Annotated in this window: 45 protein-coding genes (1 of these 45 running past the window's edge); 27 read left to right on the forward strand and 18 right to left on the reverse strand. The window is 70.6% G+C overall.

The genetic code is table 11. The annotated features are described in order from the left end of the window. Positions 1-266 precede the first annotated feature (266 nt). From Pma05_RS34355 to Pma05_RS34375, 5 genes are all read left to right on the forward strand, one after another. Entirely contained in the window at positions 267-536 is a 270-nt protein-coding gene (locus tag Pma05_RS34355) for a GlsB/YeaQ/YmgE family stress response membrane protein (RefSeq protein ID WP_203861689.1), read from the forward strand. Between the two features lie 674 nt (positions 537-1,210). After that, positions 1,211-1,546, forward strand: coding sequence for an SH3 domain-containing protein (locus Pma05_RS34360; RefSeq protein WP_203861690.1), 336 nt, complete (start codon positions 1,211-1,213; stop codon positions 1,544-1,546). 332 nt (positions 1,547-1,878) lie between these two features. Continuing rightward, positions 1,879-2,235: a VOC family protein gene (locus Pma05_RS34365; protein ID WP_203861691.1), complete on the forward strand. Its 357-nt coding sequence runs from the start codon at positions 1,879-1,881 to the stop codon at positions 2,233-2,235. Then, the gene (locus tag Pma05_RS34370) at positions 2,210-3,115 is read left to right on the forward strand and encodes a hypothetical protein (RefSeq protein WP_239313690.1); all 906 of its coding nucleotides are present in this window, start codon (positions 2,210-2,212) and stop codon (positions 3,113-3,115) included. The genes Pma05_RS34365 and Pma05_RS34370 overlap by 26 nt, the downstream gene beginning before the upstream one ends. A 402-nt stretch (positions 3,116-3,517) precedes the next feature. Next, positions 3,518-6,976, forward strand: coding sequence for a galactose-binding domain-containing protein (locus Pma05_RS34375; protein WP_203861692.1), 3,459 nt, complete (start codon positions 3,518-3,520; stop codon positions 6,974-6,976). A gap of 137 nt (positions 6,977-7,113) precedes the next feature. On the opposite strand, the gene Pma05_RS34380 is transcribed toward Pma05_RS34375, so the two are convergent. Beyond that, on the reverse strand, positions 7,114-8,940 hold the full coding sequence (locus Pma05_RS34380; protein WP_203861693.1) for an alpha-galactosidase: 1,827 nt from the start codon (positions 8,938-8,940) through the stop codon (positions 7,114-7,116). Between the two features lie 279 nt (positions 8,941-9,219). On the opposite strand from Pma05_RS34380, the gene Pma05_RS34385 reads away from it, so the two are divergent. The 4 genes from Pma05_RS34385 (at position 9,220) to Pma05_RS34400 (ending at position 12,467) form a co-directional block, all read left to right on the forward strand. Further along, positions 9,220-10,056, forward strand: a complete 837-nt coding sequence (locus tag Pma05_RS34385) for a CPBP family intramembrane glutamic endopeptidase (RefSeq protein ID WP_203861694.1) — start codon at positions 9,220-9,222, stop codon at positions 10,054-10,056. A gap of 88 nt (positions 10,057-10,144) precedes the next feature. Next, the gene (locus tag Pma05_RS34390; protein WP_203861695.1) at positions 10,145-11,299 is read left to right on the forward strand and encodes a sensor histidine kinase; all 1,155 of its coding nucleotides are present in this window, start codon (positions 10,145-10,147) and stop codon (positions 11,297-11,299) included. Continuing rightward, the gene (locus Pma05_RS34395; protein WP_203861696.1) at positions 11,296-11,955 is read left to right on the forward strand and encodes a response regulator; all 660 of its coding nucleotides are present in this window, start codon (positions 11,296-11,298) and stop codon (positions 11,953-11,955) included. The genes Pma05_RS34390 and Pma05_RS34395 overlap by 4 nt, the downstream gene beginning before the upstream one ends. A gap of 128 nt (positions 11,956-12,083) precedes the next feature. After that, a complete protein-coding gene (locus tag Pma05_RS34400) occupies positions 12,084-12,467 on the forward strand; it encodes a DoxX family protein (protein WP_203861697.1) in 384 nt (127 codons plus the stop codon). A 69-nt stretch (positions 12,468-12,536) separates the two neighbouring features. On the opposite strand, the gene Pma05_RS34405 is transcribed toward Pma05_RS34400, so the two are convergent. The 4 genes from Pma05_RS34405 to Pma05_RS34420 form a co-directional block, all read right to left on the reverse strand. Next, on the reverse strand, positions 12,537-13,367 hold the full coding sequence (locus tag Pma05_RS34405; RefSeq protein WP_203861698.1) for an NmrA family NAD(P)-binding protein: 831 nt from the start codon (positions 13,365-13,367) through the stop codon (positions 12,537-12,539). Between the two features lie 163 nt (positions 13,368-13,530). After that, positions 13,531-14,856, reverse strand: a complete 1,326-nt coding sequence (locus Pma05_RS34410) for an MFS transporter (RefSeq protein WP_307836983.1) — start codon at positions 14,854-14,856, stop codon at positions 13,531-13,533. A gap of 253 nt (positions 14,857-15,109) precedes the next feature. Further along, positions 15,110-16,606: a CehA/McbA family metallohydrolase domain-containing protein gene (locus Pma05_RS34415; RefSeq protein WP_239313694.1), complete on the reverse strand. Its 1,497-nt coding sequence runs from the start codon at positions 16,604-16,606 to the stop codon at positions 15,110-15,112. A gap of 368 nt (positions 16,607-16,974) precedes the next feature. Next, positions 16,975-18,474, reverse strand: coding sequence for an FAD-dependent oxidoreductase (locus Pma05_RS34420; protein ID WP_203861699.1), 1,500 nt, complete (start codon positions 18,472-18,474; stop codon positions 16,975-16,977). Between the two features lie 62 nt (positions 18,475-18,536). On the opposite strand from Pma05_RS34420, the gene Pma05_RS34425 reads away from it, so the two are divergent. From Pma05_RS34425 to Pma05_RS34450, 6 genes are all read left to right on the forward strand, one after another. After that, entirely contained in the window at positions 18,537-19,166 is a 630-nt protein-coding gene (locus Pma05_RS34425; protein WP_203861700.1) for a TetR/AcrR family transcriptional regulator, read from the forward strand. A 195-nt stretch (positions 19,167-19,361) separates the two neighbouring features. After that, positions 19,362-19,715, forward strand: coding sequence for an ArsR/SmtB family transcription factor (locus Pma05_RS34430; protein ID WP_203861701.1), 354 nt, complete (start codon positions 19,362-19,364; stop codon positions 19,713-19,715). Then, entirely contained in the window at positions 19,712-19,981 is a 270-nt protein-coding gene (locus tag Pma05_RS34435) for a hypothetical protein (protein ID WP_203861702.1), read from the forward strand. Before Pma05_RS34430 ends, Pma05_RS34435 begins: the two co-directional genes overlap by 4 nt. 282 nt (positions 19,982-20,263) lie before the next feature. Continuing rightward, positions 20,264-21,721 carry an alpha/beta fold hydrolase gene (locus Pma05_RS34440; protein ID WP_372441610.1) on the forward strand — a complete coding sequence of 486 codons (1,458 nt, stop codon included), beginning with the start codon at positions 20,264-20,266 and terminating at the stop codon, positions 21,719-21,721. Positions 21,722-22,120: 399 nt separating this feature from the next. Then, positions 22,121-22,696, forward strand: a complete 576-nt coding sequence (locus Pma05_RS34445; RefSeq protein ID WP_239313697.1) for a LemA family protein — start codon at positions 22,121-22,123, stop codon at positions 22,694-22,696. A 27-nt stretch (positions 22,697-22,723) separates the two neighbouring features. Further along, positions 22,724-24,610, forward strand: coding sequence for a DUF2207 family protein (locus Pma05_RS34450; RefSeq protein ID WP_203861705.1), 1,887 nt, complete (start codon positions 22,724-22,726; stop codon positions 24,608-24,610). Positions 24,611-24,710: 100 nt separating this feature from the next. Here Pma05_RS34450 and Pma05_RS34455 read toward each other — a convergent pair whose 3' ends face one another. Then, positions 24,711-26,051, reverse strand: a complete 1,341-nt coding sequence (locus Pma05_RS34455) for a TolB-like translocation protein (RefSeq protein ID WP_203861706.1) — start codon at positions 26,049-26,051, stop codon at positions 24,711-24,713. A gap of 270 nt (positions 26,052-26,321) precedes the next feature. Here Pma05_RS34455 and Pma05_RS34460 point away from each other — a divergent pair, with 270 nt between their 5' ends. Further along, on the forward strand, positions 26,322-26,528 hold the full coding sequence (locus Pma05_RS34460) for a helix-turn-helix domain-containing protein (protein ID WP_239313738.1): 207 nt from the start codon (positions 26,322-26,324) through the stop codon (positions 26,526-26,528). A gap of 43 nt (positions 26,529-26,571) precedes the next feature. Here the strand turns inward: Pma05_RS34460 and Pma05_RS34465 are convergent, their stop codons facing one another. Beyond that, entirely contained in the window at positions 26,572-28,026 is a 1,455-nt protein-coding gene (locus Pma05_RS34465) for an MFS transporter (protein WP_203861708.1), read from the reverse strand. A gap of 187 nt (positions 28,027-28,213) precedes the next feature. On the opposite strand from Pma05_RS34465, the gene Pma05_RS34470 reads away from it, so the two are divergent. After that, entirely contained in the window at positions 28,214-28,930 is a 717-nt protein-coding gene (locus Pma05_RS34470; RefSeq protein WP_239313700.1) for an AraC family transcriptional regulator, read from the forward strand. A gap of 194 nt (positions 28,931-29,124) precedes the next feature. Here the strand turns inward: Pma05_RS34470 and Pma05_RS34475 are convergent, their stop codons facing one another. Next, positions 29,125-30,171 (reverse strand): LacI family DNA-binding transcriptional regulator, encoded by a 1,047-nt coding sequence (locus tag Pma05_RS34475; RefSeq protein ID WP_203861710.1) that lies wholly within the window; start codon positions 30,169-30,171, stop codon positions 29,125-29,127. A gap of 225 nt (positions 30,172-30,396) precedes the next feature. On the opposite strand from Pma05_RS34475, the gene Pma05_RS34480 reads away from it, so the two are divergent. From Pma05_RS34480 to Pma05_RS34505, 6 genes are all read left to right on the forward strand, one after another. Beyond that, positions 30,397-31,311, forward strand: coding sequence for a carbohydrate ABC transporter permease (locus tag Pma05_RS34480; protein ID WP_203861711.1), 915 nt, complete (start codon positions 30,397-30,399; stop codon positions 31,309-31,311). Continuing rightward, a complete protein-coding gene (locus tag Pma05_RS34485) occupies positions 31,308-32,129 on the forward strand; it encodes a carbohydrate ABC transporter permease (protein WP_203861712.1) in 822 nt (273 codons plus the stop codon). Before Pma05_RS34480 ends, Pma05_RS34485 begins: the two co-directional genes overlap by 4 nt. Further along, positions 32,126-34,822 carry an alpha-L-rhamnosidase gene (locus Pma05_RS34490; RefSeq protein WP_203861713.1) on the forward strand — a complete coding sequence of 899 codons (2,697 nt, stop codon included), beginning with the start codon at positions 32,126-32,128 and terminating at the stop codon, positions 34,820-34,822. Before Pma05_RS34485 ends, Pma05_RS34490 begins: the two co-directional genes overlap by 4 nt. Positions 34,823-34,849: 27 nt before the next feature. Then, positions 34,850-36,112, forward strand: a complete 1,263-nt coding sequence (locus tag Pma05_RS34495) for an ABC transporter substrate-binding protein (RefSeq protein ID WP_203861714.1) — start codon at positions 34,850-34,852, stop codon at positions 36,110-36,112. A 277-nt stretch (positions 36,113-36,389) separates the two neighbouring features. Continuing rightward, positions 36,390-39,548, forward strand: a complete 3,159-nt coding sequence (locus tag Pma05_RS34500; RefSeq protein WP_239313703.1) for an alpha-L-rhamnosidase — start codon at positions 36,390-36,392, stop codon at positions 39,546-39,548. 64 nt (positions 39,549-39,612) lie between these two features. Continuing rightward, positions 39,613-40,821 (forward strand): glycoside hydrolase family 1 protein, encoded by a 1,209-nt coding sequence (locus Pma05_RS34505; protein ID WP_239313706.1) that lies wholly within the window; start codon positions 39,613-39,615, stop codon positions 40,819-40,821. Positions 40,822-40,837: 16 nt separating this feature from the next. Here Pma05_RS34505 and Pma05_RS34510 read toward each other — a convergent pair whose 3' ends face one another. Beyond that, positions 40,838-41,602, reverse strand: coding sequence for a sulfite exporter TauE/SafE family protein (locus Pma05_RS34510; protein WP_203861716.1), 765 nt, complete (start codon positions 41,600-41,602; stop codon positions 40,838-40,840). An 83-nt stretch (positions 41,603-41,685) separates the two neighbouring features. On the opposite strand from Pma05_RS34510, the gene Pma05_RS34515 reads away from it, so the two are divergent. Next, on the forward strand, positions 41,686-42,597 hold the full coding sequence (locus tag Pma05_RS34515; RefSeq protein ID WP_203861717.1) for a LysR family transcriptional regulator: 912 nt from the start codon (positions 41,686-41,688) through the stop codon (positions 42,595-42,597). A 158-nt stretch (positions 42,598-42,755) separates the two neighbouring features. Continuing rightward, positions 42,756-43,019, forward strand: a complete 264-nt coding sequence (locus tag Pma05_RS34520; RefSeq protein WP_203861806.1) for a hypothetical protein — start codon at positions 42,756-42,758, stop codon at positions 43,017-43,019. Between the two features lie 198 nt (positions 43,020-43,217). Here Pma05_RS34520 and Pma05_RS34525 read toward each other — a convergent pair whose 3' ends face one another. Both Pma05_RS34525 and Pma05_RS34530 read right to left on the reverse strand, forming a co-directional pair. Continuing rightward, positions 43,218-45,323 (reverse strand): cellulase family glycosylhydrolase, encoded by a 2,106-nt coding sequence (locus tag Pma05_RS34525; RefSeq protein WP_239313709.1) that lies wholly within the window; start codon positions 45,321-45,323, stop codon positions 43,218-43,220. A gap of 83 nt (positions 45,324-45,406) precedes the next feature. Then, the gene (locus Pma05_RS34530; protein ID WP_203861718.1) at positions 45,407-46,477 is read right to left on the reverse strand and encodes a lytic polysaccharide monooxygenase auxiliary activity family 9 protein; all 1,071 of its coding nucleotides are present in this window, start codon (positions 46,475-46,477) and stop codon (positions 45,407-45,409) included. 610 nt (positions 46,478-47,087) lie between these two features. Here Pma05_RS34530 and Pma05_RS34535 point away from each other — a divergent pair. Then, positions 47,088-48,695, forward strand: a complete 1,608-nt coding sequence (locus Pma05_RS34535; protein ID WP_203861719.1) for a glycoside hydrolase family 43 protein — start codon at positions 47,088-47,090, stop codon at positions 48,693-48,695. 45 nt (positions 48,696-48,740) lie between these two features. Next, positions 48,741-49,796 (forward strand): LacI family DNA-binding transcriptional regulator, encoded by a 1,056-nt coding sequence (locus tag Pma05_RS34540; protein ID WP_239313712.1) that lies wholly within the window; start codon positions 48,741-48,743, stop codon positions 49,794-49,796. A gap of 99 nt (positions 49,797-49,895) precedes the next feature. Here the strand turns inward: Pma05_RS34540 and Pma05_RS34545 are convergent, their stop codons facing one another. The 7 genes from Pma05_RS34545 to Pma05_RS34575 form a co-directional block, all read right to left on the reverse strand. After that, positions 49,896-50,819: a carbohydrate ABC transporter permease gene (locus tag Pma05_RS34545; RefSeq protein WP_203861720.1), complete on the reverse strand. Its 924-nt coding sequence runs from the start codon at positions 50,817-50,819 to the stop codon at positions 49,896-49,898. A gap of 13 nt (positions 50,820-50,832) precedes the next feature. Beyond that, positions 50,833-51,861, reverse strand: coding sequence for an ABC transporter permease (locus tag Pma05_RS34550; protein WP_203861721.1), 1,029 nt, complete (start codon positions 51,859-51,861; stop codon positions 50,833-50,835). Beyond that, positions 51,858-53,516, reverse strand: a complete 1,659-nt coding sequence (locus Pma05_RS34555; protein ID WP_203861722.1) for an extracellular solute-binding protein — start codon at positions 53,514-53,516, stop codon at positions 51,858-51,860. Before Pma05_RS34555 ends, Pma05_RS34550 begins: the two co-directional genes overlap by 4 nt. Before the next feature lie 618 nt (positions 53,517-54,134). Beyond that, entirely contained in the window at positions 54,135-55,337 is a 1,203-nt protein-coding gene (locus tag Pma05_RS34560; RefSeq protein WP_203861723.1) for an MFS transporter, read from the reverse strand. Positions 55,338-55,531: 194 nt separating this feature from the next. Continuing rightward, entirely contained in the window at positions 55,532-56,770 is a 1,239-nt protein-coding gene (locus Pma05_RS34565) for a serine hydrolase domain-containing protein (RefSeq protein ID WP_203861724.1), read from the reverse strand. Positions 56,771-56,907: 137 nt separating this feature from the next. Beyond that, on the reverse strand, positions 56,908-57,390 hold the full coding sequence (locus tag Pma05_RS34570; protein WP_203861725.1) for a hypothetical protein: 483 nt from the start codon (positions 57,388-57,390) through the stop codon (positions 56,908-56,910). 169 nt (positions 57,391-57,559) lie between these two features. After that, positions 57,560-57,671 carry the end of an ATP-binding protein gene (locus Pma05_RS34575; RefSeq protein ID WP_203861726.1) on the reverse strand. 2,171 nt of this gene lie beyond the right edge of the window, so only the last 112 of its 2,283 coding nucleotides appear in the window; its start codon lies off the right edge, out of view; its stop codon occupies positions 57,560-57,562.

A 57,671-nucleotide genomic window follows, 5' to 3' on the forward strand; every position in this document is an offset into this window, starting at 1 on the left:
CGACGGCACCGGCCCGCCGCGCTGCGGGCCGGTGCCGCCGTTCGGCGGGACGCCGGCAAGACCAGGTAAGGCCGTCACACCGGGCCGGGGCGTCGCCACAGTCTCCGGCGCCCCCGGCCCGGCGACGTGTGCGAAGACCGGCGCGGCCGACGCAGATCAAGAGTGGTTTGCGGCCGCTACTCTGACAGCCGCCGACCGACGAAGGTTTCCCGGGCCCGCACAACGGGCACTGCCCTCGGCCGACGACACGACGCAAGGAGACCATCATGGAGATCAGTGGCATCTTCACCGCCCTCGTCATCGGCCTGATCATCGGCGCACTCGGCCGACTCGTCGTACCCGGCAAGCAGGACATCCCGATCTGGCTCACCCTGCTGATCGGCATCGTCGCGGCCGTGCTCGGCACCCTCGTCGCCGGCGTTCTCGGGGTGGCTGACACCCGGGGCGTCGACTGGATCGAACTGGCCATCCAGGTCGTCTTCGCCGCGGTCGGGGTGAGCCTCGCCGCCGGCATCTACGGCCGCCGCCGTAGCTGACCCGCCGACCCGCCCGCCCACCCGGCAGCAGGGCCCGGCCGAACACACGGTTGCGGCCGACGCGCACCGGACCGGGTGGGCTGACGTGGGCAACACGGATTTCGAGTACTCGCCTGCGCGGCTCATGCGCAGCAACGATCGGCGCATCGACTTGAGCGCGACCTGATCCCTCCTTGTTCGTGCTGCCTGCGCAGGGCGGCTACTTAGAGCGAGCGTTGCCATGACCGGGCCGGGTGACCGACCCGGCACCGCCGCGCCACCGCCGCGTTCCACCGCACCGTCAAGATCAAATGCTAGACCGGCTGAACCTGCCCCGATGTGTACCCGTCGCCATGCGGCGTCAGCCGAGGGTTGTCGACCGGTGAAATCACATTGAAATCGACCTGAAAGGCGTCGTCGCTGAGATGGGGACAGCCTTTGTGGAGAACGAAGGCCCGATGCGCTAAGGAGGATCCTGCTACGGCGGCACAGTCGGTACCTGGGACCTGGGCCAGCTCTACGTACAGAGTCTTGTGGGGGGCGGCTACTGGGGCAGGCTCAGGTGCGAGGATTGGCGCTCGACTCTGACGGAGTCGAAGTATCCGTGTACTTGCAGTCCGCCGAAGGCACTCACACGACGACGGCTTTCGTTTGAGCGAAAGGATATTGGAATCATGACCCACAGACGGAGGGCAGTGATCGGCCTGACCGCAACGATCACGGCAACGCTGAGCATCTTCGCTGGGCCAGCAGCTGCGGAGTCCCAGCCGGGACACCAGGTCGTCGGAGCGCCTCAAGCAAAGTGTGAGTTCCTGGACTTCACGCAGCCGGATGTCCCCTTGCACCAGAAGCCGAAGTTGGATGCTCCGGTGGTCGGGCGCGGCAGCCCAGGCGATTGCTTCCTGCCGTTCTGGGCCGCGGCTGGCGATCCCGTATGGTGTCCCGAGTACGACGATTTCCTCGAACACTGGTACGAGGGCTGGAACGTCCGCACCGGACAATACGGCTTCGTGAACTTCTGCTTTATCTGAGTCTGTCTCGAATAGACGGTGAGATGCGGATGGTTTAGTCGAACCCCCACCGTCGGGTATCCAAGTGGATGTTTGAGAAGGGACGGGAGTGTCGTTGACCCGTCCTAAGATTCGCGACGAGGGTACGTAGCCAGGGCTTGTCCTAACGCGGGATCGCGGCACGGGCGACGGCGTGGCGGCCGGCCCGGCTACGCCCTTGGGTGACCAGCACGGCGACCTCGGCGAGGACTGTGCCGGGTGCGGTTCGGTGAACGTCAGGTCCGGCGGCGCGCGGCGGCTGGTGGCGCCGGTTGCGTTTGATGCCGGCTTGATTACGATCTACGGTGCGGCGTATGAAACTGCGTCACGTAACGATCGATTGCGCGGACCCGTACGAGCTGGCCACGTTCTGGAGCAGGTGGACCGGCTGGCCGATTTCCGGGATCGATCAGCCCGGCGACGACGAGGTGCTCGTCGAAGCGCCGGACCCGGTGCCGGGTCTGCTCTTCGTCCGGGTCCCCGAGCCGCGCTCGGCCAAAAACCGGGTCCACTTCGACTGGAAGCCCGACGGGCGGTCCCGCGACGAGGAGGTCGAGCGGGCCGTCAGCCTCGGCGCCGCGATCCACGAGGACCACCGCGGTCCCGAGGATCGCGGCTGGGTAACCCTGCGTGACCCCGAGGGCAATGAGTTCTGCATCGAACGGCAATGAATTCAGCAGCAGCACACCCAGACCGGATGCGCGTCCGTGGTTGTTAAAGTCGACGCCTCGACCGGCGGGAGGGCGACGGCAGGACATGCGGGTGACGATGACGAGCGTCGCGGCAGGGACCGGCCGCCCGAACGAGGACTTCACCGGCGCCGTACCGACGGCGGCGGTGCTGATCGACGGCGCCGGCATCCCCGGCGCCGAATCGATCTGCCGGCACGGCGTGGCCTGGTATGCGAGCCGCCTCGGCGGCAGCCTCCTCGGCCTCTTGTCACTCGTGCGGGACGCCGGCCTTCCGGCGCTGCTCGCCGAGGCGATCGAGCGGGTGACGGACGAACATCGCGGCACCTGCGACGTCGGCAACCCGATCAGTCCGTCGGCGACGGTGGCCATGCTGCGGCTGTCCGACGGTCTCGTCGAGTACCTGGTGCTCGGTGACTCGGTCCTGGTGCTCGACAGGGCATCCGGTGCGCCGCTCGTGGTCTCCGATCCCCGGGAGGTGATCATCAGCCAGTCGTACCGTACGGCGTTGGAGGCCGTGGCCGAGGGGAGCGACGAGTACCGCCGAATTCTTCGGGAGTTGCGGGCCAACCGGAACCAGCCGGGCGGGTTCTGGCTGGCCAAGGACGATCCTCGGGCGGCGGACGAGGCGATCACCGGAAGCTGTCCGATCTCCGAGCTGAACGGTGCCGTCCTGCTCAGCAATGGAGCCAGCCGCATCGTGGACCGGTTCCGGCTGACCGACTGGCCAGGGGTGCTGGCCGTCCTGGCGTCGGACGGACCCGCCGAAGTCGTCCAGCGGGTCCGGCAGGCGGAGGCACGCCACGCGGTGGCGGCGGACGACGCGACGATCGCGCACTGTACCGACCTCGGTGGGGCCTGACCGTCGGCCAGCCGAGCGGCTCCGGCCACCCGGCGCGGTGTGCCTTACCGCCGCCGGTCACCCACGGCAGCGCCGCACCGCCGACCTCGCGCCCACCATGCCCCGAACCCACCTGGGGGTACGGGTACGCGTGTCCACAGGTGACACTCGGCGCCGAGGCGGGCCGGCTTGTCCAGCGGATCTCGCACTTTTGTCGAGCGCTATGAAAGTTGGAGCGTTTGTGACCAAACATCTAGACATCCAAACGTAACGATCGTAGGGTTTGCCTCGCCAGGCAGCGGCGTGCCCGGTCAGCTACAGGACGTAGCGACGTCGTCCCGTCGGCCACCACGGCGCGCCGCCGAGCGGTTTGCCCTGCCCGTGACGGGTGCGGCGTCGTCCCGCTCACCCCTGGGAGGAAACGTGTTCCTACCATCCCGACGAGCGCGTACGCCGATTCTGAGCGCGGTCGCCGTCGTACTCGCCGTCGCGGCCGTGTGCCTGCCGGCCGGCGGTGCCACGGCCGCGCCGCCGCCCCAGGAACCCGGTGTCACGCTGCGGGTATTCGACCTACAGGTGCCGCTGAACAACCTCTGCACCCTCAAGCCCGCGCAGACGCCCAACGTCGACAAGCTCATGCCGACGGTGAACTGGACGAGCGCGGCCGACTTCGGCTTCGAGAACTACTTCCTGGCCCACGTCCTCGGCAACATCAACATCGCCCAGGCCGGCAGCTACACCTTCCGGTTGCTCAGCGACGACGGGTCGCGACTCCTGATCGACGATGCCGTCGTGGTCGACCACGACGGGCTGCACGGACCGGACCCGAAGGACGGCACGGTCGAACTCGGCACCGGCTACCACTCGCTGCGGATCGAGCACTTCGAGCGCGACGGCGGCCAGCAGTTGACATTGCAGTGGCGTACGCCCGGCTCGACGTCGTTCGTGACCGTGCCCAACTCGGTGCTGAGCACCGACGCCGGGGTCGTCCGGGTGACCGCGCCCGGCCGCAAGGAGTGCGAGGCCAGCGGTGACGCGCCCGGCGACGGGCTGCCGCTCACCGCCGTACATCCCGACTACACGCTGACGAACCTGCGGCCAAGCGGCTTCGAGCCGCAGGTCACCGGCTTCGACTGGCTGCCGGACGGGCGCCTCGCGGTGCTCACCTGGGGCGGTTCGCTGACCACCGTCGGCGAGGTCTGGCTGCTGGGCAACGTCACCGGCAACACCAGCCCGGCCCAGGTCACCCGGACCCGGATCGCCACCGGCCTCCAGGAGCCGATGGGCATCAAGTTCGTCGACGGCAAGCTGTACGTGTCGGAGAAGCACCGGCTGACGGAGTTGAACGACACCAACGGTGACGGGGTGACCGACAACTACCGGACCGTGGCCACCTGGCCGTTCGGGCAGAACTTCCACGAGTTCGGCTTCGGGCTGCTCTACGCCGACGGGTTCTTCTACCTGAACCTCTCGGTCTCGATTAACTACGGCGGTGCCACCACCAATCCGCAGCCGGCGACGAACCGGGGCACCACCATCAAGGTGAACCGGACGACCGGCGCGGTGTCGTACATCGCGGGCGGGCTGCGTACCCCGCACGGCATCGGCTGGGGGCCGGAGAACGAACTCTTCGTCACCGACAACCAGGGCGGCTACCAGCCGGCGTCCAAGCTGCTGCACATCAAGCAGGACCGGTTCTTCAACCACTACCTCAACCCGGCCGGGCCGTTCGACAACAACCCGGTGACCCAGCCGGTCATCTGGTTCCCGCAGAACGAGATCGGCAACTCGCCGAGCACCCCGGTGATGATGACCCAGGGCGTCTTCGCCGGGCAGATGGCGATCGGTGACGTGACGTACGGCGGCCTCCAGCGGGCGTACCTGGAGAAGGTCAACGGGGAATACCAGGGCGCGCTGTTCCGGATGACGCAGGGGCTCGAGGCCGGCGTCTCCGAGGTCAGCGTCGGCCCGGACGGTGCCCTCTACACCGGTGGCCTGCACGGCGGCGGGAACTGGGGTCAGGAGGGCAAGCTCAGCTACGGCCTACAGAAGATCGCCACCAACGGCAGTACCAACTTCGACATGCTGGCGATGCGGGCCCGTCCCAACGGGTTCGAGATCGAGTACACCAAGCCGCTCTCGGCGGCGACCGCGACCGCGCTGGCCTCGAAATACCGGGTCAAGCAGTGGCGGTACGTCCCGACCGCCGCCTACGGCGGGCCGAAGGTGGACGAGGAGACGCTCTCGGTCTCCTCGGCGACGCTGTCGGCGGACGGCAAGAAGGTCACCCTGGTCGTCAACGGGCTCAAGGCCGGCCGGGTGGTACACGTCCGCTCGCCCCGGCCGTTCAGCGCCAGCGACGGCCAGGCACTGTGGAGCACCGAGGTCTGGTACACCCTCAACGCCATCCCCGGCCAGGTGCCGCCGGTCAACCTCGCCCTGGGCAGGCCGGCCACGGCCGACAGCTCCTGCTCGGCGACCGAGGGCCCGGCCAAGGCCGTCAACGGGACCACCACCTCCGGGAACCTCGACAAATGGTGCTCGGCGGGCACCAACCGGTGGTTGCAGGTCGACCTGGGCTCGACCCAGAGTGTGAACCGGGTCGTCGTGCAGCACGCGGGTGCCGGTGGTGAGGCCGCCGCCTGGAACACCCGCGACTTCGCCGTCCAGGTCAGCACCAACGGCACCGCCTGGACCACCGTCGCGAACGTCACCGCGAACACCGCCAGCACCACCACGCACACCTTCGCGGCGACCCAGGCCCGGTACGTCCGGCTCGCCATCAGCACGCCGAGCAGCGACGGCAACAACGCGGCCCGGGTCTACGAGTTCGAGGTCTACGGCGGTGCCGCGCCGGCAGAGGCCAACCTCGCCCTGGGGCGGCCGGCGACGGCGGACAGTTCCTGCGCCGGCGCCGAAGGGCCGGCGCAGGCGGTCAACGGCAGCGTGACCGGCGGCAACAGCGACAAGTGGTGCTCGCTCGGCGCGACCAAGTGGTTGCAGGTGGACCTCGGCAGCACGCTCAGCGTGCACCGGTTCGTGGTCAGGCACGCGGGTGCCGGTGGTGAGAACGCCGCCTGGAACACCCGCGACTTCGCCATCCAGGTCAGTACCAACGGCACCGCCTGGAGCACGGTCGCGACCGTCACCGGCAACACGGCGAACGTCACCACGCACGACATCCCGGCCACCCAGGTCAGGTACGCGCGACTGAACGTGACCGCGCCGACCAGTACCACCGACAACGCGGCCCGGATCTACGAGTTCGAGGCGTACGGCCCCGGTGGCAGCCCCGGCCGGATCACGCTCTTCGACGGCACCAACATGAACAACTTCCAGCAGCCCGACGGGGCCAACCCGACCTGGCCGCTGGGCAACGGTGGGGTGGAGGTGTTCGGCGGCGACATCCGGAGCCGGCAGAGCTTCGGCGACTTCAAGCTGCACATCGAGTTCTGGCTGCCGAACCTGCCGCCGGAGGTCACCGGGCAGGCCCGGGCGAACAGCGGCATCTACCTCCAGGACCGGTACGAGTTGCAGGTGCTCGACTCGTACGGCGACACCACCCCGGCGACCAACGAGTGCGGCGCCATCTACGAGAAGCTGGCGCCGAGGGTGAACGCGGCGACCGCACCGCAGACCTGGCAGACCTACGACGTGACGTTCCGGGCCGCCCGGTTCGACGCCTCCGGGGCCAAGACGGAGCACGCCCGCGTCACCGTCGTGTGGAACGGCGTCACCGTGCACGACAACGCCGAGATCAACGGGCCGACCGGCGGCGGAGCGCCGGAGGGACCCTCGGTGGGTCCGATCCGTCTCCAGGACCACGGCGATCCCGGTCCCAACCTCTTCTACCGCAACATCTGGGTCGAGCCGATCAGCTAGTCGGCCTCCGGTGCACCGCCCGTCGTCGATGCCGGGCGGTGCACCGGGCGTCCCCGGCGCGATGACCGTGGTCGGGCGGGGCGGGAGCGGCCCTCGGACCCGCGACCCACGTCACCGGAGTTGGCCGGGTCGGGGAGTCAGACCTGTGCGCGCCGCCATTGCTGGTTGGTGGCCGAGCCGCAGGTCCACTGCACCAACTGGGCACCGTCGCCGGTGGCCGCGTTCAGCACGTCGAGGCACTTGCCGCTGTGCCGGGCCACCAACTGGAGGTAGCCGGAGCCGGCGTCCTGGATCCGCCACTGCTGGTTGGTGCCGCCGTGGCAGCTCCACTGGACGATCCGTGCGCCGTCGGCGGTGGTGCCGGCGCCGCCGTACACGTCGAGGCATTTGCCGCTGTTGACGCTGGTCACGGTGACGTAGCCGCCGCCGGTGTCGGTGAAGCGCCAGCGCTGGTTGCTCTGGGCGTTGGCCGACCACTGGACGACGTCGGCGCCGTCGTCGGTGGCGGCGTTGTAGACGTCGGCGAGCTTGCCGCTGTGCCGGGCGGTCAGCGTGTACGTGGCCGGTGGCGGGACGGTGCTGGTCGGGGTGAGCCGGTACAGGCCGGCGCCGTGGCCCGGGACGGATCGGGTCAGTGTGCCGCTGACGCTGCCGAGGCTGGCCCCGGACCAGAGGTCGGTGACGGTGGCCGAGCCGATGCCCAGGGACGACAGGTCGAGCGTGACGTTGCCGGCGCCGGCGTCGCGGTTGAACAGCGCCACGTACCGGTCGCCGCTGCCGGGCACGTCGGCGGCCCACACCTGGCGGGCGCCACCGACGAGCTGGCGGTTGTTGGTGCTGTTCTGGTCGACGGCGAGCACCCTGGCGTTGGTCATCAGCGCCAGCTCGGCGGGGCGGTTCTCGACCAGGTTGCCGCCCCACATCAGCGGTGCGCGGTTGATCGCCCACAGGGTCATCAGGGTGCGCTGTTCGTCCGGCGTGAGGTTGGAGTACCGGGGCGAGCCGACCGGCCCGTACTTGGACAGCCGGCCGATCGGGATCATGTCCGGGTCCGGCCACGCGCCGGTGGCCCGGTGCGGCGCCCAGTCGCGAAGCTGGTCGAAGAGCCGGTCCAGGCCGGGCCAGTCGTCCCACAGGTCGTTGACGATCCGCCACATGTGCGCGTTGGCCCGCACCTGCGAGCTGGCCGACAGCGGGGTCGCGCCGGGGGAGAGGCTCAGCACCATCGGCCGGCCACTGCGCTCGATCGCCAGCCGGTAGCCGGCCACCTCCTCCTGCCGGTACGTCGGTGCCGCGATGTCGTCCACCTTCACGAAGTCGACGCCCCAGCCGGCCAGCAACTGGAACACCGAGTCCAGGTACGCCTGCGCGCACGGGTTGGACATGTTCAGGCCCCACATCAGGTTCAGCCAGGCCGCGGTGGTGTTGTTGTTGATCTGGTTGGCTCGGCAGTTGGTGCCCAGGATCGGCACGTTGTCGGCGACCGCCTGCCGGGGGATGCCCCGCATCAGGTGTACGCCGAACTTCAGCCCCTGGGCGTGGACGTAGTCGGCCAGCGGCTTGAACCCGTTGCTGCCGGCGGCGGACGGGAACCGCGTGGTGTCCGGCAGCAGCCGGCCGTTGCCGTCCATCCGCAGCCGTGGGTTGAGGTTGCCGTCCTGGTTCGGGCTGCCGGTGTGTGCGCCCGGGTAGTACCAGGCCCAGTCGATGACGACGTACTGCCAGCCGTACTGGCGAAGGTTGTCCCGCATGTAGTCCGCGTTGGCCCGGACGTCGGCCTCGGTGACGCGCCAGTTGAACGCGTCGTAGCTGTTCCACCCAAGTGGCGGAGTGTTCGCCGTGCCGTTGTCCCAGGCCCGGGCCTGTCCGGGCGGGCTTACCACGAGGCCGACGGCCAACAGGACTCCCAGTAGGGCGAGCAGGGCGTAACGCGGCGCGGCCGGAGACCCGTGGAATCGGTTCATCGATCCTCCAAGGAACACGTCGCCCCGGTTGGCCGATCGTCTTCGGCCGATGTTAGCGATAACATGACGAGTGTCAATGGCTGGGCCGTCGTACCTCGAGCGGAAAGGCGCCGGGGCTCGACCGCGCCACCGACGTCATCCGGGAAGAGGCCGGGCGGCTGTCCCCCGCGCGAGCTACCCCGGACTGTCCACCGTGCGGTGACGATTCCGGGCCGACGAATCCATAGCGTTCGAGGTAGTTGCGGCGCTTCGGCCGTGGCATCTCTCGAAGGAGTCGTCATGCGACTGTTGAAGCAGCTCGGGGCCGTCGGGGCGGTCGCCCTCGTGGGCAGTCTGGCCGTCAACGCGGTGCAGGGGAACGCCTTCCTCACCCTGGGCCTCGGTGTCGCGACGGCGGCGCTCGCGCTGCTGGCGTACGCGTGGGTGGTGCGGCGGACCGAGCGCCGGGCGCCGACGGAGGTGGCCGGCGCAGGTGCCGGCGCTGCCCTCGGCCGGGGCGTACTGGTCGGCGTCGGGCTGTTCACGGCCGTCGTCGCGAACATCGCCCTGCTCGGCGGCTACCGGGTCGACGGCGGGGGCTCGGCGACGGGCGTGGTGGCGCTGTTCGGCTTCATGGCCGCCGCCGCCGTGACGGAGGAGCTGCTCTTTCGCGGCATCCTGTTCCGGATCATCGAGGAGCGGGCCGGCACGTGGGGCGCGCTGGCGCTGACCGGCCTGCTGTTCGGCCTGGTGCACCTGTTCAACCCGAACGCCAGCCTCTGGGGCGCGCTCGCCATCGCGGTCGAGGCCGGTGGCATGCTCGCCGCCGCCTACGCCGCCACCCGTAGCCTGTGGCTGCCGATCGGCCTGCACTTCGGCTGGAACTTCGCCGCGGCCGGCATCTTCGGCGCCGACGTCTCCGGCAGGAGCGGGCCGGCCGGGCTGCTGGACGGCGTGACGTCGGGCCCGATCCTGCTCAGCGGCGGCGAGTTCGGACCGGAGGCGAGCCTCTACGCGGTACTGGCCGGCGTGGTGCTGACGGTCGTGTTCATGCGGCTTGCCCGCCGGCGCGGCCACCTGGTGGCGCGTCGCCGCCGCACCGCCCAGCCCGACACGACCGCTACGCTCTCTCGGTGAACCCGTTGCAACCTCTCCTTGCGGTCTGTCGGGGCCGCAGGGGGAAGCTGGGGCGGACGCGCCGCGCGGTCCAGGTGGGAAAGGTTCAGTGATCGAGCTTCGGCGGGTTCCGGACCTGTGGCGGCGGTGCGACGTCACGGTCCGGGATCTCCCGTTCGCGCTGCTGCTCGCCGTCGGGTCGGTGCTACCGGCGCTGCATGGCTACGGGACGCGGGTCGGCGACCTGCCGAGCCGGCCCTTCGACGCGCTGGCCGTCGTGGCGGTCGCCCTCGAGTGCCTCCCGCTCGCCATCCGCCGACGATGGCCGGCCGCCTGTCTCGCCCTGGTGTCGCTCGGCTTCGCCGTCGACCAACTCCGCGGCTACCACGCGTTCGCGGGCAGCGCGCTGCCCATCGCGCTGCTGAGCGCGGGCGCCCATCTGGAACGTCACCGGCGTGCCACCGCGGTCCTCCTCTCCGTGGCGTACGTGCCGCTGGCGGTCGCGCTCGACCGGCTCGGCGCGGACGAGCGGCCGGACGAGTTCGTGACGTTCTACCTGGCGCTGGCCGCCGCGTGGGGCGTCGGGGCGTGGCTGCGCTCCACCCGGGCGGCCGAGGCCGAACGCCGCCTCCGGCTCGCCGAGGCCACCCGCGCCGTCGAGCGCACCCGGATCGCCCGCGAGCTCCACGACGTCGTGACCCACCACGTGACGGCGATGGTGGTACAGGCCGAGGCGGCGCGATACCTGACCGCCGCACCCGGTCGCCTCGACGAGACCCTGAGCGCCGTCACCGACACCGGCCGTCGGGCCATCAGCGACCTCCGACACCTGCTCGACCTGCTCAATCCCGACCACGGCACCGATACCAGGGCGCCGTCCGTCGGCGAGCTTCACGCGCTGGTCGAGCAGACGCGCCGGGCCGGGCAGCCGGTGGAGTTCACCGAGGAGGGCAGACCGGCGGAGTCGACCGGCAGCGCCGAACTCGCGGCCTATCGGGTCGTGCAGGAGGCCCTGACGAACGCCCTCAAGTACGCACACGGCGCCCGTACCGTGGTCCAGGTGCGGCACGGCGAACGGGAGATCGCGGTGGAGGTCAGCACCGACGGTTCCGGCTCGCGGACCGGGTCTCCGGGCGGGAGCGGGCGTGGCCTCGCCGGGCTCCGCGAACGGGTCGACGTGCTGGGCGGCGAGTTCAGCGCGGACCGGCGGGCCGGTGGCGGCTTCGTCGTGCGGGCCCGCATCCCCGCCGGGAGCCCGTCGTGACCGCGCCGGTCCGGGTCCTGGTCTGCGACGACCAGGCGCTGATCCGTACCGGGTTCGCGACGATCATCGACGCCCAGCCCGACCTGGAGATCGTGGGCGAGTGCGGGGACGGGCGGGCCGCGGTCGACCTCGCCGGCCGGTTGCACCCGGACGTGGTGGTGATGGACGTACGGATGCCGGTGCTCGACGGCATCGAGGCGACCCGCCTGCTGGCCGGTGTCGGGGTGGCGCATCCCGTCAAGGTGCTCGTGGTGACCACCTTCAACCTGGACCAGTACGTCTACGAGGCACTGCGCGCGGGGGCGAGCGGGTTCCTGCTCAAGGACGCCCCACCGGCGCAACTGCTGCACGGCATCCGCACCGTCGCGGCCGGTGCCGCACTGCTGGCCCCCGAGGTGACGCGGCAACTCGTCGGCAGGTACGCGGCGCGGATCCGTCCGGCCGAGGACACCCCGGACGACGTCGGGCTGACCCCGCGCGAACTGGAGGTCCTCCGGCTCATCGCCGACGGTCTGTCCAACAGCGAGATCGCCGCGACCCTGGTGATCAGCCAGGAGACCGTCAAGACGTACGTCTCGCGCATCCTCGCCAAGCTCGGCCTGCGCGACCGGGTGCAGGCGGTGGTCTACGCCTACCGCCGAGGGCTGGTGACCTGAGACCTCCGCCGCCCGGCCGGTGTCTGTGGCATCTGTCACGTTGCTCTGGTGTCACAAGGATCGGCTCGTCGACGTCACATGTCCGACCAGGCATCCGAGTGGGAGGCCGGTACCGAAGGAGAACGCTCATGAACCTCGCTCTCTGGATCGTCGCCGGGCTGCTGGCCGTCGCCTTCCTGGCCGGCGGCGTCATCAAGCTTGTCCTGTCCAAGGAGCGGCTGGCCGCAGCCCCCGGCGGGGGATGGACCGCGGACTTCGGCGCCGGCGCGATCAAGGCGATCGGCGCTGTCGAGGTGCTGGCCGCGGTGGGCCTGGTCCTGCCCGCCGTACTCGACATCGCGCCGGTTCTGGTGCCCCTGGCCGCCTCCGGCCTGGTGTTGCTGATGGGCGGCGCGATCATCACGCACCTCCGGCGGCACGAGCACAAGGCGATCGTGGCAAACCTGGCCTATCTCGCCCTGGCCGGCTTCGTGGCCTGGGGCCGATTCGGCCCCGAGTCCTTCACCGGCTGACCCGGCCCGCGTCGAGACCACCCGCCCCCGGGTACGACAGAAGCCCGGCGAACGTGACCGGACCCCGCGCTACCCGGTCGTGACGCGGGGCGCCTGGAAGCGTTCCGCGTGCTCCGTCACCCACTGGGCGAACGTACGCGCCGGGCGGCCGGTCACCTGCGCCACGGTGTCGACCACGGTCGTGGAGGTCTCGTCGGGCTCGGCGTACCAGCCGACGACGAATTCGGCGTCCGCCCGGGACACGCCGGTGGCGACCAGCCTCTCGACGGCCTGTTCGTGCGTGATCGGGACGAAGGCGATCTCGCGGCCGATGGCCCGGGACAGGATCGCGATCCGTTCCCGCGGGGTCAGCGACTCGGGCCCGGTGAGGTGGTAGACGCGCCCGTCGTGGCCGTCGTCGAGCAGCGCCGCCGCGGCCACCGCCGCGATGTCAGCCTCGTGGACCAGGGCGCTGGGAAAGTCGTACGGCTCGCGCACGATCCCTTCGGTCCGGATCGATTCGCTCCAGGTCAACGTGTTGGACATGAACTCCTGCGGTTCCAGGCGGGTCCATCGCACACCCGAGTCGGCCACAGCCTGCTCGACCGGCCCCACCTCGCCACCCCACAGCACGGTGATCCGGCCCACGCCCGCGTGCACCGCCCGGCGTACCAACTCGGGTCCGACCTCGGCGAGCCCCGCCGTCACCGTGACATGCAACCGGCTGACGCCGTCGAGGGCGTCGCCCAACCGCTCCGGCACAGTGTGCGTACCGGCCACCAGCTCTACTCCGGCCGGAAACCTGCCCGCGGCGGCGGCCGGATTCCGGGTCAGGGCCCGAACGCGCTCTCCACGGCGGACGAGTTCTGCCACCACGTGTCGTCCGGTGTTCCCGGTGGCGCCCGTTACCAGCGTCGTCACAGTCGTACTCCTCTCGTCGCCGACGACGCTAGAACCTCAACCGAAGTCGACGTCAAGAATCTCGTCGCGGCGGTCGGGCGGCCCGGTCCGTGCGACGGCACGAATCTCCGCTGTGGACCGCTGTTCCCCGAGGTCACCGACGAGCGGAGGCGACGACCGCCGGCTACCCGGGCGGGGTGGGCGTCGGGGCCGCGCCTGCGCCGACCGCAGGTGCGGCCCGGGCCGCCCACTCCTCGTCGGCGGCCCGCTTCCCGGCGAGCCCGTTCCGGCCGTCGTAGCGGACGAACGCCGGCAGGGCAGCCGCCAGCGCGAGTGTGCCGACGACACAGAGCACGCCGCCGGAGACGATCGACCCACCGATGCCGATGAACCGGGCGGCGACGCCGGAGCGGAGCTGGCCGAGCAGCGGCCCGGTGGCGTACGAGATCATCTCGATGCCGGCCAGCCGGCCCCGCAGGTGATCGGGGATGGTCTGGTTCCAGATGGTCATCCGGAAGATGCCCGAGACCATGTCGGCCGCGCCGGCGAAGGCGAGGAAGACGAGCGCCAGCCAGAGCCAGTCGGTCAGGCCGAAGCCGATGATCCCCACGCCCCACAGCCCGGCGGCGATCACCACCATCAGCCCGTGCCGGTGCACCCGTCCGGTCCAACCGGAGGTCACCGTCGCGAGCAGCGACCCGACGGCGGGTGCCGCGTAGAGCAGGCCGAGGACGGCGGGGCCGCCGAGCTTGCTCGCCATGAAAGGGTAGAGCGCCTGTGGCATCCCGAAGAACATCGCGTTGATGTCCACGAGGTAGGTGCCGAGCAGTTCGGGCCGACTCCGGGCGTAGCGCAGGCCGGTCACCACCGAGCGCAGCGACGGGCGTTCGGCGGCCGGTGGCGGCGGCACGGCCTTGATCAGGTACAGACAGATCAGTGAGAACGCGAACGTGCCGAGGTCGACCGCGTAGACCCACGGCATGTCGACCGACGCGATCAGCAGGCCGGCGACGGCCGGGCCGCCGAGTTGGGCGAGCTGCATCCGCAGGGCGTTGAGCGCGCTGGCGGCCGGGATCTCGTCCAGGGCGACGACGCGCGGGGTGAGTCCTTCGAGTGCCGGCCGCTGGATGCCGTCGATCGCGGCGGTGATCGCGGCGATTACGTAGAGCAGCCAGAGGTGCGGCCGGTCGACGAGCGAGTTGACCAGCAGGACGCCGCAGATCACGGTGAACGCGACCTCCGCGCCCAGTACCAGCGCGCGGCGGTCGAGGTAGTCGGCCAGGGCGCCGCCGACGAAGGCCATCACCAGCAGAGGTACGAGTTCGCAGACGCCGAGGAGACCGACGAGCAGCGGATCGTCGGTCAGCGCGTACACCTGGAAGGGGATGGTTACGTACGTGATGAACGATCCGAACCCCGACACACCGTTCGCCGCGAACAGGAGCCGGAAGTCCCTCGACGTGCGCAACGGCGTGACGTCGAGCGCCATCCGGCGGAGCAGCCGTCCCACGAACCGTGATGGTGCCCGAGCCTCGGGCGGGTGTCGATCGGATTAGCGGGAACCGGATCGGTCCCGCCGACCTGCGGCCGGGTCGAACGGCAACGACCGTTCCGGCCTGTCCCTCCCACCGGGTGAACCGGCGGGAGGGACAAGGTCAGCCCTCCGTGTCAGCCCTCCGTGTCAGCCCTCCGGCACGTCACGCTCTCGGCGTGCGAACGGTGACGGCGGGCCGGGAAGCGGCGAGCGGCTTCGGCTCGGGCGGTCAGCGGATCCGGACGAAGACCGGGTTCGAGTAGAACCACAGGTCGTCCCACGGGCTCTCCTGCCCGTCGGCGAGCGGCTCGGCCTCGTCGGTGCTGGTTCCGCGGACCCGGGCGTACATGTCGGTCTCGACGTTGCGCAGGGTGTGCTTGATGACGTACTCGTTGCCCTGCTTGCGCCAGTCGCGCGGGCCGAACCGGGCCACGACCTTGGTGGTCGGGTTGGTGTCGGCGTCGCGGTTGGCGACCGGGCCGGTGATCTGGCCGACGATGAGGTCGACCCGCCGGACCTCCGGACGGTCGCCGTTGTGGTTCTTGCCGTTGAGCGGCCGGAACCTGATCTCGATCTCGACGTCGGTCCGGTTGCGGCGGCTCAGGGTGACGGTCTCGCCCACGGCGGCGTCGCGGCCCTGGCCGGAGGCCGTGATGTCGAGGCTGGTGACCAGGTCACCGGTGGTGACCCAGATCCGCCCGTTACGCAGCCCGTCCATGATGTCGGCGTAGTCCTGCCGCGCATGCACGTAGGTCTTGCTGTACTCGCCCGGCCAGAAGTCCGAGCCGCCGCGGGTCCAGTGCACGTGCGAGTCCGAGGTGGCGGTGATCCACCAGCGCCGGCCCTCGCCGAGCAGCGCGTCCCAGAGCCCGCCGACCCGAGCGGTCATCTGGTCGTAGCCGCCGTGGGTCGGGTAGTTGCCGTAGCCGCCCCGGTCGCCGCCGTTGAGCGGGCCGGCCTGGTGGCCGGGCGCGCCCTCGAAGCCGACGTACACGTCGGGGGCGGCGTCCTGGTTGTTGCGGAACTCCCGTGGGGTGTCCTGGCCCCACTGGTAGAAGCCGGGCGCCGACCGGGCCGCGTGGTGCGCGATGACCAGCGGCTTGTGCCGCAGGTCCTTCGCGTACTTGAGGAACTCGATCATCTTCGCCTCGGTGTTCCAGCTCGGATCAGCGGGGAAGGGATCGTTCTTGGCGAACTTGCTCTCCAGGTCGTAGAGCATCTTCGCCTCGTCGTCGTGGCGCGGGATCATCAGCGTGTGGTGGTCCATCGCCGGGGCGTCGAACTCCATGCCCCAGAACTGGAGCACCTCGGGCACCAGGCGGCGGGAGAGCAGCAGGTCGGGGTACGCCTGCTCCAGGTTCACCTTCGAGTGGGTCGGGCCACCGTGGTCGGTGCACATCGCCCAGGTCAGGCCGAAGTTCTTCGCCATGATCGCGTTGGTCACGATCGGGTACACCGCGTCGGCGCCCTTGCTGAACACCGGCGGGTTCACCGAGGTGTCGAACTCACCGCTGTACTCCGAGTGGATGTGGTGGTCCCCCGCCCGCCACACCCGGTTGCGCGAGCTGTTCTCGTTCCCCTGGTGGTCGTGCCGGTCGTCCTCCTGCGCCCATGCCGCGCCGGCACCGACGAGCGGGCTCGCGGCGGCCAGGGTCGCACCGACGCCGGCGTACTTCACCAACTGGCGCCGCGAAAGCTGCGAACGCTCGGAATCATTCTCCGTCAAGATGAAAACCTCTTTCAACACGAGGTGATGGGCTTTGTCAATGTGAGTCTCGGGACACGTACTTAATGTGTGATGAACAGAGCCCACCATGATCGAGAACACCCCTTGCCGGCCGCCTAAATCGACCGTCACCGCCATCACAGAAACGGCGGACTCGGCTGCCTGCGCTGGTCAGCGAGTATGGAGACGGGTCGGCGACCATCTCGTGTCGCGTGATCTGGTACCTGCAAAAATGTGCAACAAATCGTGTCCCGGCTGTTCGCTCCCGCGTTGGTCCCTGACCCCGGCGCATCGCGAACATCCGCTGCCCGGACGGGGAGGTTGGGTGGGCCTGCGGTGGCCGGGCGGGTCGACAGGCCGACAAGCCTTTACAGCGAGCGGAGATACTCGGCGACCGTTCCCGGCTCCGCCGGGTCGGCGACCAGCCCGATGTGTCCGTCCGGGCGGACCAGGACCAGGGCGTCGGTGCCGTACGCGTGTGCCGCGTGGCCGCCGTCGTCGAGGAGGCCGCCCGGCCCGACAAGGTGGGGCTGGACGATGCCGGTGTCGACGTCGCCGAACCCGGCTGCGCAGCGTTCGCCGATGCCGAGCAGGGTGAAGTGCGGCCCACGGAAGAGGTCGAAGAGGCGAACTGCCGAGCCGGTGACCGGGTCGCGCAGCGGTGCGTCCGGTGCCCGGTCGCCCGGCCGAGATCCGGCGGAGCGGCTCGCGGTGTGCCGGGAGAGCCGGCTCCACGGGTACCTGAGCATGAGTTGGGTGAGTTCGGGCGTGGCCACGGCGTCCACGCCGCCGCCCCTCTCCTTGATCGCTTCGAGGACGACGTCGAGCAGCTCCGAGGTGATGTCGAGTAGCCAGCTCGTGATCGGCAGTCGTTCCTCTTCGTACGTGTCGAGCAGGCCGGGCGCGGCATTGCCGGCCAGCACGAGGCCCAGCTTCCAGCCGAGGTTGTAGGCGTCCTGGATCCCGCTGTTCATGCCGAGGCCACCCGCGATCGGGTGTACGTGTGCGGCGTCCCCGGCGAGGAACACCCGGCCCACCCGGAGTTGGTCGACCATCCGAACGTTGACCCGGTAGCTGGAGCGCCAGGCCAGATCGTGCAGTCGTACGCCCGGAACACCGGCGATCCGGTCGAAGGTCTGCTGGAAACGTTCCAGGGTCGGTTCCAGTGGCGAACCGTCCGGGTCGATTTCATGCGATGCCTGCACCTGGAAGGCGTCGGTGCCGGGGAGCGGACACAGCATGATCCCGCCGTTGCCGGTGAGCCACTGGTGCCAGGCGTCCCGGCCGAGCCCGTCGACCTCGACGTCGCCGACGGCCATGAGCTGGACGTCCGGCGTCTCGCCGCGCAGGCTCAGGCCGAGCGCCTTGCGGACGGTGCTGCGGCCACCGTCGCAGCCGACCAGGTATCGCGCCTGGACCTGCGCCTCGCCGACGGTGGCGGTCACCCCGTCGGCGGATTGGCGGAAGTCGCGCAGTTCGGCGCCCAGTTCGACGGCTACGCCGAAGTCGGCCAGCCGCTCGCGGAGGATCTGCTCCACCCGCCACTGCGGGATCATGAGCCCGGTCGGGTACGGGACGTCCGGGGTAGCCGCCACTCCGGCCTCGGGGTCGACCTCGGCGATCACCTCCGCTCCCTGGTACTTCCGATGCGGCAGGTGGGTGACCCCGGAGGCCAGCGTTCGGTCGACCACCCCGAGGTCGTCGAACACCTCCAGGCTGCGTGGGCTCAACCCCTTGCCCCGGGAGCCGCCCGGAAACTCCGGTGCCCGGTCGACGATCCGCACGGCGACGCCCCGCCGGGCAAGATCGCATGCGAGCGTCAAGCCGGTCGGGCCGGCACCCACCACCAGGACATCTGTCTGCGTCATGCCTCCATAAAAGCGTTACTGGGTTAAAAAAGCAACCTGGTCATTAATGTTACGCTGACCAGATGACCGAGCCGACAGGTCTGCGGGCCCGCAAGAAGGCACGCACCCACGACGCCATCGCCGACGCGGCGATCTCGCTGTTCCTGGCGCGCGGCTTCGACCAGGTCTCGGTCAACGACATCGCCGCGACGGCCGAGGTCTCCAAGCCGACCCTCTTCCGATACTTCGCCACCAAGGAGGATCTGGTCCTGCACCGCTTCGCGGACCACAACGGCGAGGCCGCCCGGGTCGTACGCGCCCGCCAGCCCGGCGACTCACCGTTGACCGCGCTGCACCGGCACTTCCGGGCCGGGCTCGACCGTCACGACCCGGTCACCGGCCTCAACGACCACCCCGAGGTGGTGGCGTTTCATCGGCTGGTGTTCGGCACCCCGAGCCTGGCGGGCCGGCTCACCCGCTACCTGCTCGACGACGAGGAGGCGCTGGCGGGCGCCCTCGGCCCGGGCATCGAGGCACGACTCCGGGCCGCCCAGGTGCTCGCGGTCCAACGGGTACTCGCCCGGACCAACTGGCAGAAGATCGCCGACGGACGAACCGCCCCCGAGGTCCATCCCGAGGCTGTCGCCGACGCCGACCAGGCATTCGCCCAACTGCGGTCCGGAACCGGCGGCACCACCCACCACGGCTCATAGGCTCGGGCGGCACACCTCTCGGCCGGCCACGATCGGGATGTCCGGGTGTAGAGCCTGGTGACATCCGTGGGCGCCGGACATCCGGCTAGCCCTACAACATCCCTTGAACGCCATCCCTGACAGCCGTCGTGCCGGTCGACTGGCAAGTCGTTCTGAGCACCTGCTAGCTTCTCTTGGCATGTGCGGGGTTTCGCTATGAGTAGACCCGGCCCGACCGGTGACGACCTGGTACGGGTGCTGGCCACGCTGGCCAACCCGCACCGGTTGCGGGTCGTCGCGGCGCTGGTCCGAGAACGCAACTACGTGAGCCGGCTCGCCCGCCAGCTCGGCATCAGCCGGGCACTGCTCCAGGTCCACCTGCGAAAGCTGGAGGCGGCCGGCCTGGTGTCGGCGCAACTTGAGTTGTCAGAGGACGGGAAGGCAATGAAGTTCTACGAGGTCAACCAGTTCGACTACCGGCTGACGCCGGACGCCGTAGCGGCGGCGGAACAGACGCTGAGCCTTCCGGAACCGGGCGAGCGGGGCGTCGAGGAGGGATCGCGGTCATGAGCGAACACGACTGGACGGAAGTCGTCGGGGCAGTCGGTCTCTTCGCCCTGGTCATCAGCGTGATCACCACGATCATCGTGCAGGTGGCCCGGACCTGGCGGGCCAAAGCGGTGCTCGCCCGCGAGGGGGAGTACAAGCGGCTCGCCGAGACGGCGGTGCGGACCCAGGAGGGCACCGAACGTCAGTTGGCCGAACTCGGCAGCCGGCTCAGCCAGATGGAAGCCCGGATGACATCCCTGGAGCGCGTACTCAAGGAGGTCGAGTAGCGGCTGCGGCCGTGCCGACCTGCTGCGGCCGTGCCGCCCCGGCGCCTCCGTGCCGACCCGCCCCGGTTGTGCTGAGCCGCTGCGGCCGATCCGGGCCCTGGGCCGTCGAGCGCCAACTCGACGGCCCAGGAGGAAGAAGCACCGCCTCGCCCACGGGCGAGTTCTGCGCGCAACACTCCTTCACCGAAAGGACATCACCCCATGCTGTACGAACGCAATCCGACCCGGCGTCGAGCCGTCCGCCGGGCCACCGCCTGGGGTACGGCGATCGCCGCCGCCGTGATGCTGGCCGGTGCCGGTGCTCCGGGGGCGAGCGGAGCGGCGTTGCCGCCTGACGCCCCGGGCGTCGACTGGAGTCCGTGCGCCGAGGACGCCACCGCGCGGTGCGGCACCCTCTCGGTGCCGATCGACTGGGACCAGCCGGCCGGCCCGACGTTCGAGCTGGCGCTCGCCCGCCGCACCGCCACCGATCCCGCCGCCCGGGTGGGCACCCTGGTCTTCGGGCCCGGCGGCCCCGGCGACTCCGGGGTGAGCCGGGTGGTGGAGGGCATCAACCGGTTCAGCCCCGAACTCCGGCGCCGGTTCGACATCGTCAGCTTCGACCCGCGCGGCGTCGGCCGGAGCAGCCCGGTGCGCTGTTCGACCGACCTGCTCGCCCAGCGGCCCGCACCGGTGTTGACCAGCCAGGCCGACTTCGACGCCACGGTGGCGTACAACCGGCGGCTGTGGGCGGACTGCCGGGCCCGGACCGGGCCGGTCTTCGCGCACGCCGACACCCGCGGCATGGCGCGGGACCTGGACGCCATCCGGGCAGCCCTTGGCGAGGCGAAGCTGACGTACCACGGCAGTTCGTACGGGACCCTGCTCGGCGAGCGGTACGCCGAACTGTTCCCGCACCGGGTCCGGGCGATGGTGCTGGAGAGCGTGATGGATCCCAGCCTCGACACCCGGGACTTCCTGAACACCCAGACCGCCGCCGCACAGGACTCGTTCGACGCGTTCGTGGCGTGGTGTGACCGTACCGAGAGCTGTGCGCTGCACGGGCGGGACGTCCGCGCGGTCTGGGCCGAGCTGCTCGACCGGGCCGGGCGCGGGGAGGTACCCGACCCGAAGAACCCGTCGGCGACGCTGACCCCGTACGCCCTCAGCGGTTTCCTCGCGCCGCGTGCGCTCTACGACCCCGACTACGCCGGGCTGGCGCGGACCATCAGCACGCTGAGCACGGCGACACCCGACGAGGCTGGCGAGGCGGACGAGGCGAAGCCGAACGGCCCGGCCACGTCGGCGACCCAGACCAGCAGCAACTACCTGGCGATCTTCTGCCAGGACTGGCACCTGCCGATCCGGGACTACCGGGAGTACGCCGCCCGGGTCCGTGAGATGGCCCGGATCGGGACCGACCTGCCGTACCCGCAGGCGCTGGCGGCGCTGGAGTCGTGCCTCGGCACACCCCGGGTCGACAACCCGCCGCAGCGGTTGCAGATCCGCACCGACCGGCCGCTCCTGCTGCTCAACTCCGTGCACGATCCCGCCGCCGGGTACAACTGGGCCACGAACGTCGCCCAGCAGCTTGGCCGGCACGGTGTGCTGCTCAGCTACGAGGGGGCCGGGCACGGCGTCTACAACGTCAGCCCGTGTACCCGGGACACCATCGACCGCTACCTGACCTCGTTGGTCGTGCCGGCCAGCGGCACCAGTTGCCCCGCCGTCGAACCGTCCCCGGCCCGCACCGCCCGATAGTCCCGCACCGCCCGATAGTCCCACTCCGCCCGATGGGGAACTTTCCCGGCGTCCTGCCCCCGGGAAGGTTCCCCATCGCCGTCTCGCCCCTGACCCGAGCGGCGCCGAGGAGCCACCTGGCCGGCGCCGAGGAGCCATCGGCCGGCGCTGGGCAGCCGTCGGCCGACGCCGGGGAGCGCCACCCGGCAGGGGCGGGGTGGCCGTCTCTCACCAGTTCGTGCCGACCTCCGCCCGGCGGGCCGGGCGGAGCGCAGGATCCTCCGCAGACTTGATGCGGGGCGACCGGGTGGCGATCATCAGGTGGATGGCCGGCCGTCAGCCCCGGGACAACTCGACGGCAGATCCTGGTGGCAGTCGCCGGGAATGCTCGGTCGACCGGTTGAACGGAGAGGTGACCACGTGGATTCCGGCCTGGTACTGGTGAGCGGGCTGGCGGTGCTGGCCCTGCTGGTGATCGTCCCGCTGATCGCCGCGGTGCGCGGCTACAACCGGCTCGTACGGCTGCGTGCTCAGGTGCAGGCGTCCTGGGCGCAGGTCGACGTCCAACTCAGGCGGCGGCACTCGCTGATTCCGAACCTGGTGGAGACGGTGCGCGGATACGCGCAACACGAGCGGGCCACACTGGAGGCGGTGACCGCCGCCCGCGTCGCCGCGATGGGGACCCCGGGCGGTACGCCGGAGCGGGTCGCCGTCGAGGGTGCGCTGACCCAGGCGCTCGGCCGGTTGTTCGCGGTCGCCGAGGCGTACCCACAGTTGCGGGCCAGCGAGAACTTCGGTGAACTCCAGCGTGAACTCGCCGGCACCGAAGACAAGATCGCGTACGCCCGGCAGTTCTACAACAGCGCCGTACAGTCGCTGAACACCGCGGTTCAGACCCTGCCCACCAACGTCATCGCCGCGATGGGCGGCTTCCGTGCCGAGCGGTACTTCGAGGCGGCCGACGGCGAGCGTGCCGACGTGCCGGTGCGGTTCTGACGGCCGGACGAGGGCTGGAGCGGCACGATGAACCCCGTTGACCTGGCCATCGAGCTGGGGCTGCCGGTGGCGGTCCTCGCCGTCTGGACCGCCGTCTACCTGACCGCCCGGCTGCTCACCCGGCCGGTCACCCCCTCCGCCGCCCCGGCCTCGATGGAACTGCCCGGCCCGGAGTCCCCGGCGGTGGTCAGCCTGCTGGTCAACCGGTGGAGCATCACCGTCGACGCCGCCGAGTCGACCCTGCTCGACCTCGCCGCCCGGGGCTATCTCGAACTGCGGCAGGCCGGACCCGATCCGCGCGACAGTACCGTGCATCCGACCGGCCGCAGCGACGGGCTGAACAGCTACGAGCGGCAGGTCCTCGACCGGGTGACCGAGCGCGCGGTCGGTGGGGTGGTGCCGTTGACCGCGCTGGCCTTCGCCGACGAGAAGCGCGCCGCGAACTGGTCGGGTTCGCTGGGCCGGGCGGTCATCGCCGAGGCCCGCCAGCGCGGTCTGACCCGGCGCAGGTTTCCCCGGAGCCTGGCCACCGCGCTCGGGGTACTCGGCGGGATCGCCGGACTCGGTGTCGCGGCCGGCGCCTACCACTACCTGTCCCGGACCGGGGACACCGACCGGTGGGAAGGGGTGGCCGTCGCCTTCTTCGTCACGACGACGATCCTGTCCACCGTCGCCGGACGGAACATGGGCGAACGGGACACCCCGCAGGGTCGGGCCGTCGCCGCCCGCTGGCTCGGCCTACGCGGATGGCTGGCCGGGCACGAGGCGTTCGCCGACCTGCCTCCCGCGGCCGTGACGGTCTGGGGCCGCTACCTGCCGTACGGCGCCGCGCTCGGCGTCACCCGGGTGGCCTCGCAGGTCGTCCACCTCGGCCTGGCCGACCGGAGCCGCCTCTGGTCGGCGTACGGCGGCACCTGGCGCCAGGTCGACGTCAGCTACCCGCACACCCTGCCACGGTACGGCCAGTCGCTCGGTTGGCCCGCCGTTCGCGCGTTGGGTGCCGTCGGGTTCGGCTGGTCGCTCCTCGGCGTCGTCGGACCGGCGCTGCTCGGGGGAGAGAGCACAACTGCCACCGACCCGGGCGAGGACCTGCTCGGCCGTTGGCTCACGCCGTGGCGGCACCTTCCCGACCTGGACCCGGTCACCCTCGGCGTCATGCTGGTCGGGCTGGCCCTGCTCGGCTACGCCGGGTACACAATGATCCGGGTGTTCGTCGACCTGTCGACGCCGGCTACGGTCTCCGGCGAGGTGATCTGGCATCAGATGTGGCGGTTCACCACGCCGGAGAACAGCAGCGAGCGGATACCGGTCAACTACTACCTGGTCATCGACGACGGCCGGTCCGACCGGACCCGGGCCTGGATCCTGCCCAAGGAGATCGCCGGCCAGTGCGAACTGGGTGACGTGGTCAGCGCACGGGTCCGGCGGTGGACCCGCCGGGTCAAGAAGGTCACCGTGCTACGGGCGGCCCGCCGCGTGCCGGCCGTGGTCGAGGCCCCGACCGGCACGCCGACCGCGGCAAACCTGGGCGCGGAGACCCTGCTGACCGTCGACGAACTCGGCGCCGCGGTGGGTCGCCAGGTGCGACCGGACCGGACCGCGGGCCACGTCAAGGACAAGCGATTCGGGTACGCCAACTTCAACGACCTGGCGGGCAGATCGGCGGTCTCGGTGAGTGTGGTCCACGGCCGGTCCGGTCGACTGATCATGGTCATCGGCAAGGGAACCGGGCAACCACTGCCGACACCACAGGGCGACGAGGCGTACCTCGCCAGGGACCGGGTGGTGGGCCGTCGGGGCGACGTGGTGGTCATGCTCCAGCCGGGGCAGGGCGTCACCGCCACCCAACTGGCCGGGCTGCTTCCGGTCGCGCTGGCGCGGGCCGCCGACCAGAGCGCCGCCCGGACACCCTGACGACGCCGCGCCCGGACGCACGCTGACGGCACTGCGCCCGGACGCACGCTGACGGCACTGCGCCCGGAAGCGCTGACCACGGGGCTTTCCGGGCGTCCGGTCAGCTCCGTGTGCCGTGCGGGTCCCAGACGAACACGTCCTGTGCCTCGTTGCTGTCGGCGGGAACGAGGTTGGAGGCGGCGGACGTGAACACGACGTGCCGGCCATCTCCGCTGACCTGGCCCGGCAGCACACTGCCGTTGCCCTGGACGCCTGCGGTGGAGACGCTGACCCGGATCGTGCGGTGGGTTCGACGATCGTGGAGGAACATGTCCAGATCCTGGTTGGTGTCGCCCCGGACCAGGTTCGTCGCGGGCGAACTGAACGCGACGTACTGACCGTCGGCGCTGATGGACGGGCCGCGACCGGCCGCGTCGGCCTGGATGCCGCCGGACGACACGCTGACGAGGCGGGTGGTTCCGGCCCGGCGGTCCCGGACGAACACGTCCGGGAAGCCGTTGGTGTCGCCGGGCACCAGGTTGAGGGCGAAGGAGGTGAACGCCACGTACCGGCCGTCCGCGCTGATCGCCGGGCTGCGGCTGCCAAGCTCCGGTGCCGGCCCGACCGCCTCCGCCTCGTCGTCGGTGAGGCTGACCCGGCTCGTCACCCCGGTCCGCCGGTCGTGGACGAACACGTCCGGCGACTCGTTGGTGTCGCCGGGCACCAGGTTGGCGGCGTCCGACGAAAAGGCGACGAACCGGCCGTCCGCCGAGATCGCGGACTCCTGGCTCAACTGGTTGCCCTGCACACCGAGACTCGACACACTCACCCGGCTGGTGACTCCCCTTCGGAGGTCGCGGACGAAGACGTCCGCGGCGCCGTTCGTGTCGTCGGGGACCAGAGTGGACGCCCACGAGACGAAGGCGACGAACCGGCCGTCCGCGCTGATCCGCGCACCGCTGGCGCCGCCGTTGTCGGCCTGGAGACCGTCGGTGGAGACGCTGACGATCCGGGTGGTGCCGGTACGTCGGTCGTGGACGAACACATCCGGTTCGTCGTTCGTGTCGCCGGGGACGAGGTTCGACGCCCTGGAGGTGAACGCCACGAAGCGCCCATCGGTACTGAGGACGGGCTCCACGCTCCAGCCGTTGCCCTGGACTCCGTCGCTGGCGACGCTCACCCGCGTGGTGGTGCCGGCCGCGCGGTCCCGGACGAACACGTCGGCGTCCTCGTTGGTGTCCCCGGACACGAGATTCGAGGCGTACGACGAGAAGGAGACGTACCGCCCGTCCCCGTTTGTCGCGCCGTCGAAGGCGAGGCTGTTCCCCTGCTCGCCAGTGCCGGAGACACTGACCCGGGTCGTCGTACCGCGACCCTCCGTCGAGGAGTCGAGGGTTCCGCCGGCTCCCACGGGTGGCAGGGTCAACGTCGCCACCATGGCCAACGACAACGTGATGGTCATCGGGGCTTCACCTCCAGTCGATCCGTCCACGTTCCCGCGAGCGGATCGCCCGGGCAAGACTGACTGACTGGCCGCACAGACATTCAGTTGACGCCAAATGAAGTCCCCGCAGACCCGCCACTGTGGTCCAGTTGGGTCAATCGGACCGGATGGTCACCTGGTGGGCGTACGAGTTTCCGCTGCTCGCCGTGCTGGCCCGGGCCCGTACGCCGCCAGCGTATGTGGTCACGCTTCGGCTCACAGATCGGGCTGACGCCCAAACGCGCCGCCATGCTGGTCCGCTTCGACCACGCCGTGCACCGCCTGGTCCGAGGAGACAGCCCTGCCCGGGTGGCAGCGGACGGCGGCTATGCCGATCAGTCCCACCTGTACAGCGAGGTCCGCGCGTTCACCGGGACAACCCCCAGCGCCGCCGCGAGCGAGCCATGGTTGGCCGTCGACGACAGAGCCTGGCCAGCAGACGCCGACGCGGCCTGACCGGCCGGCACCATGAGCGGCCGTCGGCACCGCCGTACCACCCTCACCGCCGTTTGCGTGGCAGAGCGCTGAGGAGGGGCGGGGACTCCCAGGCGGGTTCCCCGCGACCCTGCCAGCGTTCCAGGTCCGGCGTCTCCAGGCGTGGCCGGCCCGACAGGTACAGCGCGGATGCGCCGACGAGCCCGACGGCGGCGATGCCGAGACAGATCCAGAGCGCGTCGCGGGTACCGGAGGTCTGGTCGTTGCCGAGGGTTCCGGCGAGGAACACCAGGATCGGGGCGGTCAGGAACGCGGTCACGGCCCGCAGCAGCTCGATCAGGGCGAAGACCCGTTGCAGCATTCTCGCCCGCAGGGACAGGCCGGCCAGGAACAGGGCCGGCGAGACCGCCGCCGCCACGCCCAGCCCGAGCAGGCCGGTGACCGCCGCGAGGGTGGGACCGACCGCCGGGAGTGCGGCCAGCAGCAACGCCGCGGACGCCACCACCATCAGCAGTCCGCCGGCGGTCAGTACCGGGGTGAACCGGGTCCGGAACAATGCCGCGAAGAGTCCGGCGATCGCGATGGCGGCGACGAACTCGGGGAGGAAGATGAGCGCCGTGGTGGTGGGTGTGCTGGCGGTACGGAGCACCGCCAGGAGCAGTTCCATCGCGCCGAAGGCGGCGGCACTGGTGGTGAGGGCGGCGAAGATCCCGGCCAGCGGGACCGAGGTGGCGAGCGCCTTCACCGGTACGAGCGGGTTGTGCAGCCGGTACTCGTAGACCACCAGGAACGCGATCAGGGCGACTCCGGTGACGAGGGGGACCACCGACTGCACGTCGGCGCGCATGCTGGCGAGCAGTTGGCCCGCGCCGTAGAAGGACGCGCCGCAGCCGGTGACGCCCAGCACCAGCGCGACGATGTCCCAGGGCGCGCTGGGGTCCTGGGGCGGGGTGTCGCGGAACGTGAGTACGGAGAAGAGCAGCGCCAGTCCGGCCACCGCCGCGACGCCCCAGAACAGCAGTCGCCAGCCACCCGCGGCAGCCTGTAGCGCGCCGATGGTCGGGCCGATGGCCACGGCGCCGAAGATGCACAGGTTCAGGATTCCGGCGCTGATCGGCATCTTGGCCGCCGGCCAGGAGATGACCAGCGGGGGTAGCGCGGCGATCAGCATCAGGCTGGTCAGCAGCCCCTGGGCGATGAAGGCCGTGATGAAGACCGGCGCGTTCGGGGCCCAGGCGGCGAGTACGGACGCGACGAAGAAGCAGACCTCGTAGCCGAGGAGCATTCGTCGCGGCGGGAGGTGCAGGGCGAACTGCGCGGCCAGCAGGGTGCCGACGGCGTACGCCCCGGCGGAGAGGCTGGCGACGACCAGCAGCGCGGGGCGGGAGATGCCGAGGCTCGCGGAGATGAGTTCCCCGAGCGGAAGGACTGCCACCGTCAGGACCAGGTACGGGACCAGGGAACAGACGACGAGGGCGACCGCCCCCGGATAACTGTCTGCGAGAGGTCCCTGGCGCACCTGCGCGCCTTACCCACGGTAGCCCTGGGTAAACCGAGGCTCGTAACATGGCAGTATGCGACCTGTCGGGCGGGTTCGTGTCGCTGGGACCGTGGTGGACATCGCGGTCCCGGCAGGTTCGGGCCCGATGGCCGGAGTCAGCATGGCCGGCTTTCGCGGTCGAGCCGAGGATTCGGTCGAGCTTCGGATGGTTCCGTACCCCGCGATCACGATGTTCATCGACTTCGGCGACGCGCTGCTCGTCGACGACGCCAGTGGTACGCGGAAGCGAGGCGGTGTCATCGTCGGCCCCGGCCTGGGCAGCGTTCGAGGGAGCGGGCGCGATGTCGACCTTCTACAGGTACGGCTCTCGCCGGTGGTCGCGCACGCGGTGCTGGGTGCCTCGTTCGAGTTAGCCGCGACCGTGGTCGCCCTCGAGGATCTGTGGGGCCGTGACGCCGAGCGAATGCGGGAGCAAGTTCGCGCTGCCGGGTCGTGGGACGACCGGTTCGCGGTCATGACGGCCGCGCTCGCGCGGCGGCGTGCGGCGGGCCGGGCGGTGGATCCGGAGGTCGCCTTCATCTGGCGGCAGATGATGACGAGCCGGGGGCGGGTTCGGGTCGAGCGACTGGCGGCCGAGGTGGGATGGAGCCGTAGGCGGTTGTGGTCCCGATTCCGGTCCCAGATCGGTCTTACCCCAAAGCGCGCCGCGACGCTGGTCCGGTTCGACCACGTGGCGCACCGCCTCGCCGCCGGGCACAGCGCCGCCCTGGTGGCGGCGGAGGGTGGCTTTGTCGATCAGTCCCACCTGTGTCGGGATGTCATGGCCTTTGCCGGGATGACACCCGCAGCCGTGGCGGCCGCGCCGTGGCTCGCGTTCGACGACGTCGCGTGGCCGGCGCGGGAGCGGGCGCTCGGGGTGTGACTGCGGGCCGGCGTTGTCGCGTGCCCGAAAGGACGGCCCGCCGCTACCCGCCCAGGCAGTGAACTACCCGACCAGGCACTGAACTACCCGACCACGGACTGGACACGAGACCATAGCCGACCACCCCGGCGTGCACGATGTGGATAACGTTACCCGTGGTCGACTCGGATGCGGGAGATGTCCGGGGACGGCAGTTAGGGCGCGGGTGGCGGGGCGGTGGTGTGCCGGGTGACGAGGGTGGGGGAGAGCCTCACCTGCGCGGCGGGCCGCTGCCGGTCGACGATGCGGTCGAGCAGCAGTCGGGCGGCGTTGGCGCCGATCTGGTGACCGGCCTGGTCGACGCTGGTCAGGGAGATGGGGCGGAAGGCGGCGAAGGTGGTGTTGTCGTACCCGGCGACGGAGATGTCCTCGGGCACCCGCAGACCGGCCTCGGCGATGGCGTCGAGGGCGCCCATGGCGACGATGTCCGCGCCGGCGAAGATGGCGGTCGGCCGGACCGGCCGGGCGAGTAGTTGTTGGGCGCCGAGATAGCCGCCGTCCTGGGTGTAGGTGGTGGAGGCGATGTCGATCTCGTCCGCGAGACCCCGGGCCCGCATCGCCTGTTGGTAGCCCGCGGCGCGGATGGCGTTGGGCATCTCGGCGAGGCAGTCCCGGTCGGTCTCGTGGTGCTCGATGTGCGCGATCCGGGTGTGGCCGAGGTCGGCGAGATGATCCACGACCAGCGCGGCGCCGGCGAAATCGTCGTCGGCGACGCTGTCGTAGGCCCGCGACCGGCCGTGTCGACCGACGACGACGGTGGGCACGGTCGCGGCGACGTGGTCGAGGTGGGCGCGCGTCGAGATCGGTGCGATGAGGATCAGGCCGTCCATGCTGCGGTCGATCATGGCGTGGGTGACCTTGGCCTCGGCCTCCCGGCCGTTGCAGCCCGGCCCGAGCAGGACCTGGTAGTCGGTGTCGGCGAGGTGGTCGGTGAGCCCGTCGAGGATCTCGGCGAAGAACGGGTTGCGGATGTTGGGCAGCATCACGCCGATGGTGTAGGTCTGGCCGCGCATGCCCCGCGCGGCGGCGTTGGGCCGGTAGCCGAGTTCGGCGATCGCCTGCCGCACCCGGTCCCGCATCTTCGGGCTGACGCCGTACGCGTTGCGTAGCACCTTCGACACTGCGGTCGTGGAGACCTGGGCGTGTTGGGCGACGTCGACGATGGTGATCCGCCGGGGTGGCGGCGCTACGGGGGTATCCATCCGGGGGGCCTCCCGGGCAACCAGGGGTGGGGAACGTTGCCTGGGGAGTTTAATCGGTTCATCTCCCGGCCGACAGGCCGGCCTCTTGACGTCAAACTCGTGAACTTCTAGGGTCAGGCGCAACATCTTGGAAAACGTTGCCCACTCACTCTCCGTGTTGTCGTGCTGTAGAAGCCCTCGGTACGGCGCCCCGGATGAAACGTTCCAAGGAAGTAGATCCAACGGATGACAACTATCCCGAAAAGACATAACCGGGAACGCCGCCTGGGCTCGGGCAGCATCCCCCCGTGGTGGTTCGCGGCGCCGGCGATGCTGCTGTTCGCCTTCGTGGTCCTGATCCCGAGCGCCCGTGGCATCTACTACGCCTTCACCGACTGGGACGGCCTGAGCCCGGACTTCTCCTGGGTCGGGTTCGGCAACTTCACCGACATGGTCGGCGACCCGAACGCCCGGCAGGCGGTCTGGCACACCCTCGTCCTCGCGGTGGCGATCACGATCATCCAGAACGGGTTCGGGCTGCTGCTCGCGCTCGGCGTCAACACGATGATCAAATCGCGGAACGTGCTGCGGGTGCTCCTGTTCGCCCCCGCGGTGATCACCCCGATCGTGACCGCCTACCTGTGGCGCAACCTGCTGGGACCGGACGGCGCGGTGAACAGCCTGCTCGGCGCGGTCGGGCTCGAATCGTGGCGGCAGGACTGGCTGGGCGACCCGCAACTCGCGCTGTGGGCGATCGTCGGCGTGATCGTGTGGCAGTTCGCCGGCTACTCGATGGTGATCTTCCTGGCCGGGCTTCAGTCGGTGCCGAGGGAGATCTACGAGGCCGCCGCGATCGACGGCACCGGACCGGTACGCCGGTTCTGGTGGGTGGTCCGACCGCTGCTCGCCCCGGCGTTCACGATCAACCTGATGCTCTCCATCATCGGCGGGATCAAGCTGTTCGACCAGGTGTACGCGCTGACCGGGGGCGGCCCCGGGCACGCCACCGACACGATCTCGACGCTGATCTACAAGGACGCGTTCACCCTCGGCGAGTTCGGCTACAGCATCGCCCTCGCGGTCGTGCTGACGATCATCGTCGCGGTCGCCTCGACCAGCCAGTATTTCGTGCTGTCCCGCAACGAGAGGGCGGCGTCGTGAACCGCTACCGCTGGCGCACCTTCGTCCTGGAGCTGGTGATGATCGCGGTCGCGCTGGTCGTCGCCTTCCCGGTGTACGTGCTGGTCAACCTGGCGATCCGGCCAACCTCCGACACCTCGTCGCCGATCCGGCCGACCACCAGCCCCACCCTGGACAACCTCACCCAGGCGTGGCAGGAGGGCGGGCTCGGCGGCGCGCTGGCCAACAGCGTACTGGTGACCACCGCCAGCGTACTGATCGTGCTCGCGGTCTCCTCGCTGGCCGCGTACCCGCTGGCCCGGGCGACCGCCAGGTGGTCACGGGGGATGTTCCTACTGATCCTGCTGGGGCTGATCCTGCCGTTCCAACTCGCCGCGCTGCCGCTCTACCAGACGATGCGCGACCTCGGCCTGCTCGGCAGCGTCTGGGCGCTGGTCCTGTTCTACGCCGGGCTCCAGGTGCCGTTCACCACGTTCCTCTACGTCGGCTTTATGCGGGCGCTGCCCCGCGACTTCGAGGACGCCGCGCTGATCGACGGCTGCCGGCCGCTGGAGGTCTTCCGGTACGTCGTCTTCCCGATGCTCAAGCCGATCACGGTGACCGCCCTGGTGCTCAACGCGATCGCGGTGTGGAACGACTTCTTCACCCCGCTGCTCTACCTGTCCGGCAGCGACCAGCAGACCGTACCCGTGGCGTTGGCCGGCTTCGTCGGCCAGTTCGTCTCGGACTGGAACCTCATCTTCGCCGCGCTCGTGATCAGCGTCGTGCCGATCCTGGCCGTCTACTTCGCGCTGCAACGCAGCATCATCAACGGATTCGCCGGAGGGCTGAAGGGATGACACCCTACGGCCTGACGACGGAACAGCGGCACGAGCCCCTCGGAGTAGACCCGCCACGCCCACGACTGTCCTGGAAGCTGGAGTCGGCGCGGCACGGCGCGGCGCAGAGCGCGTACCGGATCACCGCGGCCGAGCGCGCGACGGACCTGGACGATCCGGACCGGCTGGTCTGGGACAGCGGGCGGCGGGAGTCCGTGGACAGCATCGGGGTGCCGTGGGACGGTCCGGTGCTGCGGTCGGCGGCCCGCTACCACTGGCGGGTCGAGGTCTGGGACGAGACCGGCGCCCCGGCCGGGTGTGCCCAGACCTGGTTCGAGACGGGCCTGCTGCACCCCGACGACTGGACCGCAGTGTGGGTGGGCCGGGATCCGCTCGCGCTGCCGCACGCCGACCCGCCCGGCGACGACGTGCAGACCGAGTCGTCGCTGGTGGCGCCGCCGCTGTACCTGCGCCACGAGTTCCACCTGACCCGGCCGCCGGTGCGCGCCCGCCTCTACGCCACCGCCCGTGGCGTCTACGAGCCACGGCTCAACGGCACCCGCGTCGGCGACCTGGAACTGGCGCCGGGCTGGACGGAATACCACCACCGGCAGCAGTACCAGAGCTACGACGTCACCGACCAGCTCCGCGAGGGCGTCAACGTGCTCGCCGCGATCGTCGCGGACGGCTGGTGGTGCGGGTTCGTCGGCTTCGACGCCCGCCGCCCGGCCCGGCACTACGGCGACCAGCCGGCCTTCCTGGCCCAGTTGGTCGTCGACTTCGCCGACGGCTCCCGGCAGGTGGTCGGCACCGGTGCGGGCTGGACCGAGCGTCCGGGTGCGATCCGGGTCGCCGACCTGCTGATGGGCGAGCAGGTCGACGCCCGCCAGCACGTGCCGGGCTGGGACACCGTCGGCGAGCCCGACGGGTTCGTCCCGGCCGGGGTGCTCGACCCCGCGCCCGGGCCGCTGGTGGCCGAGCCGGACGAGCCGATCCGGGTCACCGGGGAGTTGCCCGCCGTGCAGGTGCGCCGGACCGGGCCGGGCCGGTTCGTCGTCGACTTCGGTCAGAACCTGGTCGGCCGGGTCCGCCTCACCCTCCGCGACGTCACGGCGGGGCGGCGGATCGTGTTGCGCCACGCCGAGGTACTCGACGGCGGCGAACTGTACCTGGACAATCTGCGCCGCGCCCGGGCCACCGACGTCTACGTCACGGCCGACGACCCGGTGCAGGTCTTCGAGCCCCGGTTCACCTTCCACGGCTTCCGCTATCTGGAGGTCGACAACCACCCGGGCGAGCTGCTCGGCGCGGACGTGACCGCGCGGGTGCTGCACAACGACACTCCGTTCACCGGCCGGTTCGAGTGCTCCGACCCGATGGTCAACCAGTTGCAGTCGAACATCACCTGGGGGCAGCGGGGCAACTTCCTGGCGGTACCGACCGACTGCCCGCAGCGGGACGAGCGGCTGGGCTGGCTGGCCGACGCGCAGATCTTCGCGCCCACCGCGAGCCGTAACGCCGACGTGTCGGCCTTCTTCGCCCGCTGGCTGCGTGACGTGGTCGACGGGCAGGACGCCGACGGCGCGTTCCGGGACGTCGCCCCGGTCGTCTCCGTCACCCGCGAGGCCGCACCCGGCTGGGGCGACGCGGGCGTGATCATCCCCTGGCACCTCTGGCGCACGTACGGCGACCGCCGCACCCTGGAACGCACCTTCGACGCGATGCTGGCCTGGGTCCACCACGTGCACCGGCACAACCCGGACCTGCGGTGGCGGCACCGTACCGGCAACTCCTACGGCGACTGGCTCCAGGTCGACGCGTACACCCCTCGGGACGTGCTGGCGACGGCGTACTTCGCGCACAGCGCCCAGCTCGTCGCGCAGGCGGCGGAGGTGCTGGGCCGGTACGACGAGGCGACCGAGCTGCGGGAGCTGCACCGGGGTATCCGCGCCGCCTTCATCGACTCCTATCTGGACGAAGACGGCACGGTCGAGGGCGGCACCCAGACCGGGTACCTGCTCGCGCTGGCGTTCGGGTTGGTGCCGGAGCGGCTGGTGCCGGCGGCGGTCGGGCACCTGGCCGCCGACATCGAGAAGCGGGACCACCGGCTCAGTACCGGATTCGTCGGGGTGGCGCTGCTCTGCCCGGTACTGGCCGAGCACGGCCGGGCCGACCTCGCCTACGCCCTGCTGCACCAGGACGAATACCCGTCCTGGGGGTACTCGATCCGGCATGGCGCCACCACGATCTGGGAGCGCTGGGACGGCTGGACCGACCACGCCGGGTTCCAGTCGCCGGCGATGAACTCGTTCAACCACTACAGCCTGGGCAGCGTCGGCGACTGGCTCTTCGGCCGGGTTGCCGGCATCGACCAGACCGCGTCGTCGGTGGCGTACCGCGAACTGCTGCTCCGGCCGCTGCCCGGCGGCCGGCTGAGCTGGGCCCGGGCCGAGCAGGAGACCGTACGGGGACGTGTCGCCTGCGGCTGGTCCATCGAAGAGGGCCGGATCACCGTGACCGCCGCGGTGCCGCCCGGCAGCACCGCACTACTGGAGATCCCGACCTCCGACCCGGAGAGCGTCCGTGCGGACGGCGCACCCGTGGCCGGTCGGCCGGGAGTTCTCGGGGTCGAGCCGGCAGCCGTTGGGGTCACCCTGCGGCTGGCGTCCGGCCGCTACACCGTCAGCGCCGCAGCACCCGGCGCGGCCACCTAACCGCTCCTTTCCCCCATGGGAGTCACCATGAAGATACGCACCCTCCCGGCCGTGGTAGCGGCCGTCACCGCGGCGAGCCTGCTCGCCGCGTGCAGCAGCGGTACCAACGCCGGCTCCGGCGGCGACGGCAACACCCTGACCCTCGCCTCGGTCGACCAGGGCTCGATCGAGGACGTCGTCAAGGCGTTCGAGGCGGCCAATCCCGGCGTGAAGGTCACCTTCACCACCAGCGGCGCCGACCAGTACCAGCAGCAGATCCGTACCCAGTTGGCCTCCGGTACCGCCCCGGACGTGATGACGGTGTGGCCGGGCAACGGCAACCCGGGCGCCACCTACGTGCTGGCCAAGCCGGGCTACCTGCTGGACCTGTCCGACCAGCCGTGGGCGGCCAAGCTGCCGGACGCGGTCCGCAGCGTCGCCCAGTACGAGGGCAAGACCTACAACGCGCTCTTCGGCCTCAACGGCATCGGCGCGCTCTACAACGAGCAGGCGATGGAGAAGGCCGGGCTGAAGCCGCCGGGCACCTGGACCGATCTGCTGGCCTTCTGCAAGGCGGCCACCGCCAAGGGCACTCCCGCGTTCGCCCTCGGCATCCAGGACAACTGGGTCACCCAACTCGTCCTGTACGCGTTGGTCGCCACCACCGTCTACTCCGCCGACCGGGACTTCGACACCAAGATGCAGGCCGGCCAGGCCAGCTTCGCCAACTCGCCGTGGACGGCCGCGATGGCGAAATACCAGGAGATGCAGAAGAGCGGCTGCTTCCAGAAGAATCCGCTCGGTACCAGCTACGAGGCCAGCCAGGAACTCGCCGCCACCGGCAAGACCCTCGGCATCATCCAGGGCAACTGGGTCGTCGCCCTGCTGAAGGGCAAGAACCCGTCGAGCACCTACATCCTCAAGCCGCTGCCCGCCACCGACGACTCCGCGTCGTTCTTCATGCCCGCCGCGGCCGGCGCCGGCTACGGGGTGAACGCCAAGGCGAAGAACAGGGAACTCGCGCTGAAGTTCGTCAACTTCGTCATGTCGCCGGAGGGTATGAAGGTGTTCAACGGCAAGCAGGGCAGCCTGCCGTCCCTGCCGGACAGCGGCTCCACCGTGGATCCGGGTATCGCCGAGCTGAACACGTTCATCCAGGGGAACCGGACCGTGCCGTTCATGGACCAGCTCTGGCCCAACGCCAAGGTGCAGCAGACCATGCTCGCCGGCCTACAGGAGATCTTCAGCAACCAGTCCACCCCGGACAAGGTCCTCGCGGCGATGGACGCCGACTACAAGGCCGGCAGCTAACCCCGAAGGCTCCATCCCGCACCGGCCCCGCCGGCGGCGCCACCGCTGGCGGGGTCACCCCAGAGCACCCACCGGACAGGCCGCACTCCGCGCTCACCGGTGTGGTGCGGCTTCCGCCCTGCCCTGTGGAGTGCGGACGTTCCTCGGCGGCGACATCACCAGCACGACCGATCAGACGCAGCATGCGTCGGCGCCTGAGGGTGGCCGGCGACAAGGGAGGGCACCAGTGTCAAGAGCCAGGAATCGTCGGCGCGTGCTGGCGGGAGTAGGGGTTTGCGTGACCCTGCTCGCGTCGCAGGCGCTCAACTCCGCCCCGGCTGCCGGGCAGGCCGGCGGCCAACCGCAGGTCCAGGTCGTCAACCTCCAGGTCGACGGCCGCCACGACGCACCGCTCGGCCTCGACAACACCACGCCGACCCTCGGCTGGCAGATCGCCGAGACACGGCGCGCCGCGAGCCACCCGTGCTCCCGGGCGGCGTGCCCCGGCGACCGGCAGACCGCCTACCAGATCCGGGCCGCCGGCAGCGAGCGTGACCTCCAGCGCGGCCGGCTGCTCTGGGACTCCGGCAAGGTGGACTCCGACCGGCAGACCGGCATCGCGTACGCCGGCCGGCCCCTCGCCTCGCGTCAGCAGGTGGTGTGGCAGGTCCGGGTCTGGGACGCCGACCGGCGCGCCTCCGACTGGAGCGGGCCGTCGGGCTGGGAGATGGGGCTGCTCGTGCCCTCCGACTGGGGAGCGGCGCACTGGATCGAGTATCCCGGCCGTACCGAGAACCAGCCGATGCCGATTCTGGCCCGCCAGTTCAGTGTCGACCACCGTCGTACGGTCACCGGTGCCCGCCTCTACCTGTCCGGCGTCGGCCTGCACAAGCCCACCCTCAACGGCCGTACCCTCACCGACGAGGTCCTCGCGCCCGGCAACTCCAACTACCAGCTCTCCAGCGAGTACCGGACCTACGACGTCACCGAGCAGGTGCGCCGGGGTGGCAACACGCTCGGGGTCCAGCTCGGCAACGGCCCCGCGTACGTGCGCCGCAGCGTCACCAACCCGGCGGTCGGCCGTACCGCGCCGTACTCGTGGTGGCAGAGCCAGCCCAAGGGCAGCGGCGCGCTGGTCGCCGACGCCGAGGCCGGCGCGAGCACCGTGAAGCTGGACAGCGTCGCCAACTACCACGTCGGCGGCACCATCAACGTCGACACCGGCGAGGGCGGCGACCGCCTGGAGTCCCGGGTCATCACCGCGATCGGCACCGCCGGCGCCGACGGTACCGGCATCACCCTCACCCCCGGGCTGACCAAGCCGCACACCGCCGGGGCGTTGGTGACCGGGTCGGGCAACAACATCGCGGCCAGCGACGCGAGCGCGGGTGCGGCGGTCACCCCGCGCCTGATCGCCCGGCTGGAGATCTCGTACGCGGGCGGCGGCAGCGACGTCGTCGTCTCCGACCGTCGCTGGCGGGCCGCCCTCGGACCGCTGGTCACCGACGCCTGGTACTCCGGCGCCGACTACGACGCCCGCCGCGAGCAGCCCGGCTGGGACCTGCCCGGATCCGACCTGTCGGCAACCGCGAAGCGCCGCGACGGTACCGCCACCGGCTGGGTCGACGCCGGCATCGCCCCGCCGCCGAACCTGGCCACCAGGCTGGTCGCCCGGGCAGCCGAGCCGGTGCAGGTCGTCGAGACGTTCACCCCGGTCTCGGTGACCAATCCCGTCCCGGGCACCTGGGTCTTCGACTTCGGGCAGAACATCGTCGGCTGGCCGCAACTGCGGCTCCAGGGGCTGCCGGCCGGTACCACCGTGCGGATGTCACCGGCCGAATCGCTCGCCCCGGACGGCACGGTCGACCAGGCGTCGCTGCGCGGCGGCGGTGGGAGCCGGGGTGTCGACCTGTTCAACACGTACACCACGGCGGGGCTGCCGGGCGGGGAGAGCTGGCATCCGGACTTCAGCTACTTCGGCATGCAGTGGGTCCAGGTCACCGGCCTGCCCGACGGGTACCTGCCGACGAAGGACACGATCAAGGGTCTCCGGTTGCAGGCGGCCACCCCGGTCGCCGGTGAGGTGGTCACCTCGAACGCCCGGATCAACCGGATCAACAAGATGGCCCGCTACTCGTTCGCCGGCAACGTCATGTCGGTCTTCACCGACTGTCCGGGCCGGGAGAAGTTGTCGTATCCGGCGGACTACACGATGCCGATGGGCGCGATCCACCGCAACCACCAGCTCGCCGCGTACCTGCGCACGACCATGCACCACCTGGTCGAGGGGCAGTCCCGGGCGGACACCCCGATGTTCGGCAACGTGGCCCTGAAGACCCCGGTGTACGACTGGGGCTACAGTGGACGATTCGGCGACGAGATCAACTGGGGCAACGCGATCATCCTCGTACCGGCGATGCTCTACGAGCTGTACGGCGACACCCAGACCATGACCCGCTACTACGACCAGATGGTCACCTTCGCCGACTACGTCCAGCGGCAGAAGGTCGGTACCGGCGCCGACGCGCACATCGTCGACGCCGCCCTCGCCGACTGGGTCTCGGCCGACCAGACCTCGGGCCGGATCACCGGTACCTGGGGCTACCACGAGATGATCAGCAAGCTCGCCATGATGGCCCGGCTGACCGGGCACACCGCCGACGCCGAGAAGTACTCGACGCTGGCCGGGGAGATCAAGGCGGCCTTCAACGCCCACTTCTACAACAGCACGCTGCGCCGCTACACCACGGCCGGCAACGCCGGCACCGCCGGCGCCACCCAGTCGGCGCAGGCGCTCGCCCTCGACGCCGGGCTGGTCCCCGACGGTGAGCGCGGCGCCGTCCTGGACGCGCTGGTCGAACTCGTCTACGCCTACCACCCGAACGGCGACGGGCCGCACTTCAGCGGCGGCACGATCGGCATGGCACCCACCGTGCGGGCGCTGGCCGCCGCAGGACGCGACGACGTGCTGTGGGACCTGCTCCAGGAGGACGAGCAGCCCAGCTACGGCTACTTCATGGAGTCCACCACCGCCAACCCGGGCGGCATGACGACGATGGGGGAGCGGTGGAACCGTGGCGACTCGAAGAACCACATGATCCTCGCCCAGATCGAGGAGTGGTTCCACAGCGGGATCGCCGGCATCCGCGAGGCCGCCGGCTCGACCGCGTACCGGAATCTGGTCTTCCAGCCGAAGGTCGTCGGTGACCTGACCTACGCCAGGGGCAGCTACCACACCCCGGCCGGCGAGGCCCGGTCCGAGTGGCGCAAGGACGCGCACTCGTTCCGGCTCACCGTCACCGTCCCCACCAACACCAGCGCCGAGGTCTGGGTACCGACCCAGGGCGGCCGGGTGGTCGGCACGCCGGACCGGGCCCACTTCGTCCGCGTCGACGGCGGTTACGCCGTCTACCGGGTCGGCTCCGGTTCCCACACCTTCGCCACCCGCACCGCATAGCGCCGCGTGGCCTGGCCTGCCCGTCCGGTAGGCCAGGCCACCCCTCTTCTCGGATCGGAGCATCGTGGGCATCGACTTCCCCGCCGACTTCCTGTGGGGTACCGCCACCTCGGCGCACCAGGTCGAAGGCGGCAACGTCAACAGCGACTGGTGGGACTTCGAACACGACCCGCGCACCGCCGCCCGGGAGTCCTCCGGCGACGCCATCGACCACTACCACCGGTACGCCGACGACTTCGCCCTGCTGGCCTCCCTCGGCCACAACACCCACCGCCTCTCCGTCGAGTGGGCACGCGTCGAACCGGCGCCCGGCGAGTTCAGCCGTGCCGCCGTCGGCCACTACCGGCGGGTGCTGACCACGCTCGCCGGCACCGGCATGACCGCGTTCGTCACCCTGCACCACTTCACGCTGCCCCGCTGGTTCGCCGCCGCCGGTGGTTGGCTCGCGCCCGACGCCGTCGAGCTGTTCGCCCGCTACTGCCGGTACGTCGCCGGCGAACTCGGCGACCTGATGCCGTACGTCTGCACCGTCAACGAGCCGCAGATGGTGGCGCTGCACGGTTACCTGGAGGGCTACCACCCGCCCGGGATCACCAACCCGACCCTGTGGAAGCGGGCCGGCCGTACCCTGCTCGCCGCACACCACGCCGGCGTCCGCGCGGTCCGCGACGGGTCACCGCGGTCCCGGGTCGGACTCGCCGTGAACCTCCCGCTGCTCGCGCCCATCCGCGACGACGACGCCTGCCACGCCTTCTGCCGCCTCATGCGTCACGAGATCGTCGACCGCTACCTCGACGGCCTCACCGGCCCGGACCGCGGCGACTGGCTCGGCGTGCAGTACTACCGCAAGCAGTGGGTCGACCCCGCCGCACCCACCTTCTTCGCCGACCCGCCCGACGGCTTCACCCGGACCCAGATGGGCTGGGCCAGCTATCCGGACGGGCTGCGTCAGATGCTGCACCGCGCCGCCCGGACCGGCCTGCCCCTCTACGTCACCGAGAACGGCATCGCCACCGAGGACGACGCCGAGCGCGTCGACTACCTGCACACCCACCTCGCCGCCCTCGCCCAGGCCCGCGCCGAAGGCGTCGACGTGCGCGGCTACCTGCACTGGTCCGCCTTCGACAACTTCGAGTGGAGCGAGGGGTTCCGGCCGAAGTTCGGTCTCATCGCCGTCGACCACGCTGACGACCTCGCCCGGATTCCCAAACCCAGCGCCCACGCCTTCGCCAGGATCGCGGCCACCGGACGCCTGGAAACGGCGGGCGGTTAGAAGTGCTCTGTCCCGTCTACCAGGCGCGCAGCGCATAGCCGACGGTCATGGTGACGGCGGTGGTCAGCACGACGCCACGGAGCAGCCGGGCCGGCAGCCGGCGGGCGAGGTGGGCCCCGGCGAAGCCACCGGCCAGCGCGCCGACCAGCATGGTGCCGAGCGGCAGCGGAGTGCGCAGCACGTCCGAGGCGGCCAGGAACAGCCCGGTCGCGGCCAGGTAGACGGCGGCGACCTGGGTCAACCGCACCGGGTTGCCGACCGAGGCGTCCAGCCCGAGCCCGACGCTCCACAGGGCCAGCAGCATTATGCCTACGGCGCCGCCGAAGTATCCGCCGTAGACCGTCAGCAGGAACTGGCCGGCCAGTACCGCCCGGGTACCCAGGCCGACCGGGCGGTCCAGTGCGGTGGCCAGCGCCCGGGACAGCCGGCGCCCGAACGCGAGGACCAGGGTGGCGAAGGCGAGCAGCCAGGGCACCGCCGCGTCGAAGGAGCTGGCCGGCAGCGCCAGCAGCAGCCCGGCACCGATGCCGCCGCCGAGCACGCTCGTCACGGTCAGCGCCCTGGTGGAGGCGCCGCCGACCGGTACCAGATCGTGCCGGCAGACCCACGCGCCGGCCACCGCCCCGGGCAGCAGGGCGACCGTGGTCGAGGCGTTCGCGGTGACCGGCGGCAGGCCGGCGGCGACCAGGGCGGGCAGGGCCACGAAGGTACCCCCACCGCCCACGGCGTTCAACGCGCCGGCGGCGACACCGGCCAGCAGTACCAGGATGAGCTCCGACACCCGCCGAGCATCCCGACCCGGCCGGCGGCGGCACAATGCGCGGTTGGCGTAGCCAGCCTAAGGCGGAGCCGTAGGCTGGCCCGATGCGGTACGACCTGGATGATCTTCGGCTCTTCGTGCACGTCGTCACGGAGGGGTCGATCACCGCCGGGGCCCGCCGGATGCACCTGACCCTCCCCTCGGCCAGTGCCCGGGTACGGACCCTGGAACACCAGGCCGGGGTGGAGTTGCTGGTCCGGGGGCGTCGCGGCGTCCGACCCACCCCGGCGGGGACCACGCTGGCCCGGCACGCCCGGGACGTCCTGGACCGGACGGCGCGACTGGAGAACGCCGTGACCAGCTACGGCAGGTCCCCGCGTCCCCCGCTGACCCTGCTGGCCGGCGGCTCGGCGATGTACCGGCTGGTGCCCCGGGCCCTGGTCAGTTTCCTGCGCGAGCATCCCGACGTCGACGTCACCACCACCGAGTGCCGTACCCCGACAACCGTACGCACCCTCGCCGACGGCGCGGCGGACCTCGGGGTGGTACTGGACGCCGAGGCGGGCGACTGCGGCCTGCCCACCGAACCCCTCGGGGACGACTCGCTGGTGGTCGTCGGGCAGGCCGACGGGATCCTCGCCGGCCGTACCGGGATGCCCTACCGCGAGGTCGCCGAGCACCCGCTCGTCGGGCTCGACGTCGACTCCTCGCTGCGCCGCTGGATCGAGAAGCACGCCGGCCCGCTCGCCCCGGTGCCCCGGTATCGGACCACCGTCGCCGGCCTGGGCACCCTGGTCGCGCTCGCCGCGGCCGGGGTCGGGCTCGCCGTCGTGCCGCGTCGCGCGGTCGACCCGGACCGCCGGATCGAGGTCTGCGACATCCAGGACCCCTGGGCCCGTCGCCGGCACCTGTTGGCCTGGGGATCCCGGGAACACACCGCCACCCCGGCGCTCGCCCGGCACCTGCGCGCCGCGGCCGGGGCGACTCCGGGCGGCGGACGTACCGATCGCCACTGACCTGGTGCCGACAACTCCGGGAGACCCCCACGCTGGGGTTCGGGCCCGGCGCGGGTACCTCACCGGCACCCCGGCGACGAAGGCCGCCGACCGGTGGCCGGACGGGGTGTACCCGCAGTACATCCCAGTTCGGCGCGGCGGGTCGTACCGTCGAGGGCGTGGACAACCGAGTCGAAGTGCACGAGTTCCTCACCTCGCGCCGCGCCAAGATCACGCCGGACCAGGCCGGGCTGCCGGCCCTCGTTCTGGGCGCGCAGTTCCGCGAGCCGGTCACGCTGCTCGCCTCCTGGGCCGCCACCACCAGCGACACCAGCCCCGCGACGTCGGATCGCCAGTCGACGGCGGCCAGCAGCCCGCACGAGCGGCAGGTAGCCGAGCGGGCGAACCCACGGTTTCGACGCTCGGCGGATACCGTCGGGTGATCAACAGTCGACGCAGGGGAACCGCAGACGCATCAGAATCATGATACGCGCGAGGGTGCTGCCGGGCTGCCCGATGTACTGATGACCGGCGCCGGCGACCTCCAGGTAGGTACGCTCCGTGCCGGCCGGGATGGTGTTGTACAGGCTCGGTGCGGAAGGTGCCGCGGCCCCGGCGGGCCACGGCACCCTTCGCGGGGATCAGGTGGTGCCGGTCACCGTGGTGCCGGACCTGGTGATGCGGTAGGTGGTCTGGGCGCCACTCCAGAAGTGGAACGTGAGGGTGACGGCGCCGTCGTTGACCTCGGCGAAGAACTCGGGCTTCAGGATGATGGTGTTGGCGTTGTAGTCGGGCTGGAAGTGCGTCCAGAACTCCTTGTACGAGGTCCAGTTGGCCGGTCCGGCGTTGCTGCCGTCGGCGTACCTGGCCTCCATGGTGGCGAGCTGGTCGCCGCGGAACTGTGTGGGAATGGCGAACGAGGCAGTCGTGCCGCTGGCCGCCGCCTGGGTCGGTGGGTCGTGGCTGATGATGCTGATCTGCCACGGCACGCCCTGGGAGAACCGGGCCTCGATGGTCGAGTTGACGCCGTAGGCGCGGTTGCCGACCAGCCGGGTGACGGCGGCGGCGGTGAGGGTGAGCGTGTTGCCGGCGACGGTGTAGTCGGTGCCGTTGACCAGGTTGGTGCCGCCGTGCCGCAGGCCCTGCAACGACGTGCCGTTGAGGTTGAGCGTCAACGACTTGCTGGTGATCGTGCCGGTGCGGGGCACGTACACCTGGTCCGAGGAGGCGGTACCGGAGCGAGTGGTCCAGCTCGTCCTGAACATGTCGTACACGCCCTGGTCGCGCCAGCGCAGCTCGTTGCGGTTCAGGAACTGGCCGGCGTCCCACACCATCGTGGTGAGGTTTCTGATCCGGGCGTGATGGCCGACGGCTTCGAGGAACTTCAGGAACTCGCCGCGTTCGATGACGCCGGGCCGGTTGTGGTCCCAGTTGAGCAGGGCCCATTCGCCGATGATGACCGGGATACCGCGGGACACGAACGTACTGTGCACGCGGTCGAAGGTTCCGACGAGGTCCTGCTCCACCTCCGCGTTGTAGCGGGTGAAGCCGGCGATGTTGACGCTGAACGGCCAGAATCCGTAGAAGTGGACGGTCGCGGCGAGGTTGGGGTCGCGAAGCTGGTTGAACTCGGCGGTCAGCGCGTCCAGCCGGCCCTGGTCGGCGTTGGTGTAGAGAGTGGGCAGCACCAGTAGCCGGGTGGCGTTGGTGCCGCCCGACGCCCGTACGATGCGGACGAACTCGGCGTTGAGGTCGCGCAGCACCTGGTAGTTCTGGTCGTCACCGGAGGTGCCGGCGAACTGCGGCTCGTTGATGCTCTCGAACACCAGCTTCGGCGAGTGGTTCCGGAACGCGGCGGTGATCTGCGTCCACAGTGCCCGGTACCGGTTCGTCACGTTCGCCTGGTCGGTGGGGTACGTGTTGATCCACTGCCAGGAGTCGTGATGCAGGTTGACCATCACGTAGAAGCCCTCGGCGAGGGACCAGTCGACGATCTGGCGGACCCGGTTGAGCCAGGCCGGGTCGAGGGTGTAGCTCGGGGCGGCTCCGTGGTGGTTGCTCCAGGTGATCGGGAGGCGGATGCTGTTGTAGCCCTGCGACCGTACGTGCCGCAGCAGGGCCTGGGTGGTCAGCGGGTTGCCCCAGGCGGTCTCGTCGGGGATGGCGTCGAGGGTGTTGCCCAGGTTCCAGCCGGGCTGCATCGCCGCGACCGTCGCCATCGGGTTGCCCGACGGGGGAGGCGTCGTGGGCGGGACCGACGGCGACACCGTCGGCGAGGCGGTGGGGGAGACGCTGGCCGTCGGCGGGCTGGTGCCGCCGACGCCGCCGGTGCAGGTGACGCCGTTGAGCGCGAACGACGTCGGTGCGGTGTTGCTGCCCGTCCACGAACCGTTGAAGCCGAACGAGACCGTCGCGTTCGTCGCGATGGCCGCGTTGTAGCTGGCGTTCACCGCGGTGGTCTGGCTGCCGGCGGAGGTGACCGTCGCGTTCCAGCCCTGGGTGACCCGTTGCCCGGACGGGAAGGCCCAGGCCAGACTCCAGCCGTTGATCGGGTCGCCGAGGTTGGTCACGTCGACGTTGGCGGTGAAGCCACCGGGCCATTGGGCCGAGATCGCGTACGCCACTCGGCACCCGGCCGCGGCCTGGGCGCTGACGGCCACCATCATCCAGGCCACCAACAGCGCTGCCATGGTGCCGGCGAGCATCCCGACGCGGAGCCGTTCCCTTCGTATGCGTTGCAGACTCATCGAGTTCTTCCTTGCGCTAGTCGGATGTCGGCGATGCACGGTGAGCCGCCCCACGGACCGTGGAGCGGCTCACCACTGTGGAGCTAGCCCGTCGCCGCGCAGCTCAGCGTGGGTGCCCGGTTCGTGTTGGCCCACGAGCCGATCAGGCCGAAGCTGGTACTGGCACCGGCGCCCAGGCTGCCGTTGTAGTCGACGTTGCGGGCGGTCGCCGTCGACCCGTTCGACGTGACCGAGGCGTTCCACGACTGGCCGACGGTCTGCCCGTCCGGGAACTGCATGGTGACCGTCCAACCGCTGATCGCGGTGGAACCGGCGGTCACCCGGACGTCGGCCTGGAAGCCGCCGCTCCACTGGCCGGTGACGGCGTACGTGGCCGAGCAGCCGGCGTTGCCGGCGGGCGGTGTGGTCGGGGGCGGACTGGCCGGGGGCGGGGTGGTCGGCGGTGGCGTGGTCGGGTCCGGTGTGCCGCCGGGGAAGCGTACGTCGGAGCACATGTAGTAGTTCTGGTCGGCGTGGCCGGCCCGCCAGACCGCGTACATGATGTGCCGGCCGGTCCGTCCCGGTGCGCTGACCTGGAAGGAGTAGTCGACACCGTTGAGCAGCGGGTCGTTCGGTCGGGTGGGCCATCCGGTGTCCGGGAACGGGCCGGTGTCCTTGACGAGTTCCAGGTCGCTCCAGCGCAGCCGCTGGGTGAGCGGATCGAAGCCCTGTCTGGTGACGTAGATCTGGATGTACGCGGCCCCGTGCCGGGCCTGGTCGTGCATGGTCCAGGTGAACGTGTTGTTCACCGCCTGGGCGCGCCACGGGCCCGGGTTGTCGAGGGCGGCGTAGGTGGCGTCGCCTCCGCCGCACAGCTTGCCGTCCGGGACGCGGGCCTGGTGGTTGTTGTTCACGTTGTCCTGGATCAGACCGTTCCAGGTCCACATCGCGGCTGGGTTGGCCTGGTATGCCTGCCAGCACATCGGTTCCTGGGTTTGCATGACCGGGTTCAGCCAGTCCACCCACCGGGTGGCGCAGCCGTAGTGGCGTGACGGCGGGTCGATCGCCGATCCGTGCGCCGAGGCCGGTTGCGGGTTGATCAGAATTGCGCTGAGTGTGAGCAGGGCGAGCGCGGCGACGGTCAACCGCCGGCGCGGCTTTGCGGTCGAGGACATGGGGCCTCCGTCGATTGGAAGGGCGCGCGACGCTGTCGCGGGGTCCCGCCGGGGCACTCCCGCGAGCGGGCGCAGGATCGATAGCTGGCGGAGGCTGCCCATTCCTCCGCGCGTGCCGCACGGCTCCCACACCGTGGCGCACTTTCGATGCCCGAGGGTCGAAAGTTTCGGGCCGGACGCTACGCCTTTCTTAGACCGTCGTCAATGCCGGGGTGGTTATGGGGTAGCCTGGCGGGTGGTTGCTTCCGGCCACATCGCCGGGATGCCAGGCGGCCGGGCTGCTGGCCGGAGCGGTCGCGCGGGCACCGGTCGAGGTGGCTCGAGGCGGGTTCCCCCGGGGGCTGGGCGTCGTTGACGGAATCGCTGACCTTCACTACGCTTCGTCCAGAAAACTGTCGAGGTCGCTCAAGAAACTTTCGGGTCTCTCTGTCGTGTTCGCGGGTGGTCGACGTCGGGGGTGCTGACGTCGGGGGTGCTGACGTCGGGCCCTGCCTTCTCGACGGCGCATCACCCGGCCGATGGCAGCCCGGGCCTCGGCCGGGATTCCGCCGCGACCCGCACCGGCAACACCTTTGGCCCGCCGAACGACCAGTGTGAATGGGAGATCCGCATGAGCGTGGCGCAAGACAGCGCTGTCGCGGCTGGCGCGACGACCGGTTCGGGTGACTGGGTCGACGGTCTGTTCACGAATCCGGTGGTCGCCGGCTTCCACCCCGATCCGAGCGTGTGCCGGGTCGGCGAGGACTACTTCCTGGCCTGCTCCAGCTTCGAATACTTCCCCGGCGTCCCGATCTTCCACAGCCGGGACCTGGTGCACTGGGAGCAACTCGGCAACGCCCTGGACCGACCCAGCCAGCTTTCCCTGCCGCCGGAAACCCCCTCGTCCGGTGGTATCTACGCGCCGACCCTGCGGCACCACGACGGCCGCTTCTGGCTCATCGTCACCAACGTCGCGCCCGGCGGGGGCAACCTGGTCGTCACCGCCACGGACCCCGCCGGACCCTGGTCGGAGCCGGTCAGGCTGGCCGGAATCGCGGGTATCGACCCGGATCTGGCCTGGGACGGCGAGGGGCGGTGCTGGTGCACGTACGCCGGGGTCCACCAGGTGCGCGTCGACCCGGACACCGGGGAGACCTTCGGCTCGCCGAAGCGGCTCTGGTCCGGCGCGCCGGGCGCCCAGGCCCCGGAGGCGCCGCACCTGTACCGGATCGGCGGCTACTGGTACCTGCTGATCGCCGAGGGCGGCACCGAGCGGGGGCACGCGGTCTCCGTCGCCCGTGCGGCGGCGCCCGACGGGCCGTTCGAGCCCTGCCCGGCCAACCCGATCCTCACCCATCGCGGCACCAACCGGCCGATCCAGAACACCGGCCACGCCGACCTCGTCCAGGCCGCCGACGGCTCGTGGTGGATGGTGCTGCTCGGGGTACGCCCGCGCGGTGGTACCCCCGGTTGGCACGTCCTGGGCCGGGAGACCTTCCTGGCACCGATCGCCTGGGTCGATGGCTGGCCGGTCGTCGGCGAGGTCGGGCCGGCCATGGCGGCGCCACCGTGGCCGCCGCAGCCGGTGGCCGAGCCGCCGCTACGGGACGACTTCGACGCGGAGCGCCTGCACCCACGCTGGATCTCGGTCCGCTCTCGGCCGGCCGAATGCTGGTCGACCACCGACCGTCCGGGCTGGCTCACCCTGCACGCGCGGGGCGGATCCCTCGATGATCCCGACGTCACCTTCCTCGGCCGTCGCCAGCAACACCTGTCCTGCCGGGTACGGGCGCTGGTCGACGCCGGCGACGGGCGGGGCGGGCTCGCCGTACGCCTGGACGAGCGGCACCACTACGAGATCGAGGCCGGCGACGGGCAGGTGCTGGTCACGGCGCGAACCGGCTCGCTCCGGTCCACGGTCGCCACCCGAACGCCACCGGCCGGACCGGTCCGGCTGCGGATCGACGTGGTCGCCTCGCCGGCCGAGAGCTGGCACCCGCGCGAGGAACCCGATCTGCTGCGCCTCGGTGTCGAAGCGTCGGACGGCACCTTCGACGTGCTGGCCGAACTCGACGGCCGGTACCTGTCGACAGAGGTGGCCGGTGGCTTCACCGGGCGGGTGATCGGGATGTACGCCGTGGCCGGGACGGTGCGGTTCGACTGGTTCGACTACGAGCCGGTCGAGGCGGGCGCGACGCCGGGCTCGGAGTCGGCCGGGGAGACTATCGTTGCGCCGTGATCGGCGCCTGACGGTGTCCGCACGGCTGGGCGGGGAGGGAGCCAGGTGTCACACGCCGAATCGGGCGACGTGGTCGCCGACCGGGAGGACCCACGTGGTGATCCGGCCCGTCCGGTGACGATCTCCTACATCGCGGAGAGCGCGGGGGTGTCGGTCCCGACCGTTTCAAAAGTGATCAACGGCCGCTCCGGCGTGGCCGCCGACACGCGCGCCAAGGTCGAGGCGCTGATCAGCCAGTACGGCTATCGCAGACCGACGCCCGCCACCCGCAGCAACATGATGGAGCTGGTCTTCGAGCAGCTTGAGCACATGTGGGGGGTCGAGATCATCCGGGGCGTGGAACGGGTGGCCCGGCAGAACCGGGTCGGCGTGGTGCTGACCGAGTTCGGGCCGGAGCGCAGCGCGATCCACTACTGGATCGACGACACCCTCGCGCGCCGCCCGGACTGCGTCGTCTCGGTGGCCCAGCTCTCGGACGAGCAGCGTGACCTGTTGCGAGCCCGGGGCATCCCGTTCGTGGTCTTCGATCCCACCGTCGAGCTGCCGGACGGCGTTCCCTTCGTCGGGGCGACGAACTGGACCGGTGGCCGTTCGGCAACCCGCCATCTGATCCAGCTCGGACACCGCCGCATCGCCACCATCGCCGGTCCCGACCGGGTGCTGTGCTGCCGTGCCAGGCTGGACGGCTACCGTTCGGCGATGGAGGCGGCCGGCCTGCCGGTCGACCCGGATCTCGTCGCTCGTGCCGATCTCACCACCGAAGACGGCCACGCGGCCGCCCTGCGTCTGCTCGACCGTCCGGGCCGTCCCTCGGCCATCGTCACCGGCAACGACCTCCAGGCGCTCGGTGTCTATCAGGCGGCGCGGGAACTCGGCCTGCGGATCCCGGCCGACCTGAGCGTGGTCGGTTTCGACGACCTGCCCGTCGCTGCCTTGGTCGAGCCGCCGCTGACCACGGTCCACCAGCCGCTCACGGAGATGGCCGTGGCCGCGACCGAACTCGCGCTCGCGCTCGGCCGTGGGGAGAAGACCGCACAGATCGGGTTCGAGCTGGCGACCACCCTCACCGTCCGAGCAAGCACCGCAGCGCCGCCCCGCTGAGCGCCGGCCCGTTGAGTCCCGGAGTACCACGCCGAGGTTGGCGGCCTTGACTCCGGCGCTGTCGGCGGTCTGTGTTCCGGTACGCGGGACGAGCACGGCTCAGCCTTTGACCGCGCCGATGAGCACGCCCTTGATGAAGTGCCGTTGGACGAAGGGGTAGACGGCGACGATGGGCGCGACGGTGAGGACGACGACGGCCATCTTGATCGCCTCGGTGGGTGGCATGGTGGTGCCGACGGTGGCCCCGGAGGTGTGCGGTGCCTGGCCGGCCAGCAGGTAGCTCTGTAGGACCCGCTGGATGGGATACATGTCGTTGCGGTCGATGAACAGCAGTGCGTCGAACCAGACGTTCCAGTAGCTGACGGCGTAGAACAGCCCGATCACCGCGACGACCGCCTTGGACAGCGGCAGCGCGATGCGGACCAGGATGCGGAAGTCGCCGGCACCGTCGATGCGGGCGCTGTCCAGCAGTTCCTGCGGGATGGCTTGGAAGAACCCGCGGACGACGACCAGGTTGAAGACGCTGATCGCCGACGGCAGGATCAGTGCCCAGATTGTGTCCTTGAGGCCCAGGCCGGTCACGACCAGGTATTTGGGCACCAGTGGTGGGTAGATCAGGAACGGCAGCAGGAAGTACGCCAGCAGCCAGCGGTAGCCCAGCGATCCGGGGCGGGACAGGCTGTACGCGGCCAGCACGGTCACGGCGAGCGCGACGGCGGTGCCGATGACGGTCACCTGGGTGCTGATCCACAGCGCGCGGGTGACGGCGCCGCCGGCGAAGATGGTCTCGTACGCGGAGGTGTCGATGCCGCGCGGGACGATCACGAACCCGCCGGCCTCCGCGATCGTCTCCCGCGAGGAGAGGCTGGTGACCAGGACCGTCCACAACGGAAAGAGCACCCCGAGCACCAGCAGGGTGAGCACGATCGCCCTGAGGAGCTGGCCGGCCCGGGTCGGCTGGTCCTCCCAGGCGGGGCGGTTACCGCGCCTCGGGCGTGGCTTCAGCACGGCGGTGCCGCTCATGGTGTGTACCCCGTCATGGTCGTGAGTAGATTCCTCGTTCGCCGAGTTTGTGCGCGACCTTGTTGGCGGCCAGGATCAGGCAGAGTCCGATCGCGGCCTTGACCAGGCCGGCCGCCGCGCCGTAGCCGTAGTTTCCGGTGGCGATGGAGAAGTGGTAGACGAAGGTGTCGAGCACCTCGGCGGCCTCCCGGCCGACCGCGTCCCGTTGCAGGATGAACTGTTCGAAGCCGACCGAGAGCGCGTCGCCGAGCCGCAGGATGAGCAGCAGCACGATCACCGGCCGCAGGCCCGGCAGGGTGATGTGCCACAGCCTCCGCCACCGGCCGGCGCCGTCCGTGGCAGCCGCCTCGTAGAGGTTGGTGTCGATGGTGGACAGTGCGGCGAGGAAGACGATCGTGCCCCAGCCGACGTCCTTCCAGACCGCCTCGGCGGTGACCAGCAGGATGAAGGTGTCCGGGTTGGACATGATGTTCCACGGCTGTAGGCCCGCGTCGCGCATCGTCTGGGCCAGTAGCCCGGCGCCGCCGAGCATCTGCACGAAGAACGTGATGACCAGGACCCAGCTGAAGAAGTGCGGGAGGTAGACGACGGTCTGGATGAAGCCGCGCAGCCGGCTGGAGAGCAGGTTGTGCAGCATGATCGCCAAGACGATCGGCAGGGGGAAGAAGAAGACGAGCTGGAACGCCGTGATGGTGAGCGTGTTGGCGAAGGCGTGCCAGAACGCCGGATCCTCGACGAGCAGCTGGAACTGGCCGAAGCCGATCCACTCGCTGCGTAGGAACGCCTCGAGCGGGTCGTCGCCGACGTAGGGGTTGTAGTCCTGGAAGGCGATGACGTTGCCGGCGATCGGCAGGTAGCTGAACACCAGCAGGATCACGAAGCCCGGCACGGCCATGACCAGCAGCTGCCAGTCGCGGCGTAGGCGTACCCGCAACGGCAGCCGGCGTCGTCGGCCGGTGCCCGCCGGCCTGGCCGGGCGGCGAGGCCCACGCGGCCGGGTCCGGTCGGCCCCGGCCACGGCGGTGACCCCGCTCGTCGTCATCGTCCGGCCTCGTCGAGCGCTCTGGCCAACAGGGCGCGTGCCTCCTCGCCGCCGTTGGACTTCCACTCCCGCACGATGGCGTCCGCGTCGGAGAGCGGTCGACGACCGCGCAGCAGGTCGGTGAACTTCTCCTCCGCCGGTACGGCGAAAGCCTTGAACCGGTCCGGCATCTCCAGCTTCAGCCCGTCCCACGGGTCCTTCTCCAGGTACTTGACCGTTTCGTTGGAGAAGGCCAGCAGGTCCGGTACGTACCGGGGGGTGTCCGGGAACGGGCCGATGGTGGGGTTTCGGCCGCTGACGAAGAAGTACTGGTTGGCGATCTCCTTGAAGGCCAGGTCGGTCTTCACCGGCCCGTTCGGGCCCCTGGTGTGGTGCTTGCCCGCCAGGCCGTAGTCGCGCAGTTGTGCCTCCTGCGTGCCCAGCGGTGCCGAGCACCAGTTGATGATCCGCAACAGTTCCTCGACGCGCTCCTTCCCGACGCCCTTTCTGACGAAGGTGTAGGAGATCGGCTCGGTGGCCACCCACATCAGCGGGTCGCCGCCGATGGCCGAGAAGACCGGCACGGGCTGGATGTCGAGCCTCGGGTTGACCTTCTGGTGCTCGGCCTGGACGCCCTGCCAGAAGCCCACCCCGGCCTGCTTGAAGACGACGCTGCCGGCCCGGGCGAACAGCAGGTTCGCGTCGGCACCCTTGCTGGCGACGATGTCCGGATGGACCAGCCCGTCCTGGTAGATCCTGGCCATCACTTCGAGGGCCTGCCGGTACTCCGGAGTTTCGTACTTGAACTCCGGGGTGCCGTCGGACTTCAGCCGCCAGCCCAGCTTGGCGCCGGGCACCTTGTGGTAGATCTGGATCATCGCGAAGACGTCGTCGAACGCCCACACCTTCCGGGCCGGGTCGGTGACCTGCCTGGCCGCGGTGAGCAGCTCGTCGAGGGTCTTCGGGATGGCCAGGCCGCGTTCGTCGAGCAGGTCCTTGCGGGTGAACAGCGCCCAGGGGAACGGGCCTTCGCTGGGGTTGGGGACGGCGGCGAGGCGCTCGTTCCAGATGGAGTGGCGCCACGCGGCGGTGGGAAAGCCGGCCAGCATCGGGTACGTGTTGACGACGTCGCCCTTGAGATGGTCGGTGAGGTCCTCGAAGAGCGCCTTGACCGCCTCGGCGAAGCGGGGGATCTTTCCCACTTCCCAGCCCGGCACACACAGCAGCTCCGGTACGTCCCGGGCGCCGAGCATCGCGTTGAGCTTGTCGGCGTAGGTGTTGCCGTCCTGGATGGTGAAGTTGATCGGCGTGCCGAGTTCGGCGTTGACCGCCTGTAGGTAGGCACTCTGCTGGTAGCCGGGCGGCGCGGGTCCCCACACCGGAGTCATCGCGGTCACGACCTGGCCGCTCGTGCCGGGCTTGCCGGTGATCGCGTCGACCAGTGTGCCGGGGTATGTCGTGTAGCCGTCAGGCACCGGCGTGCTGCCCCTGATGTCCGGCGTGATGCCCAGCGACAGCTCCCTGCGGGTGGGCAGGACACCGGCGAAGCTGTCGAGGTTCTCGGCAGAGCCGGAGCCGGTCGGCTTTTCGCTGCACCCGGCCAGCAGCGGCCCGCCGGCGACTGCCGCCGCGCCCATCCCGATGAGACCGAGAAGGCTGCGTCGTGAGGTTGTCATCGTTTCCCTTCGAGGTGGTGGTGGACGATCAGGCAGGCCGATGGGACAGCGGACGACGAGGGTGGCTGCCGAACCGCCTCGAAACGCGTACCGGTCCCCGGACGGGGTGCTGGATCCGACTGAGCGCCAGAAACTTTCGCTAGTGAGGCGGAAATTTAGCATGGGCCATCATCGAAATCTATGGGTAGACCGATGTGGATCCCGAGCCGTGTCGATGCCCGGCGGAACGCCCCTGGTAGCGCTCCCAACCCTGGTGCGAAGAGGTGTGGCGGTGTGCGGTCGGTACCGGGTGCCGGGTCGGATCCGCGCGGTCGCAAAGCGCCCTTCTAGCGCATTTGCCATGGAACAACGGTAGATAGTTTCTGGAATCTTGTCCGACGTGTTGCTTCGACATCCTTCGACTCAGCGAGGCGCGGGTCGCCGACACCACGGTCTGACGCTGGCGTACGGACAACCGGCCCGGCGGCCAACCGGACCAGAACCGTTAGAGGTCGTAGCCCTGCTCCGCGACGCCGGCGCAGGAAACCGTGGGAATCCCGCGCGTGCCGAGACGACCGCACCTTCGAGGTCGACCAGCCGGCCAGCCAGCAGGACAGGCGCGACGGGCGGCAACCGGCGCTATTCGATCGGCACTGTCCGGCGGTCGGGCGTAGCGGCCAGCAGGAGCGTCGACACGGCCGCGAAAGCGGCTGCACCGACGAAGACCAGACCTGGTGATGCGTACGTCAGCGACCAGCCGAACGCCAGGCCAGCGGTAACCGGCACCACGGTCTCCGCGACGGCACCGATCCCGGTCAGCGTGCCCTGCACGATCCCTTGCTCGTCGGCCCGGACATGACGGGAGATCCATGACTGCGCGGCCGGACCGCCGACCGAGCCGAGTACGCCGACCGCCTGTAGGACGTAGAGCATCCACGGAACGGACACGAACGCCGTACCCGCCAGCGCCGCGACGCCGAGCAGGCTGCCGGCCACCGCGGCACGCCTGTCGCCGAGCCGGCGGACGATCGGGCCGACGGCCCGCGCCTGGAAGACCGCGCCGACCAGCGCGCCCGCCGCCAGCACGACGCCGATCTGCACGGTGCTCCAGGCGAACTGGTACGTGAGGAAGAACGTCCAGGTCGACTGGTGGGTCATCCGGGCGACGTCGGCGCAGAGGCGGGCGTACGCGAGCCGCCCGAGCACCGGGCGGCGCAGGACGACGGTGACGGCGCCGACCGGGTTCGCCGTCCGCAGGGTCAGCGGGGTGGTCCGGTCGCCGGGCCGCGACTCCGGCAGCACGAACCAGCCGTACGCGACGTTGGCGAAGGAGAGCGTGGCCGCGGCGAAGAACGGCAGGCGTACGTCGACGGCACCGAGCAGGCCGCCGATGGTCGGACCGGCGACGAAGCCGAGCCCGAACGCGGAGCCGATCAACCCGTACGCGCGAGCCCGCGACTCGGCCTCCGTGACGTCCGCGATGTACGCGTTGACCACGGTCTTCGTGCCCGCGCACGCGCCGGCGAGAGCGTGGAACACCAGGAGTGTCCAGGGGCTGGGTGAGATCGCGTGGGCCAGCCAGTCGAGGCCGAGGCAGGCCAGCGACGCGAGCAGGACGGGCCGCCGGCCGTACCGGTCGGAGAGCCGCCCGAGCAGCGGCGAGACGGCGAACTGGAGCAGGCCGTAGATCGAGCCGAGCAGTCCGGACCAGAAGACCGCGGCGGCGGCGTCCCTGGTGACGGCCGACATCAGGGCCGGCACGATCGGCACGATCAGGCCGAGCCCGAGCATGTCGAGGAAGACGGTGCCGAAGAGGAAGGAGAGGGCGGGCGCCCGGCGCATTGCGGCTCCTGAGTGGTGAGAGGGCAGGGCCCCCTCACGACTCACGGTCCGCCGAAAGTACGGAGGATCAGACTATCTCGGCTGTCAAATTGTTTTTCCCCTCCTATCCACCGCGCCGGCATCGGTCGCCGATGACGGTTGCCGAACGGGGAACATCTCGCGAGTCGGTGCGCCCCCGCTGCCCGGGCCTGGTGTCAGTCGATCGCCTGGTAGAGCGTGGTCCAGAAGTCGTGGATGAGCCGGGCCGAACTCGGGACCGACATCCCGACCTGGGTGAGCAGGAGCCCGGTGAGCTGACTGTCCGGATCGGCGTACGTCGAGGTGCCGCTTCCGCCGTCCCAGCCGAACTGGCCGATGGACGCGTAGTCGCCACGGTGGGTGCGTACCGCCATCCCGAAGCCCCACCCGCCGTGCTGCCCCTGGCCGAACGACACGTGGACGTTGTCGCGGGCCATGGCGGTCCGGGCGGCCTGTTGCTCGGGCGTGAGGCTGTTGGTGGTCATCAGTTCGACGGCGGGCCGGGACAGCACCCGTTCGGTCCCGTGCATCCCGCCATTCAGCAGCATCCGGAAGTAGGCGTGGTAGTCGTCGACGGTGGAGACGAGCCCACCGCCGCCGCCCTGGAACGCCGGAGGTCGGCTCCACCGTCCACCCGCGGCCTCGTCCCACACGGTGAACTCTCCGGTCCGCGGGTCGGGGGCGTAGAGGGTCGGCAGCCGGCCGATCTTGTCGGCGGGCACGTGGAAACCGGTGTCCGCCATCCCCAGCGGCTCGAAGATGCGTTCGCGCAGGAACTCCTCGAACGACTGGCCCGTGACCCTGGCGACGAGTACGCCGAGCAGATCGTTGCTGATGTGGTATTGCCAGCGCTCTCCGGGTTGGTGCATCAGTGGCAGCGTGCCGAGGCGGCGCATCCACTCGTCCGGCTCGGGCATCGGCTCCGGCAGATCGGGCGTGAGCCCCTGCTCGAAGATCGCGCCCATGATCGGGGTACCCAGCGACGTCATGTCCATCCCGAGCCCGAACGTGGAGGTCAGCAGGTCCCGTACGGTGATCGGCCGCCGCGCCGGCACGGTGTCGTCGAGCGGCCCGTCGATCCGCTTCAGCACCCGCCGGTCGGCGAGTTCGGGCAGCCACTGCTCCACCGGGTCGTCCAGCCGCAGCCGGCACTCGTCGAGCAGGATCATCGCCGCCGCGACCGCGACCGGCTTGGACGTCGAGGCCATCCGGAAGATGGTGTCCCGCCGCATCGGCGCACCACCGTTGTGGCGCATCGTCCCGATTGCCTCGACGTGCGTCTCGACACCCCGGCTGACCAGGGCGACAAGCCCGGGAATCCGCCCGGACTCGACGTGCCGCGCCAGCACCTCACGCAGTCTGCGCAGCCCTGCTTCGGAGAAGCCGCTGTGCTGGTCCCTGAGGGTGATGGACATGGTTGTGTGCTCCTTTGATCGAACGGAGGGATGGTGGAAGGCGATCCGGTTCGTGCCGGTTACCTGGATCGCTGAGGTCAGGGCGCCCGAGGCGATCTCCCGCTCGGGCGCCCCGACCCTGACGGGAGAGCGGACTGTCAGCAGCCGAGCCGGTCGGCAATCACACCCAGCACTTGCCGCAGGTCACGGGACATGCGGGCGCGCAGGCCGAGCTCGGCGATCCCGGCCACGAACCCCGGATGGTCGGGGAGGACCCGGTGGACACGATGGGTCACCCGGGTGCCGGCGGGGCAGGCAGTGGCGGCGTGCACCCCGGCGTACCAGCTCTGCACCGCCACCCTGGACCGGGCCCGGTCCACCTGGATCTCCACCGGCTCCACCGGCCCGGCGAGCTCGGCGCGGTAGACGCCGGCGCCGGACCCGGCCACCACGGTCATCGCCCCCTGTCGTGCCGCCGAAGCCCTGGCCAGCACCAGCAGGTTGTCGTCGCCAACCCGCCCCTCGGCGACGGTCAGCAGGACCGCGGCGACCGCGGCGACCGGCGCGGCGAGCGTCCCGTGTACCTCCCACCGGGCGGGCAGCGCGTCCAGCTCGGCGAGCAGCGAAGGCGTCGTGTGCATGGCGAAGAGCCTGGACGCGGCGGCCTGTCCCGGACAACGCGTGCCGCGCCTTCCGGGACGCGGACCATCCCAGAGATACCCGGCTGACCTGCACCGTTACGCCAACGGACGGCTGTCGCGCGGGTGTCCCGGGACGGGACGGGACACCCGCGCCACCGCTGCGACGGGCTCAGGACATCCGGGCCAGACCCGCCCGCGCCGCGGACACCACGTGGTCGAGGCCGTGCGCGGTGGCGAGTTCCAGCACCGCCTGGAAGTGCCGTGCCGCGGCGTCCCGATCG

The organism is Plantactinospora mayteni, assembly GCF_016862935.1.
Classification (GTDB): domain Bacteria; phylum Actinomycetota; class Actinomycetes; order Mycobacteriales; family Micromonosporaceae; genus Plantactinospora; species Plantactinospora mayteni.

What these genes read in the sequence shown, in the direction of transcription:
- Pma05_RS34525 (WP_239313709.1), bottom strand. Translation starts at nt 45,323, where the DNA reads ATGAGTCTGCAACGCATACGAAGGGAACGGCTCCGCGTCGGGATGCTC.
- Pma05_RS34440 (WP_372441610.1), top strand. Translation starts at nt 20,264, where the DNA reads ATGCTGGCCGGTGCCGGTGCTCCGGGGGCGAGCGGAGCGGCGTTGCCG.
- Pma05_RS34435 (WP_203861702.1), top strand. Translation starts at nt 19,712, where the DNA reads ATGAGCGAACACGACTGGACGGAAGTCGTCGGGGCAGTCGGTCTCTTC.
- Pma05_RS34370 (WP_239313690.1), top strand. Translation starts at nt 2,210, where the DNA reads ATGAGTTCTGCATCGAACGGCAATGAATTCAGCAGCAGCACACCCAGA.
- Pma05_RS34545 (WP_203861720.1), bottom strand. Translation starts at nt 50,819, where the DNA reads ATGAGCGGCACCGCCGTGCTGAAGCCACGCCCGAGGCGCGGTAACCGC.
- Pma05_RS34460 (WP_239313738.1), top strand. Translation starts at nt 26,322, where the DNA reads ATGCTGGTCCGCTTCGACCACGCCGTGCACCGCCTGGTCCGAGGAGAC.
- Pma05_RS34560 (WP_203861723.1), bottom strand. Translation starts at nt 55,337, where the DNA reads ATGCGCCGGGCGCCCGCCCTCTCCTTCCTCTTCGGCACCGTCTTCCTC.
- Pma05_RS34515 (WP_203861717.1), top strand. Translation starts at nt 41,686, where the DNA reads ATGCGGTACGACCTGGATGATCTTCGGCTCTTCGTGCACGTCGTCACG.
- Pma05_RS34565 (WP_203861724.1), bottom strand. Translation starts at nt 56,770, where the DNA reads ATGTCCATCACCCTCAGGGACCAGCACAGCGGCTTCTCCGAAGCAGGG.
- Pma05_RS34470 (WP_239313700.1), top strand. Translation starts at nt 28,214, where the DNA reads ATGGTTCCGTACCCCGCGATCACGATGTTCATCGACTTCGGCGACGCG.
- Pma05_RS34530 (WP_203861718.1), bottom strand. Translation starts at nt 46,477, where the DNA reads ATGTCCTCGACCGCAAAGCCGCGCCGGCGGTTGACCGTCGCCGCGCTC.
- Pma05_RS34455 (WP_203861706.1), bottom strand. Translation starts at nt 26,051, where the DNA reads ATGACCATCACGTTGTCGTTGGCCATGGTGGCGACGTTGACCCTGCCA.
- Pma05_RS34425 (WP_203861700.1), top strand. Translation starts at nt 18,537, where the DNA reads ATGACCGAGCCGACAGGTCTGCGGGCCCGCAAGAAGGCACGCACCCAC.
- Pma05_RS34480 (WP_203861711.1), top strand. Translation starts at nt 30,397, where the DNA reads ATGACAACTATCCCGAAAAGACATAACCGGGAACGCCGCCTGGGCTCG.
- Pma05_RS34385 (WP_203861694.1), top strand. Translation starts at nt 9,220, where the DNA reads ATGCGACTGTTGAAGCAGCTCGGGGCCGTCGGGGCGGTCGCCCTCGTG.
- Pma05_RS34555 (WP_203861722.1), bottom strand. Translation starts at nt 53,516, where the DNA reads ATGACAACCTCACGACGCAGCCTTCTCGGTCTCATCGGGATGGGCGCG.
- Pma05_RS34535 (WP_203861719.1), top strand. Translation starts at nt 47,088, where the DNA reads ATGAGCGTGGCGCAAGACAGCGCTGTCGCGGCTGGCGCGACGACCGGT.
- Pma05_RS34365 (WP_203861691.1), top strand. Translation starts at nt 1,879, where the DNA reads ATGAAACTGCGTCACGTAACGATCGATTGCGCGGACCCGTACGAGCTG.
- Pma05_RS34400 (WP_203861697.1), top strand. Translation starts at nt 12,084, where the DNA reads ATGAACCTCGCTCTCTGGATCGTCGCCGGGCTGCTGGCCGTCGCCTTC.
- Pma05_RS34420 (WP_203861699.1), bottom strand. Translation starts at nt 18,474, where the DNA reads ATGACGCAGACAGATGTCCTGGTGGTGGGTGCCGGCCCGACCGGCTTG.
- Pma05_RS34495 (WP_203861714.1), top strand. Translation starts at nt 34,850, where the DNA reads ATGAAGATACGCACCCTCCCGGCCGTGGTAGCGGCCGTCACCGCGGCG.
- Pma05_RS34570 (WP_203861725.1), bottom strand. Translation starts at nt 57,390, where the DNA reads ATGCACACGACGCCTTCGCTGCTCGCCGAGCTGGACGCGCTGCCCGCC.
- Pma05_RS34450 (WP_203861705.1), top strand. Translation starts at nt 22,724, where the DNA reads ATGAACCCCGTTGACCTGGCCATCGAGCTGGGGCTGCCGGTGGCGGTC.
- Pma05_RS34475 (WP_203861710.1), bottom strand. Translation starts at nt 30,171, where the DNA reads ATGGATACCCCCGTAGCGCCGCCACCCCGGCGGATCACCATCGTCGAC.
- Pma05_RS34355 (WP_203861689.1), top strand. Translation starts at nt 267, where the DNA reads ATGGAGATCAGTGGCATCTTCACCGCCCTCGTCATCGGCCTGATCATC.
- Pma05_RS34380 (WP_203861693.1), bottom strand. Translation starts at nt 8,940, where the DNA reads ATGAACCGATTCCACGGGTCTCCGGCCGCGCCGCGTTACGCCCTGCTC.
- Pma05_RS34490 (WP_203861713.1), top strand. Translation starts at nt 32,126, where the DNA reads ATGACACCCTACGGCCTGACGACGGAACAGCGGCACGAGCCCCTCGGA.
- Pma05_RS34430 (WP_203861701.1), top strand. Translation starts at nt 19,362, where the DNA reads ATGAGTAGACCCGGCCCGACCGGTGACGACCTGGTACGGGTGCTGGCC.
- Pma05_RS34550 (WP_203861721.1), bottom strand. Translation starts at nt 51,861, where the DNA reads ATGACGACGAGCGGGGTCACCGCCGTGGCCGGGGCCGACCGGACCCGG.